72 protein-coding genes and 1 pseudogene (2 of these 73 only partly in view) are annotated in these 52,517 nt (G+C 67.5%); 18 read left to right on the top strand and 55 right to left on the bottom strand.

The window, feature by feature from the left end; genetic code table 11:
* From EI73_RS01000 to EI73_RS00985, 4 genes are all read left to right on the top strand, one after another.
* On the top strand, positions 1-516 hold the final stretch of the coding sequence (locus EI73_RS01000; RefSeq protein ID WP_034383245.1) for an extracellular solute-binding protein. The gene continues 714 nt to the left of window position 1, outside the view; only the last 516 of its 1,230 coding nucleotides appear in the window; its start codon lies off the left edge, out of view; its stop codon occupies positions 514-516.
* A 66-nt stretch (positions 517-582) separates the two neighbouring features.
* Positions 583-1,680, top strand: a complete 1,098-nt coding sequence (locus EI73_RS00995; RefSeq protein ID WP_034383243.1) for a carbohydrate ABC transporter permease — start codon at positions 583-585, stop codon at positions 1,678-1,680.
* Positions 1,681-1,705: 25 nt separating this feature from the next.
* On the top strand, positions 1,706-3,238 hold the full coding sequence (locus tag EI73_RS00990; protein WP_034383241.1) for a carbohydrate ABC transporter permease: 1,533 nt from the start codon (positions 1,706-1,708) through the stop codon (positions 3,236-3,238).
* 74 nt (positions 3,239-3,312) lie between these two features.
* On the top strand, positions 3,313-5,253 hold the full coding sequence (locus EI73_RS00985; RefSeq protein WP_081908937.1) for a glycogen debranching N-terminal domain-containing protein: 1,941 nt from the start codon (positions 3,313-3,315) through the stop codon (positions 5,251-5,253).
* 79 nt (positions 5,254-5,332) lie between these two features.
* On the opposite strand, the gene EI73_RS00980 is transcribed toward EI73_RS00985, so the two are convergent.
* From EI73_RS00980 to EI73_RS00970, 3 genes and pseudogenes are all read right to left on the bottom strand, one after another.
* On the bottom strand, positions 5,333-5,770 hold the full coding sequence (locus tag EI73_RS00980) for a hypothetical protein (RefSeq protein WP_034383238.1): 438 nt from the start codon (positions 5,768-5,770) through the stop codon (positions 5,333-5,335).
* Positions 5,771-5,778: 8 nt separating this feature from the next.
* A pseudogene (locus EI73_RS00975) lies at positions 5,779-6,980 on the bottom strand (aminotransferase class V-fold PLP-dependent enzyme).
* Positions 6,981-7,042: 62 nt separating this feature from the next.
* Positions 7,043-8,116, bottom strand: coding sequence for a WD40 repeat domain-containing protein (locus tag EI73_RS00970; RefSeq protein WP_231557249.1), 1,074 nt, complete (start codon positions 8,114-8,116; stop codon positions 7,043-7,045).
* A 37-nt stretch (positions 8,117-8,153) separates the two neighbouring features.
* Here EI73_RS00970 and EI73_RS00965 point away from each other — a divergent pair, with 37 nt between their 5' ends.
* A complete protein-coding gene (locus tag EI73_RS00965; RefSeq protein ID WP_034383236.1) occupies positions 8,154-9,536 on the top strand; it encodes an FAD-dependent oxidoreductase in 1,383 nt (460 codons plus the stop codon).
* Here the strand turns inward: EI73_RS00965 and serA are convergent.
* Positions 9,513-11,141, bottom strand: a complete 1,629-nt coding sequence (gene serA, locus EI73_RS00960) for a phosphoglycerate dehydrogenase (protein ID WP_034383234.1) — start codon at positions 11,139-11,141, stop codon at positions 9,513-9,515. The genes EI73_RS00965 and serA overlap by 24 nt on opposite strands.
* A 186-nt stretch (positions 11,142-11,327) precedes the next feature.
* Here serA and EI73_RS00955 point away from each other — a divergent pair, with 186 nt between their 5' ends.
* A complete protein-coding gene (locus EI73_RS00955; RefSeq protein WP_051935357.1) occupies positions 11,328-12,590 on the top strand; it encodes an Nramp family divalent metal transporter in 1,263 nt (420 codons plus the stop codon).
* Here the strand turns inward: EI73_RS00955 and aat are convergent.
* Genes aat through EI73_RS00920 form a run of 7 tightly spaced genes read right to left on the bottom strand, consistent with a single transcriptional unit; the run spans position 12,538 to position 16,674 of the window.
* The gene (gene aat / locus EI73_RS00950; protein ID WP_051935356.1) at positions 12,538-13,200 is read right to left on the bottom strand and encodes a leucyl/phenylalanyl-tRNA--protein transferase; all 663 of its coding nucleotides are present in this window, start codon (positions 13,198-13,200) and stop codon (positions 12,538-12,540) included. The two genes, EI73_RS00955 and aat, sit on opposite strands and share 53 nt — an antisense overlap.
* A 41-nt stretch (positions 13,201-13,241) precedes the next feature.
* Complete coding sequence (locus tag EI73_RS00945) at positions 13,242-13,658, bottom strand: PaaI family thioesterase (RefSeq protein WP_034383229.1); 417 nt, start codon at positions 13,656-13,658, stop codon at positions 13,242-13,244.
* A 28-nt stretch (positions 13,659-13,686) separates the two neighbouring features.
* Positions 13,687-14,763, bottom strand: a complete 1,077-nt coding sequence (locus EI73_RS00940) for a M23 family metallopeptidase (protein ID WP_034383227.1) — start codon at positions 14,761-14,763, stop codon at positions 13,687-13,689.
* A gap of 56 nt (positions 14,764-14,819) precedes the next feature.
* Positions 14,820-15,266: a D-aminoacyl-tRNA deacylase gene (dtd, locus tag EI73_RS00935; RefSeq protein WP_034383224.1), complete on the bottom strand. Its 447-nt coding sequence runs from the start codon at positions 15,264-15,266 to the stop codon at positions 14,820-14,822.
* Positions 15,267-15,524 (bottom strand): DUF1844 domain-containing protein, encoded by a 258-nt coding sequence (locus EI73_RS00930; RefSeq protein WP_034383221.1) that lies wholly within the window; start codon positions 15,522-15,524, stop codon positions 15,267-15,269. It abuts the gene before it with no gap.
* Positions 15,525-15,567: 43 nt separating this feature from the next.
* Entirely contained in the window at positions 15,568-16,239 is a 672-nt protein-coding gene (locus EI73_RS00925) for a uracil-DNA glycosylase family protein (protein ID WP_034387415.1), read from the bottom strand.
* Positions 16,240-16,278: 39 nt separating this feature from the next.
* On the bottom strand, positions 16,279-16,674 hold the full coding sequence (locus tag EI73_RS00920) for a hypothetical protein (RefSeq protein WP_034383219.1): 396 nt from the start codon (positions 16,672-16,674) through the stop codon (positions 16,279-16,281).
* A gap of 341 nt (positions 16,675-17,015) precedes the next feature.
* Here EI73_RS00920 and EI73_RS00915 point away from each other — a divergent pair, with 341 nt between their 5' ends.
* Positions 17,016-17,756: a C40 family peptidase gene (locus EI73_RS00915; RefSeq protein ID WP_034383216.1), complete on the top strand. Its 741-nt coding sequence runs from the start codon at positions 17,016-17,018 to the stop codon at positions 17,754-17,756.
* Between the two features lie 153 nt (positions 17,757-17,909).
* On the opposite strand, the gene EI73_RS00910 is transcribed toward EI73_RS00915, so the two are convergent.
* Together EI73_RS00910 and EI73_RS00905 are read right to left on the bottom strand one after the other, a co-directional pair.
* Positions 17,910-18,566 carry an outer membrane lipoprotein carrier protein LolA gene (locus tag EI73_RS00910; RefSeq protein ID WP_034383214.1) on the bottom strand — a complete coding sequence of 219 codons (657 nt, stop codon included), beginning with the start codon at positions 18,564-18,566 and terminating at the stop codon, positions 17,910-17,912.
* 57 nt (positions 18,567-18,623) lie between these two features.
* Positions 18,624-19,595, bottom strand: a complete 972-nt coding sequence (locus EI73_RS00905) for a hypothetical protein (protein WP_231557248.1) — start codon at positions 19,593-19,595, stop codon at positions 18,624-18,626.
* 54 nt (positions 19,596-19,649) lie between these two features.
* On the opposite strand from EI73_RS00905, the gene EI73_RS00900 reads away from it, so the two are divergent.
* Genes EI73_RS00900 through EI73_RS00885 form a run of 4 tightly spaced genes read left to right on the top strand, consistent with a single transcriptional unit; the run spans position 19,650 to position 22,665 of the window.
* Positions 19,650-20,141, top strand: coding sequence for an LEA type 2 family protein (locus EI73_RS00900; RefSeq protein WP_034383211.1), 492 nt, complete (start codon positions 19,650-19,652; stop codon positions 20,139-20,141).
* Between the two features lie 9 nt (positions 20,142-20,150).
* Positions 20,151-21,323 (top strand): amidase, encoded by a 1,173-nt coding sequence (locus EI73_RS00895; RefSeq protein ID WP_034383209.1) that lies wholly within the window; start codon positions 20,151-20,153, stop codon positions 21,321-21,323.
* Position 21,324: 1 nt separating this feature from the next.
* Complete coding sequence (locus tag EI73_RS00890; protein WP_034383206.1) at positions 21,325-22,134, top strand: hypothetical protein; 810 nt, start codon at positions 21,325-21,327, stop codon at positions 22,132-22,134.
* Positions 22,135-22,188: 54 nt separating this feature from the next.
* Positions 22,189-22,665: a hypothetical protein gene (locus EI73_RS00885; RefSeq protein WP_034383204.1), complete on the top strand. Its 477-nt coding sequence runs from the start codon at positions 22,189-22,191 to the stop codon at positions 22,663-22,665.
* A gap of 143 nt (positions 22,666-22,808) precedes the next feature.
* On the opposite strand, the gene EI73_RS00880 is transcribed toward EI73_RS00885, so the two are convergent.
* From EI73_RS00880 to EI73_RS16920, 38 genes are all read right to left on the bottom strand, one after another.
* Complete coding sequence (locus tag EI73_RS00880) at positions 22,809-23,027, bottom strand: hypothetical protein (RefSeq protein ID WP_034383201.1); 219 nt, start codon at positions 23,025-23,027, stop codon at positions 22,809-22,811.
* A gap of 1 nt (position 23,028) precedes the next feature.
* Positions 23,029-23,766 carry a hypothetical protein gene (locus tag EI73_RS00875; RefSeq protein ID WP_034383200.1) on the bottom strand — a complete coding sequence of 246 codons (738 nt, stop codon included), beginning with the start codon at positions 23,764-23,766 and terminating at the stop codon, positions 23,029-23,031.
* Positions 23,763-25,001 carry a hypothetical protein gene (locus EI73_RS00870; protein ID WP_156103432.1) on the bottom strand — a complete coding sequence of 413 codons (1,239 nt, stop codon included), beginning with the start codon at positions 24,999-25,001 and terminating at the stop codon, positions 23,763-23,765. Before EI73_RS00870 ends, EI73_RS00875 begins: the two co-directional genes overlap by 4 nt.
* Positions 25,001-25,846, bottom strand: coding sequence for a hypothetical protein (locus EI73_RS16185; RefSeq protein ID WP_156103431.1), 846 nt, complete (start codon positions 25,844-25,846; stop codon positions 25,001-25,003). Before EI73_RS16185 ends, EI73_RS00870 begins: the two co-directional genes overlap by 1 nt.
* Entirely contained in the window at positions 25,837-26,076 is a 240-nt protein-coding gene (locus EI73_RS00865; RefSeq protein ID WP_156103430.1) for a hypothetical protein, read from the bottom strand. The genes EI73_RS16185 and EI73_RS00865 overlap by 10 nt, the downstream gene beginning before the upstream one ends.
* Before the next feature lie 471 nt (positions 26,077-26,547).
* On the bottom strand, positions 26,548-27,012 hold the full coding sequence (locus EI73_RS00860; protein WP_034383192.1) for a hypothetical protein: 465 nt from the start codon (positions 27,010-27,012) through the stop codon (positions 26,548-26,550).
* Positions 27,013-27,312 carry a hypothetical protein gene (locus tag EI73_RS00855; protein ID WP_034383189.1) on the bottom strand — a complete coding sequence of 100 codons (300 nt, stop codon included), beginning with the start codon at positions 27,310-27,312 and terminating at the stop codon, positions 27,013-27,015. It abuts the gene before it with no gap.
* A complete protein-coding gene (locus EI73_RS00850) occupies positions 27,312-27,518 on the bottom strand; it encodes a hypothetical protein (RefSeq protein ID WP_034383186.1) in 207 nt (68 codons plus the stop codon). The genes EI73_RS00855 and EI73_RS00850 overlap by 1 nt, the downstream gene beginning before the upstream one ends.
* 41 nt (positions 27,519-27,559) lie before the next feature.
* Positions 27,560-27,724: a hypothetical protein gene (locus EI73_RS16180; RefSeq protein WP_156103429.1), complete on the bottom strand. Its 165-nt coding sequence runs from the start codon at positions 27,722-27,724 to the stop codon at positions 27,560-27,562.
* A gap of 53 nt (positions 27,725-27,777) precedes the next feature.
* Complete coding sequence (locus EI73_RS00845) at positions 27,778-28,167, bottom strand: hypothetical protein (protein ID WP_034383183.1); 390 nt, start codon at positions 28,165-28,167, stop codon at positions 27,778-27,780.
* The gene (locus tag EI73_RS00840; protein ID WP_034383181.1) at positions 28,167-28,631 is read right to left on the bottom strand and encodes a hypothetical protein; all 465 of its coding nucleotides are present in this window, start codon (positions 28,629-28,631) and stop codon (positions 28,167-28,169) included. The genes EI73_RS00845 and EI73_RS00840 overlap by 1 nt, the downstream gene beginning before the upstream one ends.
* Positions 28,628-29,248: a hypothetical protein gene (locus EI73_RS00835; protein ID WP_034383179.1), complete on the bottom strand. Its 621-nt coding sequence runs from the start codon at positions 29,246-29,248 to the stop codon at positions 28,628-28,630. Before EI73_RS00835 ends, EI73_RS00840 begins: the two co-directional genes overlap by 4 nt.
* A gap of 21 nt (positions 29,249-29,269) precedes the next feature.
* Positions 29,270-29,536, bottom strand: a complete 267-nt coding sequence (locus EI73_RS00830) for a hypothetical protein (RefSeq protein ID WP_034383177.1) — start codon at positions 29,534-29,536, stop codon at positions 29,270-29,272.
* Positions 29,536-29,784, bottom strand: a complete 249-nt coding sequence (locus EI73_RS00825; protein ID WP_034383175.1) for a hypothetical protein — start codon at positions 29,782-29,784, stop codon at positions 29,536-29,538. Before EI73_RS00825 ends, EI73_RS00830 begins: the two co-directional genes overlap by 1 nt.
* 12 nt (positions 29,785-29,796) lie before the next feature.
* Positions 29,797-30,576, bottom strand: a complete 780-nt coding sequence (locus EI73_RS00820; RefSeq protein WP_034383173.1) for a hypothetical protein — start codon at positions 30,574-30,576, stop codon at positions 29,797-29,799.
* A complete protein-coding gene (locus tag EI73_RS00815) occupies positions 30,576-31,058 on the bottom strand; it encodes a hypothetical protein (RefSeq protein WP_034383170.1) in 483 nt (160 codons plus the stop codon). The genes EI73_RS00820 and EI73_RS00815 overlap by 1 nt, the downstream gene beginning before the upstream one ends.
* Positions 31,059-31,078: 20 nt before the next feature.
* Positions 31,079-31,462: a hypothetical protein gene (locus EI73_RS00810; RefSeq protein WP_034383167.1), complete on the bottom strand. Its 384-nt coding sequence runs from the start codon at positions 31,460-31,462 to the stop codon at positions 31,079-31,081.
* Positions 31,459-31,776, bottom strand: a complete 318-nt coding sequence (locus EI73_RS00805; protein WP_034383165.1) for a hypothetical protein — start codon at positions 31,774-31,776, stop codon at positions 31,459-31,461. Before EI73_RS00805 ends, EI73_RS00810 begins: the two co-directional genes overlap by 4 nt.
* A complete protein-coding gene (locus tag EI73_RS00800; protein ID WP_034383162.1) occupies positions 31,773-32,492 on the bottom strand; it encodes an ATP-binding protein in 720 nt (239 codons plus the stop codon). The genes EI73_RS00805 and EI73_RS00800 overlap by 4 nt, the downstream gene beginning before the upstream one ends.
* Positions 32,492-32,659, bottom strand: coding sequence for a hypothetical protein (locus tag EI73_RS16175; RefSeq protein WP_156103428.1), 168 nt, complete (start codon positions 32,657-32,659; stop codon positions 32,492-32,494). Before EI73_RS16175 ends, EI73_RS00800 begins: the two co-directional genes overlap by 1 nt.
* Positions 32,656-33,297 (bottom strand): M23 family metallopeptidase, encoded by a 642-nt coding sequence (locus EI73_RS15555; RefSeq protein WP_197050729.1) that lies wholly within the window; start codon positions 33,295-33,297, stop codon positions 32,656-32,658. Before EI73_RS15555 ends, EI73_RS16175 begins: the two co-directional genes overlap by 4 nt.
* Positions 33,290-33,868, bottom strand: coding sequence for a hypothetical protein (locus tag EI73_RS16480; protein ID WP_034383159.1), 579 nt, complete (start codon positions 33,866-33,868; stop codon positions 33,290-33,292). Before EI73_RS16480 ends, EI73_RS15555 begins: the two co-directional genes overlap by 8 nt.
* On the bottom strand, positions 33,865-34,314 hold the full coding sequence (locus EI73_RS00785; RefSeq protein ID WP_034383157.1) for a hypothetical protein: 450 nt from the start codon (positions 34,312-34,314) through the stop codon (positions 33,865-33,867). The genes EI73_RS16480 and EI73_RS00785 overlap by 4 nt, the downstream gene beginning before the upstream one ends.
* On the bottom strand, positions 34,311-34,715 hold the full coding sequence (locus tag EI73_RS00780) for a hypothetical protein (RefSeq protein WP_034383154.1): 405 nt from the start codon (positions 34,713-34,715) through the stop codon (positions 34,311-34,313). Before EI73_RS00780 ends, EI73_RS00785 begins: the two co-directional genes overlap by 4 nt.
* Positions 34,715-35,146: a hypothetical protein gene (locus tag EI73_RS00775; RefSeq protein ID WP_034383152.1), complete on the bottom strand. Its 432-nt coding sequence runs from the start codon at positions 35,144-35,146 to the stop codon at positions 34,715-34,717. Before EI73_RS00775 ends, EI73_RS00780 begins: the two co-directional genes overlap by 1 nt.
* A gap of 128 nt (positions 35,147-35,274) precedes the next feature.
* A complete protein-coding gene (locus tag EI73_RS00770) occupies positions 35,275-35,937 on the bottom strand; it encodes a tyrosine-type recombinase/integrase (protein WP_231557247.1) in 663 nt (220 codons plus the stop codon).
* A gap of 146 nt (positions 35,938-36,083) precedes the next feature.
* Positions 36,084-36,326, bottom strand: coding sequence for a DUF2283 domain-containing protein (locus tag EI73_RS00765; RefSeq protein ID WP_034383146.1), 243 nt, complete (start codon positions 36,324-36,326; stop codon positions 36,084-36,086).
* Between the two features lie 2 nt (positions 36,327-36,328).
* A complete protein-coding gene (locus EI73_RS00760; RefSeq protein WP_034383144.1) occupies positions 36,329-36,544 on the bottom strand; it encodes a hypothetical protein in 216 nt (71 codons plus the stop codon).
* Positions 36,541-36,816, bottom strand: a complete 276-nt coding sequence (locus EI73_RS00755) for a hypothetical protein (RefSeq protein WP_034383141.1) — start codon at positions 36,814-36,816, stop codon at positions 36,541-36,543. The genes EI73_RS00760 and EI73_RS00755 overlap by 4 nt, the downstream gene beginning before the upstream one ends.
* A gap of 4 nt (positions 36,817-36,820) precedes the next feature.
* A complete protein-coding gene (locus tag EI73_RS00750; RefSeq protein WP_034383138.1) occupies positions 36,821-37,123 on the bottom strand; it encodes a hypothetical protein in 303 nt (100 codons plus the stop codon).
* Positions 37,124-37,187: 64 nt separating this feature from the next.
* A complete protein-coding gene (locus tag EI73_RS00745; protein ID WP_034383136.1) occupies positions 37,188-38,054 on the bottom strand; it encodes a hypothetical protein in 867 nt (288 codons plus the stop codon).
* Positions 38,055-38,268: 214 nt separating this feature from the next.
* On the bottom strand, positions 38,269-39,513 hold the full coding sequence (locus EI73_RS00740) for a hypothetical protein (RefSeq protein WP_034383133.1): 1,245 nt from the start codon (positions 39,511-39,513) through the stop codon (positions 38,269-38,271).
* Positions 39,510-39,788: a hypothetical protein gene (locus EI73_RS00735; protein ID WP_034383131.1), complete on the bottom strand. Its 279-nt coding sequence runs from the start codon at positions 39,786-39,788 to the stop codon at positions 39,510-39,512. The genes EI73_RS00740 and EI73_RS00735 overlap by 4 nt, the downstream gene beginning before the upstream one ends.
* A 275-nt stretch (positions 39,789-40,063) precedes the next feature.
* Positions 40,064-40,279, bottom strand: coding sequence for a hypothetical protein (locus EI73_RS00730; protein ID WP_034383129.1), 216 nt, complete (start codon positions 40,277-40,279; stop codon positions 40,064-40,066).
* Positions 40,276-40,461, bottom strand: coding sequence for a hypothetical protein (locus tag EI73_RS00725; protein WP_034383128.1), 186 nt, complete (start codon positions 40,459-40,461; stop codon positions 40,276-40,278). Before EI73_RS00725 ends, EI73_RS00730 begins: the two co-directional genes overlap by 4 nt.
* Positions 40,458-40,643: a hypothetical protein gene (locus EI73_RS00720; protein WP_034383126.1), complete on the bottom strand. Its 186-nt coding sequence runs from the start codon at positions 40,641-40,643 to the stop codon at positions 40,458-40,460. The genes EI73_RS00725 and EI73_RS00720 overlap by 4 nt, the downstream gene beginning before the upstream one ends.
* A gap of 100 nt (positions 40,644-40,743) precedes the next feature.
* The gene (locus EI73_RS00715) at positions 40,744-41,004 is read right to left on the bottom strand and encodes a hypothetical protein (protein ID WP_034383123.1); all 261 of its coding nucleotides are present in this window, start codon (positions 41,002-41,004) and stop codon (positions 40,744-40,746) included.
* Entirely contained in the window at positions 40,994-41,284 is a 291-nt protein-coding gene (locus tag EI73_RS16920; protein ID WP_081908932.1) for a helix-turn-helix transcriptional regulator, read from the bottom strand. Before EI73_RS16920 ends, EI73_RS00715 begins: the two co-directional genes overlap by 11 nt.
* A 101-nt stretch (positions 41,285-41,385) precedes the next feature.
* Between EI73_RS16920 and EI73_RS00710 the strand changes: the two genes are divergently transcribed.
* The 4 genes from EI73_RS00710 to miaB are packed head-to-tail and all read left to right on the top strand — an operon-like array spanning position 41,386 to position 45,499.
* Complete coding sequence (locus EI73_RS00710; protein WP_081908931.1) at positions 41,386-42,135, top strand: LexA family transcriptional regulator; 750 nt, start codon at positions 41,386-41,388, stop codon at positions 42,133-42,135.
* Positions 42,136-42,173: 38 nt separating this feature from the next.
* Positions 42,174-42,641 (top strand): hypothetical protein, encoded by a 468-nt coding sequence (locus EI73_RS16170; RefSeq protein WP_156103426.1) that lies wholly within the window; start codon positions 42,174-42,176, stop codon positions 42,639-42,641.
* Between the two features lie 37 nt (positions 42,642-42,678).
* Entirely contained in the window at positions 42,679-44,061 is a 1,383-nt protein-coding gene (locus tag EI73_RS15550; RefSeq protein WP_051935353.1) for a recombinase family protein, read from the top strand.
* Positions 44,062-44,110: 49 nt separating this feature from the next.
* Positions 44,111-45,499 (top strand): tRNA (N6-isopentenyl adenosine(37)-C2)-methylthiotransferase MiaB, encoded by a 1,389-nt coding sequence (gene miaB / locus EI73_RS00700; protein WP_255344488.1) that lies wholly within the window; start codon positions 44,111-44,113, stop codon positions 45,497-45,499.
* A 42-nt stretch (positions 45,500-45,541) separates the two neighbouring features.
* On the opposite strand, the gene EI73_RS00695 is transcribed toward miaB, so the two are convergent.
* A complete protein-coding gene (locus EI73_RS00695; RefSeq protein ID WP_156103425.1) occupies positions 45,542-45,985 on the bottom strand; it encodes a hypothetical protein in 444 nt (147 codons plus the stop codon).
* A 105-nt stretch (positions 45,986-46,090) separates the two neighbouring features.
* On the opposite strand from EI73_RS00695, the gene EI73_RS15545 reads away from it, so the two are divergent.
* Complete coding sequence (locus EI73_RS15545) at positions 46,091-46,624, top strand: hypothetical protein (RefSeq protein ID WP_051935352.1); 534 nt, start codon at positions 46,091-46,093, stop codon at positions 46,622-46,624.
* Positions 46,625-46,681: 57 nt separating this feature from the next.
* Here the strand turns inward: EI73_RS15545 and EI73_RS00690 are convergent, their stop codons facing one another.
* Entirely contained in the window at positions 46,682-48,283 is a 1,602-nt protein-coding gene (locus tag EI73_RS00690) for an ABC transporter ATP-binding protein (RefSeq protein ID WP_034383110.1), read from the bottom strand.
* A gap of 66 nt (positions 48,284-48,349) precedes the next feature.
* Here EI73_RS00690 and EI73_RS00685 point away from each other — a divergent pair, with 66 nt between their 5' ends.
* Entirely contained in the window at positions 48,350-49,174 is an 825-nt protein-coding gene (locus EI73_RS00685; RefSeq protein ID WP_034383108.1) for a phosphatase PAP2 family protein, read from the top strand.
* On the opposite strand, the gene EI73_RS00680 is transcribed toward EI73_RS00685, so the two are convergent.
* Positions 49,146-50,399 (bottom strand): RsmB/NOP family class I SAM-dependent RNA methyltransferase, encoded by a 1,254-nt coding sequence (locus EI73_RS00680; RefSeq protein WP_034383107.1) that lies wholly within the window; start codon positions 50,397-50,399, stop codon positions 49,146-49,148. The two genes, EI73_RS00685 and EI73_RS00680, sit on opposite strands and share 29 nt — an antisense overlap.
* Before the next feature lie 51 nt (positions 50,400-50,450).
* Entirely contained in the window at positions 50,451-51,689 is a 1,239-nt protein-coding gene (locus EI73_RS00675; RefSeq protein WP_034383105.1) for an MFS transporter, read from the bottom strand.
* A gap of 287 nt (positions 51,690-51,976) precedes the next feature.
* On the opposite strand from EI73_RS00675, the gene EI73_RS00670 reads away from it, so the two are divergent.
* A protein-coding gene (locus EI73_RS00670) for a maltose ABC transporter substrate-binding protein (protein ID WP_034383103.1) crosses the window boundary here: on the top strand, positions 51,977-52,517 show its 5' end (the start). It continues 644 nt past the right edge of the window; 541 of the gene's 1,185 nt are visible here — the first part of the coding sequence; its start codon is at positions 51,977-51,979; its stop codon lies beyond the right edge, outside the window.

Genomic DNA, 52,517 nt, shown 5'->3' with positions numbered 1-52,517 from the left:
GGCGGCGGCTGCCTGAAAACCGGCAGGGTCGCAGCGGCCATCGAGGGCGGCTGGATCGTGAACTTCCTGCGGGACAACGCGCCCAACCTGAAATTTGGCACGGCGCTGCTGCCCAAAAACGACAAGACCGGCAAGCGCGGCAACTTCCTGTACACCGTGGGCTGGGCGATCAACAGCGGCACCAAGAACAAGGCCGCAGCCCTCAAGGTGCTCAATATCCTCACCAGCCCGCAGGTACAGCAGTACGTGCTGGAGCAGGGCTTGGCCATTCCCAGCCGCACCTCGCTGGTCAACAGCGCCTACTTCCAAAAGCCGGAGGCCGGGGCACAAAATGCCAAGCTGGTGTTTCAGGGCGCTGATGACGGGTATGTCCGCGCCTTTACCTTTGGCCCCAAGGGACCGGACTGGGCCAAGCCCATCAATGAGGCGCTCGCCGCCGTGCTGAGTGGCCAAAAAAGCGCGGCCGAGGCGCTGAAAAAGGCACAGGCGGACATGACCACCTTCCAAAGCCGCTAAGCGCACGGCCGGTGGCTCGGGGCAGGTCTCCGGGCCGCGCCCCCCTTTCCCTCCCCGGAGAGTTTCATGTTCCGTAAAGGCCAGGCCACCGCGACCGCCTACCTGTTTCTTGCGCCCTTCCTGATCTCCACGGCGGTCTTTTTCTTCTATGCCTTCGGGCGAGCGATCTACTATTCCTTCACGGACTTCAACCTCTTTAATACCCCGAAGCTCATCGGGGTCCAGCCCTACGCGGCGGTGCTCGCCGATCCTTCGTTTCAGCGGGCGCTGGCCAACAGCCTGATCTTTGCGCTGATCACGACCACCCTCCAGACGATCTTTGCCCTGCTGATGGCGGTGGCGCTCAACAACAGGCTGCGCGGCATGACCTTTTTCCGCTCGGCCTGGTACATGCCCTCCATCACCAGCAGTGTGGTGATTACCCTGATCTTTCTGTGGCTGTTTCAGCAGCGGGGCGTGGTCAACTACCTGATCACCCAGTGGCAAACGTACCAACCCCTGCTGCTCACCTTTCTGGCCGGGCTGGTGGCCTCACAGGTGATTCAGGTTGTCGCAGAACGCCGCCGGGGCCTCCCCGCACGCTGGACGGACCCCGCGCTGGCCGCCGTGAGTACCCTGGCGGCGCTTGTGCTCACAGCGGCGCTGGTCTGGCTGGGCATCACCGAACCGCGCGATGTGCCGCCCTTCGACTATCAGTACTTTGCCGACAAGTGGATCACGCTGGGCGGCGTGCGGCTCCTGAGTATCCCGCTGCTGGTCATCATCATCCAAAACACCTTTACGACCGTCCCCACGCTGATGCTGTTTTTTCTGGCGGGCCTCCAGAACGTTCCCGCCGCGCTGTACGAGGCGGCGGAGATCGACGGCGCCACGCCCTTCCAGAAGCTGACGCGGGTGACGGTTCCGCTGCTGCGCCCGGTGACCTTTTATGTGGTGACCGTGGGCCTGATCGGCACGATGCAGATGTTTGACCAGGTGGCGGTGATCGGCTCGGCAGCCCCGCAAGACACCCTCGTGACGCTGGCGTACTACGTGTACGCCAACACCTTCAAGGCTGGGGCCGCACCGGTGAACCTGGCGGCGGCAGCAGCGATTCTCCTGGCCCTGATCATCCTGATGATGGTCTTTGTGCAGCGCCGCTTCTTTCCCGCGGAGGGGCGCTGATGCTCCTTCCCCCGCGGAGGATCCTATGACCGCCGTGCAGACCTCGCGTGCGCCTGCCTCCCCCCACAGCGATGAGCGCTGGCTGGCCCGCCGGCGCTGGGCCCGAGCAGGCTGGCTGTACGCCCTGATGCTGCTGCTGAGTTTCTTCTTTCTGGGACCGTTTCTGATGGGTGTTCTCAGCAGCCTCAAGGACAACCCCAACGAGTACCCGCCGCGCCTGATAATTCCGCAACTGACCCCCGAGTACATCGCCCGCGCCTACCGCCTGGGGGTGCAGGGCGGCGGAGGCGGCTGGCAGGGCGGGCTGTACCCCGGACGAACGGTGACCTTTGACGTGGCGGTGCGTTCCCCACAGGGCGCGCCGCAGGACCCACCCACCGTCGCGCTGTTTCCGTACCAACCCGTCAGCCTGGTAAGCATCACCCGGTACGCGCAGGCGCGCGACTTCGCTCAGGTGAGCCTGCAACCCACTGGAACAGCCGCTGAGGTGCGCACCTACCGGGTGACGGTCCGGTATCCGCCCCTCACTCGGCAGACGGGCCGTCTCCTCACCGGGCAGCTGACCGAGCCGGGCGAAACGCTCAGCGCACGCCTGGCGGGAGGCCAGGTTGTCCCCATCACGCTGGATACGCCGGAGGCGCAGGCCGTGCAGTACACCCTCGCGCAGTACCAGCCGGTGGAGCTGGTGGAACGCGGCGGGCGGTACTACCTGCGCGGGCCGGTGTTCGAGCGTACGCCGCTACAGGTGGACGTGCAGCGCGGGCAGACGCTTGTCAGCAGCACCCTGCCCCCCAGCGACCGGCAGAATTTCGGGCGCTCGCTCGCGTACCGCAACATCACGCCCGGCATTCTGGGCTACACCTTCAACAACTACCGCCGCGCCTTTCACGAGACCACCAACCCAGCCACCGGCCAGAGCCTGTTTTTTACCTGGACCCTGAACTCGTTCCTGTACGCCTTTTTGCGCGTGGCGGCCGCCGTGGTGTTCTGCTCGCTCGCCGGGTACGCTCTCGCTCGCCTGGACTTTCCCGGCAAGAATCTGCTGTTTGTGGGAGCGGTGCTGTTTGTGCAGATGGTGCCCAGCCAGGTGAACCTGATCAGCAACTACGTGCTTCTCAAAGATCTGAACCTGCTCAACATCTGGGGGCTTTGGCTGAATGGGCTCGTCGCGGCCGGCGGCGTCTTCCTGATGAAGCAGTTTTTCGAGGGCATGCCGCGCGAGCTCGAGGAATCCGCCGCCATCGACGGCGCAGGAGCCTGGACGACCTTCTGGCGGGTGATGCTCCCGCAGGCGGGTCCGGCGCTGATCGCGCTTGCCATCACCCAGTTTCAGGCCGCTTGGAACGACTTCTTCTGGCCGCTGGTGATCCTGCGGGAAAACACGAGCTTTACCCTGACGGTGGGGCTTTCGAACTTCCGGGAGCTGTATGGTGGGCAGGGTGACTACGGCCTCATTCTGGCCGGTGCCGTGCTGAGCGCCATCCCGGTGATCATCATCTTCGTGATCTTCCAGCGGTATTTCGTGGACACCGGCGCAGACAGTGCCGTGAAGGGCTGACCCGCCGGGCCGTTCCCGGCGCTCCTCCTGGTGCTGCTGTTCTCCTTTTTCTCCCCGCTTTGCGAGGTCTGCCCATGCTCAACATCCGCACCGTCTTGAAAGACAATCACCTCTACCTCGTCGGCAACCAGAACTACGAGATTGCGGAGGGCGAAAGCGGCCTGTACCGCCGCGACACCCGCTTCCTCAGCCGGTACGAGTGGCGGCTCGACGGCCAGCGACTCCAGCACCTGCTGCAACATCAGCGCTACCCCTTCTGGCTGCATGAGCACGCCGCCAATGCTGACGTGGGCTATACCATGCGCATCGGCGTGCGCCGCGACCTCACGGTGACCGGCCATGAGCTGCGTGACACGCTGCGGATCACCCGGTACCGGGGCGAAGCGCCCTACACCCTCTCCCTCGCGCTGGCGGCCGACTTTCTGGACATGTTCGAGGTGCGCGGCTGGCCCGGCGCTCTGGGGCCGCGGAACGTCGAGACCCGCGAGGTGGAGGGCGGGGTGGAATTTCGCTACACCGCGCAAGACGGCCTGCTGTGCCGCGCCCTGGTGCAGACCAGCCTTCCCGCTCGCTGGGACGGTGAGCAGCTCAGCTGGACGCTCACGGCGCCGGTCAGCGACCTCCAGATTCGCGTGTTTCTGTTGCAGGGCGAAGAGCTCCCTGCTTCCGGCGACCCCGCCGCCCTCGCCGCTGAATACGACGCGTTGGCGCGCAGCGTGGCCGGCCGGTTGCGCGACCCGCTCGACCAGGCCGTCTTGACCCGCAGCGTGCAGGATCTGCGCAGCCTCACCTTTCACACCGCCCACGGCCCCTTTCCGGCGGCGGGCCTACCGTGGTTCGTCGCGCCGTTTGGCCGTGACAGCCTCATCATCGCGCTGATGGTCAAAGACCACCTGCCCGAGCTCGCCCTTGCAGTCGTCCGCGCCCTGGCGGCGAAGCAGGGCAAAACGTACGATCCTCACACTCTGGAGCAGCCGGGCAAGATCCTGCACGAGGAGCGGGTGGGCGAACTGACCCGCCTCGGCCGCACGCCGCACCGCCCCTACTACGCCACCGCCGACGCCACCCCACTCTTTGTGTGGTTGGTGGGTGAGCTGGCCGAACAGCACCGCGAGCTGGCGCAGGAATTGCGGCCCCACTGGGAAGCGGCCCTTCACTGGCTCCTCACCGACGGCGATCCGGATGGCGACGGCTTCATCGAGTACACGCCCGACCCGGGGGGCATCACGAACGCCGTCTGGAAAGACAGCGGGGACAGCACCTTTACGGCAGAGGGCAAAGACGTGAGCGGGCACGTTGCCGTGATCGAGGTGCAGGGCTATGCCTATGCCGCCTACCTCGCGGCAGCCCGGCTGTACCGGCTGCTGGGTGAAGGTGCGCGGGGTGCAGAGTGGGAAAGCCGCGCCGCTCGATTGCGCGAGCGCTTCCAGGAAGCCTTTTGGTGGCCCGAGCAGGGCTACTACGTCCACGGCCTCGATGGGGACAAGCAGCCCCTGCGCGTGCTGGTCAGTAACCCCGCCCACACCCTCTGGACCGGTATCATCCCGCCGGAGGTCGCGCCGCAGGTCGCGGCGACCGCGCTTGGTCAGCGGCTATGGAGCGGCTGGGGCATTCGCACGCTCGCGCAGGGCGAACCCCGCTATAACCCCGTCTCCTACCACAACGGCAGCGTGTGGCCCCATGACACGGCGCTGGCCGCGCTGGGTATGGCGCGCTACGGCCTCCATAACGAGGCCCGGCGGGTGGCCCGCGCTCTTTTCGACGCGGCCCGTGCCGCCCCTGATGGCCGCCTCAGCGAACTGTTTGCCGGCTTTGACCGCGAGGGAGACAGCCCGCCGGTCCCCTATCCCGCCGCCTGCCACCCCCAGGGATGGGACGCCGCGATTCCTCTTGCCCTGGCCCATCTGCTGAACGAGACCCCCGTGCCGGCTGCCGGAGAACTGCTGCGAACCTCAGGTGAGCCGCCAGACGAAGTCCTGGGCGGGGCGTTTCGCGCAGCGGCGCTGGGGAGGTGACCGACTGGCTTTGCTTCTTCCTCTGCCTCGCAGCTGTGCCAGTCCGGTCGCGTTCGTCTGCGACTCACCGCAAGTCGGCCTAGGCAAACAGCCGCAGCAGGGGCCGCCACCACGGAATTGCCAGCAGGACCGCCAGCAGGCTGAGGACCGTCCACAGGCTCGCCGCGCGGAATTTGGCCTGGTTGCCCGCAGCGCGTTTGGTCAGGGTGTTCCCCACGGTGGCCAAGACCGCTGCCACCAGGCCTAGCCCGACATGTTCCCACTGAAAGCTCGGGCGGCTTTCGGCAAAAGCGCGTGCACCCTGTGACCCCAGCAGCCCGAAGAGCAGCAGACCGAGCACAACTTGCAGGTGAATGCTGCCCATGAACAGGGCGACGGCCCGGCGATCGGTCGCCGTAAAAGGCTGCACGCCCCCCACGCCGCGAAACGAGCGCAGCAGGGCCCAGATCCCCGCGAGCAGCACCAGCCAGCGCGTGAGGTTGTGCAGGGTGAGGAGAATCACGTAGAGGGTCGCCATGCCTCATCCTACCCGAGCGCCTGACCGATCGGAAAGGCAGGCACAGACGTCGCTGCCCCCAGCGCCTGCCAAGCCGCCTGCACCGCCGCGCCCCGCTGGCAGGACACGCCCAGGCCAGTCAAGGCGTCCTCCAGTATTCCGGCGATGGCCAGCGCGTCGTAGCGGTCGGCGTAGCCCAGGGTGCTCACCCGAAACACGGTGTCCTCGTGGGGGGCCTGACCGGGCAGAGCCTGCTGGCCCATCGCCGCGAGCCGGGCCGCCACCTGGCGCCCGGTCAGGGGCGCGGGGGCCGCAGGACCGCGACGGCGGGCGAGGTGCGGGCGGCCCAGGCCGGAGCGCCCAGCGCCGCACCCGCAGCGACCAGGGCATCTGCCTGTCGCCGCTTCTCGGCCCACAGCACCTCCAGCGGTACGCTGAGCAGGCGGTCAAGAGCCAAGGAGAGCGCCGAGATCAGGTTGATCGCTGGCGTTTGCGGCGTATTGCCCGCCTTCTGGCCCCTGAGTTCGCGCGTGAGGTCGAGGTAGAAGCCGCGCCGTGGAGCCGGGACCATCCGCTCCTGCACCTGCGGGCTCAAGAACACGAAGCCCAAGCCGGGAGGCGTGGCCGCGCCCTTTTGGCTGCCACTCACGATGACGTCTATGCCCCAGGCCGCCGGCCGCAACTCGGCGACTCCGTAACTCGTGATGCAGTCGGCAATGATGATCAGGTCGGGGTTGTGCGCCTTGGCAGCCTGGGCGATGGCCGCGAGGTCGTGGAGCGCCCCGGTGCTCGTTTCGCTGTGAGTGACGAGCAGGGTGTGGGCGTCGCGGGCTGCGTCCGCCACCTCCTGTGGGTCGAGGAGCTCCCCCCAGGGCCGGGCGACCCGCACCGTCTCGTAGCCCAGGCGCTCGCTCATGTCACCCCAGCGTTCGCTGAATTTCCCGGCCTGTGCGTTGACCACCTTGGCCCCCTCGGGCGTGAGGCTGATCAGCGCCCCCTCAAAGGCCCCGGTCCCGCTGCTCGTGGTGATCACCGCGTCGTAGGGATCTCCCAGCAGGCGCGTCAGCTTGGCACGCGCCTCCATCAGCCGCTCAATGCCCAGGGGCGAGCGGTGGTGAAGTTGCGGCTGAGCCAGTTCGAGCAGCACACGCGGCTCGACCTCGACCGGGCCGGGCGCGATCAGGCGCGAGCGGTTCAGGGGCAGGTGGGCGTCACCGTGCGGGTCACTCATGGGGTCATCCTAGGCCGTAGGGCCGTGGAGGCCGAGCACTGGCCTAGCTCGCGCGGATAGGCTCAGCGCGGCGCCAGGGGCAACAGCCGGATGCCGCCCTCGCCGTCGCCGCCGATCAAGGTGGTGCCGTCCGGGCTGAGGGCTTCGGGCCAGCCGTCCCAGACGCGAGTGAGAGCGCCCAGGGTGCGCCCCGAAGCCACCTCGCGCAGTTCCAGCCACTCGCGGCCCTGCACGTCGACCCCGGTGCGGCGCACCAGCACGCGGGTGCCGTCGGCACTAAAGCCAATGACCCCGCTGGTGCCGACCAGGTAGAGGGGCGTGGGCGCCTCCTTGCCGTCCGCAAGGTTGATCAGGCGACCACGCGAGGCGAGAAAGCCACGGCTGTCGGGCGTGAAGCTGCCGTAGCCCACCCCGTTGAGCGTGGTTCGCAGTTCGCCGGTCTGCGCGTCAAAAATCCGGGTGCGCGTCTGGCCGCGAAAGATGGGCGCGAACAGGCGGCCATCCGGGCTGAACTCCAGGCGGGTGGGCTCGAAGCCCCCCTGGCTGGCCACGGTGGCCACGCGCCGCCCCGCCTGCCAGTCCCAGAGCTGGGCGTACCCCTGCCGGTTGCCCGCTGCAAGCCGCGTTCCATCGGGACTAAAGGCCAGGTTGAGGGTGCCCGTCAGCCCGCCCGCGCTCAGGATCTTCTGAAAGCCGGGGGGCGAAGCGGGCAGGGTGCTCAGGATGCCCACGCGGCCCGCGCGGGTCAGGGGATCCGGGGTGAGCACCACCGCCAGCCAGCGCCCGTCGCGGCTGAGGGCCGGGGGAATGCTGAGCTGCACTTCGGGGGGCAAAAAGACCGCGCCGCGGCTCTCGCCCGTGACGGCGTCCAGCAGCCGCACATGTGCGCTGTAGCGGCCCCGCACCGCCGCCACCCCATTGAGCGGCGTGCCGGTCAGACCGGCGACGGCTCCCGGCGCGACCCCGACAAGAACCAGGGGATCGGGCGGCACCCGCGTCTCGCCCGGGGCAGCTTCGACCAGAGAGAGAAGAACAAGGGCCGTCACGGCCAGCAGGAACAGCGCCAGGCGCGGGGCGACGCGGCCTGCGAAACAGCTCCACCACCCGTGAAGGGGCGCGATCCGGGTTGACTTCACCCCCCTAGGCTAGCGTGCGGCGGCGTACTCTGGACGTATGCGAATCGTGGTGGTAGGCGGGGTGGCGGCGGGAATGAGCGCAGCGAGCCGAGCCAAGCGGTTTGACCCGGCGGTACGGGTGACGGTGTTCGAGCGCGGCGCCACCATCAGCTACAGCGCCTGCGGTCTCCCCTACGTGATCGGCGGCAAGGTGCCGGGCTTCGAGCGCCTGATGGCCCGCACGCCCGAGCAGATGCGCGAGCAGGGCATCGACGTGCGCCTGCGCCACGAGGTGACGGACGTAGATGCCGCCGCCCGCACCGTCACGGTGCTCGACCGGGAGGCGGGCCGCACCTTCACCGAGCCCTATGACCGCCTCCTGATCGCCACCGGGGTCAGCGCCGTATGCCCCGCTTGGGCCAGGACGAGGCTGCGAGGCGTCCACGTCCTGCGCGACCTCTCCGATGGGCAAGCGATCCTGGCCAGCCTCCCAGGAGCCAGCCGCGCCTGTATCGTGGGGGGCGGCTACATCGGGCTGGAGTTGGCGGAGGCGCTGCGCTCGCGCGGCCTGCACGTCACCCTGCTGGAACAGGCGCCGGAGGTGGCGGGCCGGATGCTGGACCGGCCCTACCAGAGGCGGATTCGGACCGAACTCGAACGGCACGGGGTGGAGGTCCGCTGCGGGACGGCGGTGGAGGAGCTGACCAGCCAGGACGGACGCGTGACCACGGTGCAGACGAGCGGCGGCCCCGTGCCCGCCGATGTGGTGATCGTGGCGGTGGGGGTACAGCCCAATGTTGAGCTGGCGAGGGCCGCCGGGGCGCGGCTTGGGAAGACGGGCGCGATCGCCGTGGACCCGCGTCAGGCCACTGGGGTGCCGGGCGTGTACGCGGCGGGTGACAACACCGAAAGCACGCACCGCGTGACCGGGCAGCAGGTCCACATCCCCCTGGGCCTCACCGCCAACCGCATGGGCCGGGTGGCGGGCGTGAACATGGCGGGCGGAGACGCGCGTTTTCCCGGCGTCGTCGGCACCGGCATCTTCAAGACGTTCGACCTGGGCGCGGCCCGCACCGGCCTCACCCAGGCGGAGGCGGACAGGCTGGGGCTGCGGGCCGTCAGCGTGGACGTAGACAGCACCGATCACGCCGGATACTACCCGGACGCCGCCCCCATTCACGTGCGGCTGACCGGCGAGCACGGGAGCGGGCGACTGCTGGGGGCGCAGCTGATCGGCCCGCCGGAGAGTGTCAAGCGGGTGGACGTGGTGGCTGCCCTGCTGCACGGGGGCGGCAGCGTCCAAGACCTCTTCGAACTCGACCTGGCCTATGCCCCGCCCTTTTCGGGGGTGTGGGACGTGCTGCTGGTGGCGGCGGACCGGCTGGGGCGCAAGCTGGACGAGGGGGAAGAGGCCGCTTCAGACCCGCACCAGGAACGCTGAATCGATCACGTCTAGGTCGCGGATGGCCTGGAGTTGCTCGGGGGTGAGGCCGTCATCCAGCGTGAGGGTAAAGAGGGCCTGCCCGCCCTTGTGGGCGCGGCCCAGCGCCATCCCGGCGATGTTGATGCCCCAGGTGCCCAGCAGGTTGGAGAGTTTGGCAACCGCGCCCGGCCGGTCCTGGTTGGAGGCGATCAGAATGAAGCCTTCCGGAGCCAGCTCCACTCGGTAGTCACGCAAGCGGGTGAGGCGCGGGCTGCGGCCAAAGACAGTGCCCCCCACCGTGCGGGTGCGCTGCTTCTCGCCCGCCTGGCCACTCGTGACCTTGACGATCACCTCGGTCTGGTAGTCGGGGCTGTCCCCCTCCTCGCGGACGGCGAGGTTCAGGCCACGTTCCTTGGCGAGTGCGCGGGCATTAATCAGGTTGGGCCGCTCATCGGTGCTGCCGCTGAGATAACCGACCAGGGCGGCGGTCACGACCGGGGCGGGATCGGCGGGAAATTCTCCCCGAAAGGTGACTTCCAGGTCGTGCGCGCCGGGCAGCAGTTGCGCCAGGATACGCCCCAGCTTCTCGCCCAGGTCGAGGTAGCCGCCGAGAAGCTCGAGCGTCTTGGCGTCGAGGGCGGGGGCATTCACCGCACCCCGGCTCACGTCACCCTGCAGGGCGGCCAGCACCCGGCCCACGATCTCCGCGCCTACCCGCTCCTGCGCCTCAAAGGTGTTCGCGCCAAGGTGGGCGGTGATCCCCAGGTTGGGTGCCGAGAGGAAGGGGTGGTCAGCGGGGGGCGGCTCCTCCACAAAGACGTCCACACCCGCCGCGAAAAGGTGCCCCGACTTCAGGGCCTCCACCAGCGCCGCTTCCTGCACGATACCGCCGCGTGCTGCGTTGACCACGATGGCGCCCCGCTTCAGGAGCGCGAGCTCACGCGCGCCGATCATCCCCTGCGTCTCCTCGGTCAGCGGCGTGTGGACCGTCAGGAAATCCACCCGCGAGAGCAGTTCGTCCAGGGTCGCGGCCCGCTCCACACCCAGGCGCTCGAACTTGTTCTCGGGCACGTAGGGGTCATAGGCGACCACCTTCAGCCGCAGCCCCTGTGCCCGGTCCGCCACGATGGAGCCAATGCGGCCCAGGCCCACAATGCCCAGCGTCTTGTCCTTGAGTTCTACGCCCAAGAACTTGCGGTCCCATTCGCCCGCACGGGTCAGGCGGTCAGAGCGGGTCAGGCCACGGGCGGCAGCCAGCAGGTGCATAATCGCGAGCTCAGCCGCCGAGACGTTGTTGCTCTCGGGCGCGTTCAGCACCAGGATGCCCCGCCGCGAGCACGCCTCCAGGTCGATGTTGTCCACGCCGACGCCGCCGCGCCCAATCACCTTGAGGCGGTGGCCGGCCGCCTCCAGCAGCTCGCGGTCCACCTTGGTGCGGCTACGGGTGATCAGGGCGTCGTACCCGGGAAGGCGGCGCAGCGTCTCCTCACGGGGGAGGTTACCCTCGTAGTCGATCTCGAACCCCTCGTGCGAGAGGTCACCGGGGTTCATCTCGTCGCAGATCAGCACGCGCAGGGGTGCGGTGCGGGATGGATCCGAGCTGGTGAGAACGGGGGCCGTCATGCGGTCAGAGTAAGCCGGAGCAGCGGGCACGCGCGGGAGTTGGCTAGAGGGAAAGCCCGCGCCGCTTTTGGCAGGCTGGATTTTATTTTTAGGCTGCCCTAAAATCACGCTATGTCCTCGGCCCCCTCCTCTTCCTCAACGAGTGAGCAGGTTCCGCCTTCGCCGCTGTCCGCGCTGGACCGCCGCATGACCGCCCGTGCCGCCGAGGTGCTGGCGCAGCCCCAGCGCCGCGGGCTCTCGCGCATCGTGCCCTTTCTCGGCCCGGCGGTGATCGCCTCCATCGCCTACATGGACCCCGGCAATTTCGCCACCAATATTCAGGGGGGCGCGCAGTTTGGGTATACCCTGCTGTGGGTCATCCTGACAGCCAATCTGATGGCCATGCTGATCCAGAACCTCAGCGCCAAGCTTGGGATTGCCAGCGGGAAAAACCTGCCGGAGGTCATTCGCGAACGCTGGCCACGTCCACTGGTGTGGCTGTACTGGATTCAGGCCGAACTGGTGGCGATGGCCACCGACCTGGCCGAATTCCTGGGGGCTGCCCTCGCCATTCACCTGCTCACCGGATTGCCGCTCTTTTGGGGAGCCGTCATCACCGCCGTGCTCACCTTTGCGCTGCTGAGCCTGCAAAAGCGGGGCTTCCGGCCCCTGGAGCTCGCCATTCTCGGCTTTGTGCTGGCGATTGGCGTGGCCTATCTGGTGCAGGTTGTGCTTGCCCGTCCCGGCCCCGCCGCCCTGGGCGGCTTTGTGCCCAGCTTCGCGGGACCCGAAAGCGTGTACCTCGCGGTCGGGATCATCGGCGCGACCGTCATGCCCCACGTGATTTACCTGCACTCGGCCCTCACCCAGGGGCGCATTCCTACACGAACCGACGAGGAAAAGCTGCGCCTGGCGCGCCTCAACCGCCTCGACGTGGTGCTTGCCATGGGCTTTGCCGGCCTGATCAACATGAGCATGCTGGCGGTCAGCGCCGCCACCTTCTACGGCAAGGGCATCGCGGACGCCGGAAACCTCGAAACCGCCTACCGCACCCTCACCCCGCTCCTGGGTCCGGCCGCCGCCATCGCCTTTGCCCTCGCGCTGCTCGCCAGCGGCCTGAGCAGCAGCGCCGTGGGCACGATGTCCGGGCAGGTCATCATGCAGGGGTTTGTCAACTTCCGCATTCCGCTGTGGCTGCGCCGGACGATCACCATGCTGCCCGCTTTTGCGGTGATTCTCGCGGGCCTAGACCCCACCTCCACGCTTGTGCTCTCGCAGGTCATCTTGAGTTTTGGTGTCCCCTTTGCCCTCGTTCCCCTTCTGCTGTTCACGGCTCGCCGCGACGTGATGGGCGTGCTTGTCACCCGTCCACTCGTCCGCGGGCTGGGTTGGCTTTTTGCCACGGTCATCATCGGACTCAATGGCTACCTGCTGTGGGGGGCGTTTCTGGGCCACTCGGCGCCACACTGACATCCTGGAGCAGGGCCCTTTGCAGGCGGCGGCGGTATTCCGCGCCGCTCACCTCGTACACGCCCAGGCGGGCAAGGTGCGGGGTTTGAAGCTGTGCGTCGAGCAGCGTAAAGCCGCGGGCATGGAGGTGCGCGGCGAGCCGAACGAGCGCAACCTTGCTGGCATTCGTCACTCGGTGAAATTTGCTCTCGGCGAGAAAGGCCCCGCCCAGGCTCAGCCCCAGAACGCCGCCCGCCAGCTCTCCGTCCTGCCAAACTTCAAAAGAATGCGCCAAACCGCTGCGGTACAGGTGTGCATACAGGGCCGCGAGGGATGAGCTGATCCATTCGCCGTCGCGTTCGGGCGCGCCGGGCAGCAGGCCCCGGCACCCCTCCACCACCGCCGGAAAGGCCGTGTCCACCCGCACTTCAAAGCGCCCCAGGTCCCGTCGCAGCCGCCGCGCCACATGCAGGCCCTCCGCCTCGGTGAGCGGCACCAGCGCGCGCCGGTCCACCGTGTACCACCTCACGCCCTGCCCGTTGTCCATCAGAAAAGCGCCCTCTGCGTACCCACGTGCGACCTCGCGGGTGAGGGGATCGGGATGATGCAGGAAGAAAGCGGCCTGTGGCATAGGGCGGCGTGACGGGCAAGGGCCAGCAGCGACGCAGGCGCTTACTGCGGATACAACACGGCCTGCGTACACCGGAAAAGCGCCATCACCTTTCCGCTGGGACTCCGGACCTCAGCGTCCCAGACCTGGGTGGTGCGGCCGGTGTGGACCGCACGGGCTTCACAGGTAATGGTGCCCTCCCGGGCCGTAGAGAGATGGTTACTCTTGAGTTCGATGGTGGTAAAGCCGCTCGCCCCCCGCGGCAGCAGCATTCGCGTGCCGTACCCACAGGTGGTGTCGGCCAGGGCGACCACGCTCGCCGCGTGCAGGAAGCCGTTGGGCGCGAGCAACTCGGGCCGAACCGTGACTTCGCTGCGCAGCAGGCCCGGCTCGGCGTGGGTAAAGCGAATCCCGATCAGGCCGGGAAGAAGGCCCTGGCCCTGCGCGTTGAGCTGTTCGAGGGTGGGGAGGTCGGGCATGGAAAGAAGCTATCAGCTTCAGCGGGAGTCAAGCGGAGTCCTGAGCGCTCCCCTCCTTTGGCCAGATGCGGTTCATCCACCCGGCGGGGTCGGTCCCCTCGCCACGCACCCGAATTTCAAGGTGCAGGTGGGGGCCAGCGCTGAGACCGGTGGAGCCGACCTCCCCGATCTTTTGACCGCGGGTGACCTTTTGGCCGACCTTGACGGTCACCCGGCTCTGGTGAAAGTACAGGCTGGTGACACCCGCTCCGTGGTCGATCACCACCAGGCCGCCGCGCACGGGGTACTTGCCCGCCACCACCACGGTCCCGTCATTCACGGCCAAGACCGGCGTTCCCACAGGGGCCGGGTAGTCGGTCCCGTAGTGGTACAACACGGGCCCCCCGGCGACATAGGTACGGGCCTGCCCAAAGGCGCTGCTCTGCGCCTTGACCATCACAGCGGGCTGGAAGGGCCGCGTCCAGGCCTGAGGGGTACGGCGGGCGTAGGCCTGCTCGACCGTGGCTTCCTCGGCCTTGCGTCCGGGGTCTTCGAGCCGACTGCTGATGCTGCGCGGGAGGTTGAGGTGCTGCACAAGCTGGCCCCGGCCCGTCACCGGAATGCTGCCGCGCACCAGGTCTTCGCCGACACGAACCTCGTAGGTCACGGGCGTGGTCTTGCCCAGCACCACGCGGCCCAGCACGACGTACTCACCCGCCGCCCCGATGGGCGTGAGCCGCTCGTTGGGAAGGCGCACATCCTCGCCGACCTCGCTGGGAAAGCTCACGGTTGCGGCTGCCGCACGCGGCCCGCTGAGGCGCAGCACAAAGGCGTCCCCCATCCGCAGGCTGGCTGGTGCGGTGACCGTGAGGCCCGCCACCTGCGCGGTGCCCGGAGGGAGCGGCCCAGAAGGAGCGGCAGCGGGAGGCTTGTCCGGCAGCCGCAGTGTCTGCCCTACGGCAATGGTCGTCCCCCCCAGCTTGTTGAGGCGCATGATCTCCGCGACGGTGGTGCCGTGCGCGCGAGCGATGGAATAGAGGGTGTCACCAGGCTTGACGGTGTACGCGTCCGCCCCCCCCAGCAGGAGCGCGGCAGCCAGCAGAAGGGCGAGGCGGGGGCACTTCATGCGGGGAGGATAGCGGGCCGCCGGACCGGGCGTATGAAAACGCGGCCCTCTTGGCCTCAGCCCTCCGCCGTATCCAGCAGCAGCGTGACCGGCCCGTCGTTGGTGAGGTCAAGCACCATGTGGGCACCGAAGACGCCTTCGCCGACGGAAAGACCGCAGGCCCGCAACGCTGCGTTGAACTCGGCATACAGGGCGCGGGCGTGGTCGGGCGCCGCCGCCCCGCTGAAGCCTGGCCGGTTTCCCCGCCGGGTGTCGGCGTACAGGGTGAACTGGCTGACGCTGAGGATGCCCCCACCGATGTCGAGCACGCTGCGGTTCATCTTCCCGGCCTCGTCGCCAAAGACGCGGAGCTTGGCGATCTTCGCGGCAAGAGCCTGGGCTGTGGCGGGCGTGTCTTCTGGCGCGACCCCAAGCAACACCAGAAGACCCGGTCCCGTCTCGCCCGTCACGCGGCCCTCCACCGTGCAGGTGGCGCGGGTCACCCGCTGAAGCAGCGCCCGCACTCAGTTCCCCAGCCGGGCCCGCAGGCTGGTGATGGCGCCCGTCAGCAGCTCGGCCTCTGCGAAGTCCAGGTTGCCGCGGGTCTTCTCCGCCAGCATCAGCAGCAGCCTGAGGCTGCGTTCGGCCACCTGCCGCGCCCGCCCCTCCTGGAGAAGGCCGTCCCGTGCCGCGCTGGAGGTCGCCGCATTCAGGTCCCCGAGCGCCGCTTCCGCGGTGGCTTGCAGGCTGTTCACGAGTCCGACAAATTCCTGATTCGGCATGGGGGGCAGTGTAGACGACGCGCCGCCCCTTCAAAACCGCCCTTCAAAACAGCGTCGGCTGTCCCTCTCCGGGCGGCACAGCGGGCGCCAGCCCTTCGGGGGCCTTTTCACCGCGCAAGACGGCAGCGACCTCACGAATGTCGCGCCAGGTAAGGCTCTTGGGCCCTCCCCGCACACGGGTATCGTTGCGCAGCAGATAGGCGGGGTGGAACATGGGCATCACCAGGGCCTCACGCCTGCCGCCCTGGTTATCCGGGTACCGGTAGGGGTACCAGGTCCCGCGCAGGCGAGTGATGCCCTGACGAGTACCCAGCAGAAACTGGGTCGGCGTGTTGCCCAGGGTCAGAATCACGCGGGGCCGCAGCAGGGCGAGTTGTGGCCGCAGCCACAGCCCAGTGCAGATCTCGATCTCGTCGGGCTGTGGCGTGCGGTTGCCGGGAGGACGGCATTTGACGACATTCGTGAAGTAGGCGTCTTGCCGCGTCAGGTTCACCGCAGCCAGAATTCGGTCGAGGAGCTGCCCAGCCCGGCCCACGAAGGGGCGGCCCAGACGGTCCTCGTCGCCGCCCGGCCCCTCTCCGATGATCACCAGGGGAGCGGCGGGGGCGCCGTCCGAGACCACCACCTGGGTGCAGCCGGGACGCAGCCGGCAGGCGGTACAGGCTTTCGCCCGCGTTTCCAGCGCCTCCAGCGCCGCCACGTCTACCCCGGTCATGCCCAAAGGGTAGCGCGGGCAGGGCCATGGTTGCGCGGTCTAGCCTTGGGCAGCCCCACTCGCCTCCAGACCGGCATTCAGCTTGGGCCGGTGGCTGCGTGCCTCGCGGCGGGTCTTGGGGTCGAGGCCGACCAGCAGGAAGAAGTTTTCTAGGGCGTTCTCGCGGCCCTTGATCTCGGAATGCTCGTGCTCCGGCGTGCCGGTCACGAAGGGAAGCCGGCGGTACAGCTCCAGGGCGTAGGCCACCACGTCCTCCGGTGCGTGGGTCTCGGCATACCGGCCCAGTTCGGCGTACACCTCGCGGCGGCTCTCGGCATGCCGAAGGAAGGCGTCGGGGTGGGGCGTTTCCGCAGCGCGCAGCATGTCCTGACGGGCGATGCGGCGGTAATGTTTGAGGCCTTGCAGGAGCTGTTCCGTGGTCATCGGTTCCTTCATGGGTCCTCCGGTGGCCCGAGGCGGCCTGACAGCGCTGAGTATAGGCTGCCCGCCCCCCGCAGCAGAACCCGCCCAGGAACAACCCGTTCTCCGAGCACATGGAATGAGAAAAATGAGTTGTACCCTGAGTCCAAAATTTCGTCTCGTTTTCGACCAGGACAGCTTCCAGAGGAGCAATCCAGAAATGAGGCCTCTTCTGAGAAACCTAAGGGGAGAGGCACGGTTTTCCTCGTCTTCATCGAGCAAGGGGGCGCATAGAGCTCGTATAGGCGCATAAAAACTGTCAGTTCGCCCAAGGATTAAGGCAAAAAAAATAAAGGCCAGTTAAACTTCCCCCGTCGATGAAAGCGTTCCGTACCCTCCTGATGGCCGCCGCGCTTGGTAGCTGTGCCGGTGCTGCCACCTACACCGTGAAAGCGGGTGACACGCTCTACCGGGTCGCTCTCGCCAACAACCTCGAACCCGCCGAGCTGATGCGCCTCAACGGGCTGAGCAGCACCACGCTGAGGGTCGGACAGCAACTCCAGGTGGGCCAAGCTGGCCCTGCGGCCACGACGGCTCCGGCAGCCCAGGCTCAACCTGCCAAGGTGCCCTCCGGCCAGACAAAGGGGCAAAAGCCGGTGGCCACCGCTGCCCAGCCCAAGGCCGCCCCGTCCACCAAGAAGAGTCCGGCGGGCAGCGCTCAGGTCAAACCTGCGGGCTGGAACAGTGGCGGCGCCTTTATCCGCACGGCCGCCAGCCGCTTCCTGGGCATCCGCTACGCGCTGGGTGGCACGGGAAACGGCGGCTTGGACTGCTCGGGCTTCACCATGCGCGTGTTTCAACAGATGGGCATTCGGCTGCCCCGTACCGCGGCTGGGCAGTGGAATACCGGGCGTCCCGTCAGCAGCCGCAACCTGCAACCCGGCGACCTGGTCTTTTTTAACACCACGGGCCGTGGCGTCAGCCACGTCGGCATCTATGTTGGCGGCGGCCAGATGGCGAACGCCAACAGCTACCGCGGCCGCACGATCATCGAGCCCCTCTTCGGTAACCCCTACTGGGCCAGTCGGTACATCGGTGCTCGCCGCGTCCTCAGCTGACCAGACCTCGCGAAACGCTTCTAACGACCACGCCCCTGCCCCAGCGGTGGGGGGCGCTGGCTTGGGGCTGGACGGTCAGCTCCTCTCCCTGCCATTTCGGCAAAAGGAAGAGGGAACCGCTTTGCCGCAACGGTTCCCGAAACGGGTAACAGGTTACTGACGGATCAGCTGCGCGTCCTTGGGCAGCGCCTTGAGGCCCGCCACGGTCAGGCCGCTGTTCACGCGGTAGTTGGTGACATTCAGGTCAGCAAGCACCCTGTTGCCGGTGCCGAGCAGCTGGATTCGGGTGGGCCGCCAGCCCGCCTCGGTGATCCAGACGCGCGCCCGGTCTCCCGTGCCCCCGTTCTTGGGCGCCGCTTCGAGCTGATAGACCTTCTGGCCACCCACAGTCGCCGTACCCAGCAGCTTGACGTTGTACTGGTTGAGCAGGGTCGCCGCATTGCTCAGCTGGGTGAAGTCCAGCCCGCCAAAACCAGCCTGATCAGCCGCCTTTTTCAGGGGCGTCACCGTGATCTGGTTGGTCAGAAAAAGGTACTGCCGCACCTCATTCCGGTCCGCCACCACGATGTTATCCGCTAGCGCATCGGGGGCAGCGAACTGGAGGCGCGCCACCCCCTGCGCGGGAATGCTCTTGACCGTGAGGTCAATCTTTTGGGGTGAGGATTCCAGGGTCGCGCTGCCCTGTAGGCGGAAACTCACGTCCTTGGCGGCCTTTTGCGCGGCGTCTACCCGGTTCAGGATGTCCTGCGCGGTCTGGGCGTCCGCACCGGGCAGCAGCGCGAGGGTCAGAAGAGGAAGAATTCGGTTCACGCCAGCAAGTCTTTCACCCCCCCGTATGAGAAGGAAGGGCACAGGCTGACGGGGCGTTCACTGCTCGCGCAGTGGCCTAAGGCTCCTCGTCCGGGGTGCTGCCCAGTGGGAAACGGTACCCAACGCGCGCCCCCATGCCCCCCGTGCCGCCCCGCACATCGAGGCTAAGGGTGCCGGGGCCAAGCGGCAAGGTGCCCTCCAGCCCTGCCCGCAGGGGTGCACTCGCCCGCCGCCACGGTTCGTAGGCGACGTACAGCCGCGCCGCGCCCCCCCGCGCCACACGTCAGGAGCGCTCAGACTCCCCACCACCCCCCAGGGGCCCGGCCCGGCGAGCACGTCGAGGGCCAGGCCAAAACCCGCCTCCGTGCTGTACGTCACCCCCCCGGTCACGCCGAGCACGTCCCGGCCCGCCCGCGCGCCCAACCGCAGCGCCAGCGTGCCGGTACGCTCCGTTTCTGGCTCGCCCTCCGGAGCCTCCCCCTCCGCGGGCGGAAGGACGCGCGTGAGGTCGCGCCGCCACTCGACCCCGCCCAGCAGATGGTTCTGCGGGCCGAACTCGCCGCCCACCAGCGCGACCAGGGTGCGGTTCACGCGGTAGCGGGCCGTGAAGCCAGCGTTCCAGCCGCTCACTCGCAGATCGGTGGGGGCGAGCGACCAGGCGGCCAAGGGGTCTACGGCGGTCGCTCGCACGGTAAACAAGGCTGCTCCCAGATTCAGGGCCACCGGGCCGAGTGTTCCGGCGGCATCGGTCGATAGACGCAGCCCCCCCTGCCAGGTGAGGGCCGCGTCCACTCGGGCGCTTGCCGCGCCTGCTGGGGGCAGACTCAGCCCCCGCGTTACGCTCGCCTCTACGGCCCGGTTCGACACTGCCGCCGCGACGGTTCCCGGTCCAGCCGCCACGTTGCTCACGCCCGCGCGCAGCAGGCCGCCTCCCCCCGTTCGGTACGCCGCGCCGAAATCGAGGCTCGCCGCACCCGCCGTGCCCCCCCACGCTCCGGCCAGCGCCAGGGCCGCCATCACCCGCTTCATGCCCCCAGCGTAGCAGTCCGGTTCCCGGCCACCAAAACCCGCTAGGGTAGGCTCATGCAAAAGCTGCTCCTGCCCCCCCTGCTCGCGCTTGGCCTGGGCGCCTGCGCCCCCGCGCCAGCGACCATTCAGGTCCCGACCTTCGCGGTGCAGAGTGTTCGTCTGACCGGGCTCAGCCTGCCCAGCGGCCCCAATCCTGCGCTTGCCAGCGTCACGCTGCGGCTGCGCGTGGGCAATCCCAATCCCGTGCCGGTGCGTCTGGCCAACATCAGCGGACGTCTGGTCCTCGACGGGGAGGACGTGGGCACGGTGAATCTGCCCAACGTGAACCTCCCCGCACGGGGCGAGAGCGAACAGCTCGCGTTCCTGAGCCTGCCCGTCACCCTTCAGACCGCCGGGGCCTTTTTGCGGGTGGCGCGCGGCCAAGAGGTCGCCTACCGTGTGGACGGCCGCTTTACCGCTGACCTCGGGCCCCTGGGCCGCCCCACCTTCGGTCCCTTCACCCTCGCCCAGGGCGTGTGGCAGCAACCGGCCATTCTGCCGTTCTAGGAGGCAGGCATGACGACACCCCCTCCTGATCCTCAACGGGCCTGGGCTTACCGGCCCGCCGCTCCCCTGTTCGGAACGGCGGACGGCCCGCTGACCGGGTTGACCTTCAGCATCAAGGACCTGTACGGCGTCCCGGGTTGGCCGCTCACGGCAAGCACCCGCGCACCCGTGCCCGACCCCGGAGAGAGCGTGCTGGTGCGGCGGTTGCTTGAGCTGGGCGCCACGGCGCTGGGCAAGACGCACCTGCACGAGATCGCGCTCGGCATCACCGGGATGAACGGCTACGGGGGCACCACCCACCCCTTCGACCTGGAGCGGGTGCCGGGCGGAAGCAGCAGCGGGGCGGCGGTCAGCGTGGCGCTCGGTCAGGTTGATTTCGCGTTGGGCACCGATACCGGCGGCAGCATCCGCGTTCCAGCGGCGTGGTGCGGCGTGGTGGGATACAAGCCGACGGGGGAACACCCCCACTGGAGCACGACAGGCGTCCTGCCGCTTTCAACAACCTGTGACCACGCCGGGCCGCTCGCGCGGGACATGCGAATGGTCGTGCGGGTGCAGGAGGCGCTGACCGGCCAGAAGGTGGCGCCCCAGGACTGGGCGGGAATCCGGGTCGGCCGGTGGCTCCCCGGGGGCTGGGTGGACGACACGGTGCGGGAGGCCACGGAGCTCTACGCTGGGCGGCTGGAGGAGCTGGGGGCCACGGTGGAAAACGTCTCCTTTCCCGAAGTCCTCGATGCTTACTCGCCCATCGTCCTGAGCGAGGCCGCGCGCGTTCATGCGGGGGCGCTTGCGCAGGCGGAGCCCGGCTTTCTGCCCTTCACCCTGGCCTCGCTGCGGCAGGGGCAGGCGCTGACGCCGGAAGAGGTGGAGGCCGCGCATGGGCGCCGTGCGGTCTACCGGGCCCAGCTCGACGACCTGCTCTCGCGCTGCGACGTGCTGCTCGCACCCGCGGTGCCCACACCGCCCCCCCTCTTCGGCCAGGACGAGGTTGCGGTGGGGGAAGGCCGCCTGCCCCTGCGCCGCGCCGTGCTGCGCCTCACCGCGCCGTTTAGCCTGCTGGGGGTGCCCACCGTGGCCCTCCCCTCCTCCGCCCCGTTCGTGGGTGTGCAGCTCGTAGGGCGCCGTGACGAGGATGACCGGCTGCTGGGCCTCGCGCTGGCTGTAGAAGGGCCGGGTCGCTAACGTGAAAAGTGGTCTCGTCCTGGCCGGTCTGCTCGCCCTGCTCTCCCCCGCCCGAGCGGAGGTGCTGCGGTGGGGCAAGCTCACCGTGACCGTCACGCCACGACCCTCCCAGAACGGCGACGCGGAGGCGCGGGCCACCGTAAAAAACGGCAGCCGGACGGTTCTGACCGTCAAGGGGTGGAACGTAGCGGCGGAACTGCAACCGCTGCGGCCCGGCGGCCAGCCCGAACTGGTCCTGTCCACCTTCTCGGGCGGAGCCCACTGCTGCTCGACGTCTTACATCTTCACGCAGGACACCGGAAGCGTGGAGAACCTCGCCATCATCGAGGGCGGAAACTACGGCGTGCGCTTCACGGACCTGAACGGCGACGGCACCAAGGAACTCGTCTTGGCGAGTGACAGCCTCGCCTCCTACGACTGGAGTTTTGCCGTGAGCCCGGCCCTGCTGACGGTCCTGGGCTGGGACGGCGTCCGGTTGGCCGACCGGACCCGCGCCTATGCCTCTCTCCCCGCGCAGGAGGCGACCCGCAACCTCCGCGACCTGCTCGGCAGCCTGGGCAAACCTGGCGCCTTCCCCGAGGAACTGCGTGCCCGGCTGGGCGGGTACTACGCGAATATGATCCTGGCCGGGCAGGGCGTGCAGGCCGAAGAGGTGCTGCGGACGCGGGTATTCACGAAGTCTCCCGCGCTGCGCGACTGGTTCCGGCAGCACCGCACCGGTCTGATCAACGCCACGTATGCACAGCCTGAGGGCCGCCTCCAGGCCGTAGGCGGCACGTCGTACCCGCTGCCGCAGCCCGACCGACCGTAAATCCCGCGCAGTGCGCCGTCAGACACGTTTCATGAGGGCTGCTTAGGCTGCGGCATGCGTTCACACGGCCCGCACCGCGTCCTGCTCGTCGCCGCGCTCCTGCCCGGTCTCACCGGGTGCGCCTTCGGTGCCTACATCGCCGCCAACACACCGCTGGAACGTGCGATCAACGGCACCTACGAGGGCATCGGAGTGGGCGGCACGGGCCGGGTGCCCTACCGCCTGATCCTGTACGTACAGGAGCGCGAAGGCCGGGCGAGCGGCGTGATCACCAATCTGGAAAGCCGTAAGGCATATGCCGTCAGCGGCAAGTTCCAGCGGGCCGGGGAGGGCGGTACCCTCGACGTGAATCTCTACGAGGACGGCGACAAGTGGCGCGGCACCCTGCGCGGCGAGATCGCCGGAACAAAGCTGAGCGGCACCCTGCGAACGGTGCTGCTGGGCAGGGAACTGCTGGGATACGTCGTGAACCTGGAAAAGCAACCCGAGGGAAACCCACCTGTCCGCGTGCCCGCACCCACCGTGCCCTGAACGCTAGAATTCCTCCCGGTCGCGGCGACCTCAGGCATAAGCCCAGGCCGCCGCGCAACAAGGCCCCGGAATCCCTCCGTCAGGCCGAGGAGAACATGATGAAGGCACACCTAATCACCTATAGGTGTTCAGTCGTATAAAGTTCAGGCTCGCGTCCAGCCGCCGATGTTCGTGATGATCTGACTGATCCCGCCCGTGACGTTGTGGACGTCCTGGGCCACGTCGGGAATGTTGCTGCCCGCCCAGAAGTTCTTCTCTTCTAGGGACCGGCTGAGCTTGTCGGCGATGATGAAACTTCCGGCGATGACGGCCAGGGCGATGATGCCCGCACCCATCAGGACATTCTTCTGCTGTTCGTTCATGTCAGTTCCCCCACCACGGGACGGTATGCAGTTGCGGGTACTTCTTGGCGGTGGCGATGACGAGGGCACTGTAGGGCCGGTTTCCGCAGCCGCATTCGGCACGCAGGACGCTCACCTTGCTCAAGCAGGCCCCAGCGCACCCATTCGCCCGGTACTTCAGCCAGTTGCCACGCCCCATGCCGTAATGCTGGAGGGTGACCTTCACGCTTGAGCTGCACTCCGGGAAGGTCCGCCGCAACCACAGCATGTAGCGAAGGCCGACCTCCAGTTGCGTCGCTGGCGATTCGACCGGCCAGCGAATGCCCACCTGCTGCGCCGCGACGCTCGTGACCTGAAGGGGACCCACCGCGCCGCTGCTGGCGTTGCGGGCGAGCAGTTGCAGGTCGCTTTCCGCCCGCGCGTGCCCGAAGGCGAGGTCAAGCGGATAGTGGAGCTCCTCGCACACCGTCACCAGGTTCACCGCGAGGGTCCGCGACGCCTGGGGCGAGAGCCGCCGCGCCGGAATCTCGGCGTAGATGGCCGCCTCGCACTGATCGATCAACCGGGAACGGCTGCTCCTCGCGGGCGGCACGCTGGGTGCCGTCGGGGTGGGGACGGTGGGCGTCGTGGGCACCCTGATGGGTGGGGTGCTTGGTGTGGGTGCCACTTTTTTCGGCGTGGCGGCGCGGTTGGTGAGCAGCACCAGACCCGCACCTACGCCACCGATGAGCAGGGCCGCCTGAGCGCCGTTCCGCCTCACACGGGCACCATCTGCACGCGGTATTCCACTCCCCCTTCTCGTGCGCGCAGCTCGGGGGCCGCACCTGGCACCGCCAGGATGTAGGCCTCACCATCCACCAGGGGGAGAGCCGTTGTCGAGCGGGGCAGCGCGCTCCGGCCTAGACGGCCCACAACACCGGAGCGGGCTACACCAGAGGAGACGAGGAGCTGCCACTGTGGAGCCTGGTTCGCGCGTCGGTCGTTGTCCTGGTCGCTGGGCATAGCGCTCCGACTACTCCACCAGATTCCCGCATGCCCGAAGGCAAAGCCCTCCGCAGGGGGCAGCGATGCCCGATTTCCACCCATGGTTACCCAGGCATCCCCAGGACCGCACATTGCCAGGCGATACAGGGTATTGGGGGCCAGCTCCACCGGCTCCGGGAATATGGGGCGTATTACATTTCCCTGAACTGTCCCCTCAGCCTCCGCCAACAGGGCCCCATCCAACACCCGGTACAGCCGTAGCACTCGCCCCTCACCATCGGGCGGATTGGCTGGATCATTTTGCAGGCGCACCCCAGCCAAGTATGTCGTGCGGTTGGGCGTCGTGAAATCACCGTAAATACCCGGCACTCGCTCCCCCACAAACTGTGCCAGTTCCAACGCCTCCGGCACCAGTGTGGCGGGCAGAAAATCAGTGGAGAGGGGGACGGGGTTGTCTGGGCCGTAGCGGCTCGCCAACCCCCGCAGCCCCAAATTGGGAGCCTCGATCCGCACACTTGTCATGGGTGAACCCGCCGTAAATGTAGCCAGGCGCACGCCCGAGGCGTGCAGGTCTGTTTCTGGACTCAACGGCAGCACCCGCAGCTGCCCATACCCCGTGGCCAGCTCGTGCGTCAGGTGCTCCTTTGTGGCGGGATCTTGGGTGTCGTGTGCTGAATACAATGGATCCGCAGTCACGTAGAGGGCCATCTGTGCCCCGGGCGTCATCCCGGCAGTTTCCACTTCGGCGTTTTTCAGAACCACCGGCACCCCACGCACGATGGCCGCGACGTAGGACACCGTCAGGCGTGTGCCCACCGCACGCACACCCGAGAGCGCCAAAAGCCCATGCACATCCAGGTCCTTGCCTTCATCTTCCATGACCGCCGCCAGTAGGCTCAGGGTGAGGAACTGGAGCAGGTCATGCGGCTCATCGAGCATGTAATCCCGCAGATAGAGTTGATTCTTCCGATTCCTCGGAAGAGCCTGCATCGTTGTAAACAGTCGCCTCATCAGGTTCCCTCAACCGTTGCTAGCCCTACAGCGGTACCGCCCCATGTCTTGCGCTCACGCACCTCTCCCCCATTTGCCAGACCGCGCCGCATCAAACGCCGCGTATTCCATAGCCGCTCATGGCCCGCCGTAGGGAGCTCAGCCAGCAATTCTGGAGGGGTATGAAACACGACCCGGCACACCGCGCAGCGCGTCACGCTGACCACCACTGGCTCAAATCCGCTCCCAGGATCAGGAACCACAACCATACGCATGACGGACTCAAGTGGAGTGATGCTGTGCGTCCGAGCTTGTTGGCCTGTATTGCGCTGCTCAGGAATAAGCTCGTATTGAATGGCTGGTTGGCTATCCCAATGTCCTTCCCAGGTCACGAATCCCACGTTGTAGGGGGGTACATATCCCCCACCCACATAGAGGCCCGCACCGACACAGTCACCAGGGGCATACGTCACCTCTGGCGATCTACCTTCCCCAAAAACCCACGATGGCCGAAAGGGAGCGTCAGCCGGATCATCGCTGATCACGGCATACCAGACATTCGACGACTCGTAGCCTCCAACCAGATGCCAGCCCTCCGGGATAGTCAGGACATGAAGAAAATTCAGGAAGGAGAAGCGCCGTAAGTGGTATTCAAACCATTTATTCAGCGCTTGCTGGCTGCTTTCCAGTGAATCACCGTAGGCGGTGTGCGTATCTGAACGGGCGAAGAGATACCCAGGGTGCCCATCCCTCTCCTGGGTCCAAATCTCCCACCATCCCGTTGTTGCGATCCCCCGCGGGCTCACATAGACTGCGCCGCCCTTCAAAAAAAATTCGGCCAGCCGCTCCGAGCGTCTCAAGGCCACACCTGCACCCAGCCACTGCCGTCGCTGCGCCGCACCTCCAGCGCGGCCAGGCCGTTATTGGGGTGACTGGCGCTGTTCTTGGCCACGTTCAGGCCCTCGCCGTTGATCATGATGCCGCCCTCGCCGCCAAAGGCCGGGCTATAGCGACCGTCGGTGAGGCGTACGCGAACCTGGGGCACATATTCGGCAGGCCGCACCAGCAGCACGCTGGTCCCCATATCCCGCACCACCGGCAGGGGATAGCTCTTCGCGGGGGCGGGGAAGGAGGAAGAGGGGCTGGTTGCGGCAGGGCTGGTTGCGGCGGTGCTGGTTGCGGCAGTGGCGCAGGCACAGGAGCCGACGAACCCGCCTGGCTAAACGCTGGATGGGGCCGCACGGCGGGCGGTTGCGTTCTCTGAAGCAAGGGGGACGGCCGGGACAACCGGGACAGCGCTACAGCGAGGGTGGGCGACGTACCGACCGCCGGAACACCAGAGGAGGACGTAGAAACGTGAGGTGCAGCCGCGGCTACCGGGGTGGGCGCAGGGGTAGGCGTGCTCGACAGCAGCTCGCTGGAGGCAACTCGTGGCGCCTCAGTCACTCCTGCGGCAGCCGGAGGCCGTGGCTGCCGCTGTCGCCACACCAGCACGCCAGCCACGCCACCAGCCAGGCCCAGCACGGGCAGCAGGATCAGCACGGGGCTCTTTTTGGTCATGGGTACCTCACTGCATGTACAGCTGGTAGAAGGCGGGACCGTCCGGGCCGGGATCGATGATCACGCGGCTCACCAGGCACGTCAGGCTGATCGTGGTGGCAGGCGGCACGGTGTGGGACGTGCTGGCCTGCCCACCCAGGCCGATCAGCGTGACCTTGAAGGCCGCGTCGCCCAGGTTGGCGTAGAAGCCGCGGCTCACCGCCCGCCCCTGGTTCAGCTGCTCAAGATCAATGTCGGCACGGGTGCCCGTGGTCGCCTCGACGATCACCGGCAGGCTGGCGAGGCGGCGCGGGGCGATCCGGGCGCTGTCGGCCACGTCCACCACGCCGAACTCGAAGTCGAGCGCGCGCTTCTGGGCCTGGGCCGCCTCACGGCCCGCCCTCACCTCGGCGTAGATGTGGGCCAGGCAGTTTTTCATGTCCTCCAGGCCGTTTTGCAGGATGGGGACGAACTTGGACAGGTCGGGGAACATTCAGCAATCCTCCAGGCGGTGGTAGAGACGGGGAGCGACCCACAGCAGCACCGTGGGCAGCGCGACGAGCGCCAGGCCCACGGCGTTCATGACCCGGCTCACGTCGCGGCCCGGCACCAGCCCGCGCAGCCCGGCCAGGTCGAGCACGACCCCGGCGATGTACAGGAAGCCGCCGAAGCCCTTGCTCCACTCGGCATAGGTGCGGGTGGTGCCGCTCAGCAGAAACAGCAGGTTCCGCACGCAGTAGACGACCAGCACCACCCGGGCGACGAAGAACAGGACGTCGAGCAGGGTCGCCATCAGTCACCGTCCCTGCCCGGCGGATCGTCGCGCTTCTCCTTCAGGCGTGCCGCCACCTCGGGCAGCCCGAAGATGGTGGCGATGACACTGCCTAAAAACAGCGACCAGGTGCTGTCCAGCGGTGCATTCCTGAAGACCGTGTTGCCCGCGAGGGCCAGCATCACGATCACCACCGCGATGACCAGCAGGCCGACCAGACGCTGCATGCGACTCCCTTTGGTGTAAACGAACGTCTTGACACACGGGCTTATTTCGCGCCCCCACACCCGCAGCCGCAGCCCTGGGCTTTGGGCTGAGGCTGGCGCGACCGAATCAGCCCGATCGTCATCACCAGCACGCCGTAGACCAGCAGGCCGCCAACGGCGGTGTATGCGCCCTGACGGATGAGCTCCATTCCAGAATCCTTCTTCACGGGTTTTTCTCCTGGGTTTCGATCCTCAGCCGCCTCGAACGACGGCTGCAACGTCACAGCAAGCTGGCCCAAGGACGGGTTTCATCGAACAGCCACGGCGGCGTACCACCCGCCCACATCACGTCCGATGCCACCCGCAGGACAGGATCCACCCTCACCGCAGGCGCGGTTGCGTTCCCCGCCTGCACGAAAGAGGAGGTCGCCGCCCCGCTCGGCAGGGGCCGCGTCTCATCAAAGATGTCTGGCGGCGTGCCCCCCATCCAGACCTTGCCCTGATCGGCCACCGGCTCCCCGACCGCGATGGCGGGCAGGCCGGAGGCCGGGCTAGGCGTGGCCGCCGGGGCCTGCTCCTGGCCCTGTCGGCGCGTCATCAGGAAGCCCACCCCCACCGCCCCGGCGGAGAGAGCCGCGAGCAGCAGCACCACGGACGCTGCGGCCCGCATCAGTAGTACCGCCCCGCAGACACGCCGAAGCCGCCCGTGCCCGAGCTGCTCCCGGCCGGGGTGAAGCCGCCCGAACTGCCCGCCGGGCTCGAGGGAGCGGCGCTTTCGCTGCCGTACTTGGCGGCCCACTGCTCCGAAAAGCTGGGGCCGTAGTACCCGAATTCACCCCGGGGCGGCAACGGGTTCTGGCCGGGCAGCACGCCGTTCACCCAGCGGTCAAACAGCGAGCCGTAGCCGTTGAAGCCCAGCCCGTTGTGCACGCTGAACTCCGGCACCTTGTCCCAGAAACTGCCGCCGGTCTCGGTGGGCACGCCTGCGCCGTCACCGGTCGGGCGGCGGCTCAGCACCACCGCACCCACCGCTACCGCGGCCAGCAGCCCCCCCGCGAGCAGCAGCAGGGTGTCGTTTGTTTTGGCTGTCTTGGCGCTCGTTTTGACGCCCTTGGCCATGTTGGAATGAGTCATGAGGTCCTCACATTCACCGGCTGCTTGTCCACGCCCAGCTCGCGCAGGTTCTGAATGAGGCTGAGCTGCTGCGCGTTCAGCTCGCTCAGGCGGGTCAGGATCGGGCGCTTCTGGTCGGCCTTACGCGCGGCCCAGTCCGCGTCCGCCTTTTCCTGATAGCCGTAGGAGAGATCGCGATATTTCCAGCATTGGTCCAGCCCGAAGAATGCGCCCAACTTTCGGCTTTCCTTGCAGTCACTCTCGTGCTGCATGCTCCAGCGCGTGATGATGTCCGCAGGCATGGGCGAGGCGTCGATCACATTGAGCTGATCGGTCAGCCGCTTGATCTCGTTCTGGGCGGTCGCCAGATCGCGCTCGAGCTGGTTGATCTTGTCGGCGCGGCGCCACTCGGCCTCTTTCTTCTGCTGGGCTTCCAGAGCCTGCTGAACACTCCAGCCGGTCCCGGCGCTGCCCACCTGGGCCACCACGCCATTCCCGACGGCGAGGCCGCCCGGCCCCGGCTGGACAGGCGGGGGGTTCACGGGCTGGGGCAGCCCCTTCCTGAGCAGCAGGTACCCGCCCACGGCTGCCCCGGCGATCACCAGGACGCCCAGCGACACACCGACGCTCAGGAGCACGGATTCACTGTCTGCCACCGCTCACCAGTCCTTTCGAATGCCCGCGTAGGCCCAGCCGGGGCCGATGTAGTCGTAATTCACCGGGCCGGTGTCGATCAGCACGGTGTCCGCGTAGCCGGTCGCCACCCCCACCTGCTGCACCGGGAGGGTGGGATCCGCCTTGGTGGGCAGCCCGACCGGCGCGCCCGTCCCCCCGGCCTTCTTGCGGGGGGCCAGCGTGCCCGCCAGGGCGACCCCGCCCACGGCGAGCACGCCCAGCACCGCGACCACCAGGACGGGCCGCCGCATCACGCCACGGCCCTGTAGGCGACGAACCCGGCCACCAGGACGCCCACGCCGATCAGCGCGAAGGTCATGGTCTGGCGCTGCTGCTCAGCCACCAGGCGGTCATGCTCGATCTGGGCCTGAATCGCCGCCGTCTGGGCGTTGGCCGCGGCTTCCGCAGCCTCCGCCTTGGCCTTGCCCGTGCCGGTGACGGCATCGACGATGTTGCTGATGGGGTTGGCGAGTGCGCCGACCGCCGCGAGCCATTCCATGCAGTCCCCCCCTTAAAGCGTCCCGCCGCGCAGCTTCAGCTCGGCCTGGGCGTTGAGCTGGGCCGCGTCGAGCACCCGGATGGGCGTGTCAAACACGGGCAGGCTCAGCTCGTGCCCGGCGTACTGGTCGAACACGACCGGCGTCCGGCTGCGCACGGCCAGCTCCAGGCGGAACTGCGGGGGCAGCGGGTACTCGCGGCCCTCCGCGCCGAAGGTGGGGGCGCTGCGGGCGTTGGTCTGATCCGTCTCGTGGATCGAGCGCAGTGCGCCGCCGAACAGCTTGGCGCTCGCCACGTCGCTGCCGAGCGGGCGAACCACGCGCAGCTCGAACTCGCCGTCACCCGTGGTGAAGTACACCGCGACGCGGGTGGCGTTGCCGGGCCGGTCCACCGTCACGGTGCCCGCGGCCCAGTCCACCGCACTCACCGGCGCGGCCTGCCAGGTTGTGCCGCCGTCGGCACTGGTGTAGGCCAGGACGTCCGGGTGGAAGAGGTTAGGAAAGGCGGCCCCCGGGCGAGTGGACCGGATCAGGGTATGCCCGGCGGCCGCCAGGTTCACCACGAAGGGGCCCGCGGCGGTGCCGCCCGCCACGCCCGTTTCAAACCGTCCCTTGAGGAAAAAGCGGAAGTTCTCGCCCCCCTTGAACAGCATCAGGTGGCCCAGCGGCCCGTCAAAATACGCGACGGTGCTCAGCAGTCCAAGCACCTGCTGGCCGGGCGTGAAGCGGTCGGCGGTCAGGCTGAGCCGCATGGCCTTCGCCAGGGGCTGGAAGGGTAAGGCCGCGTAGGTCATCAGTTCAGCTCCTCAAAGTCGATCTGCACGAAGCTCTTGCTCCAGTCCACAACCTGCGGGCCGTCCACATACAGCAGCAGCTCGTGCGCCTCCTGAATCTCGATGCCCGGGCCCACGTTCAGGTCCGCCTGGCCGATGATGGTGGCCTTGAAGTCCTCGTTGCGCTGCTGGGTGGTGTCCAGGTCACGCCAGATGCTGTAGGGCAGCGCGCGGTGGAAGCGGGGGAATTCGTCGGCGGGGCCGCGGGTGGCGACCAGCACCTTCGAGGCGCCGCTGATCTTGTTCCCGGCGGCGTCGCGCAGGTCGAGGATGATGTAGGTGCCGTTCACGACCTGGCCGCGCACCATGTTCGCGTTGTGCAGGCGGTAGACCGCGCCGCGCGGCACGGTGAGCTTGAAGACGGGCGTGGCGGTGCCCGCGACGTTGGCCGTGAGGGCGACGACGTTGGGGTTGCTCTGGCTGGTGATGCTGGTCTTGCGCATGGGTCACGTCTCCTTGGGGGTCAGCGAATGGCTGGGAAGAGGTCTTGCAGGATGTGGGCCATCGCCACGGCCGCGACGCCCAGGAAGGCGTACTGCGCGTGCCCGTTGGGGATGTACTCGATCCCGGCCACGCAACCCACCACGATCCCGAGGCGGGCGAGCTGGCGGTTGGTCCCCAGCCCGGGTGCCTCGGCCCCGGCCTTGCCGTCCGCGTCCGGCGCGTAGAACTTGAGCTTGCCGTTCTCCAGGCTGGCGATGCCGAAGGTGTCGCGCATGCTGGTCCAGAGCTGCTTTTCGAGGACCGCGCCCGCGGCCGCGCCCGCCGCCGTCGCCAGGACGCGGGGGTCAGTCAGGGTCTGGACAATGTTGCCGTCGGGCTTGCTGAGCCACTGCTGTTCTTTCATGCGTTCTCCTGAGAGGTCTGCTCGATCTGCATGGCGGCGTACTGCTGACGCACCAGCAGGCGGATCGCCTCGTGAACGGCCCGGGTCACGGCGAGGCGCTCGCACCAGTCCACAAGGGGCAGGTCCATGTACCGGCCGATGGCGGGCAGGGTGTGGTCCAGGCGCTCGACCCGCTCGAGCACGAAGGCCACCACCAGGTCTTCACGCGGGCGGCCCTGACCGTTGCCGGGAAGGGTGTTGAAGGCTTCCTGGATCCCCTCGCGGGCCAGGCGCTTCGCTTCCTCCCAGGCGCGTTGCAACACCTGCGGATTCACGCGGCCACCGCCACACGCCCACCCATGCCGTCTCTGCGAATCACCATGGTTTTCCCCCTTTTGCTGTCCCGCACGGCGTACTCCGGCAGGCCGCCGTCATCGGGACGGGCGAACGTGCTGGGGTCCGGCAGGTCGGGAAACAGCCCCTGAATGCGTTTGCGGTCGTTGAAATCACTCATGTTGAAGACGACCAGGACGTTCACCTGCTTGATGGCGAGGTGAGAGAGCGTGTCGCCGGTCGGGCTCTGGAGCGTCTGGGTGATCTTCACCAGGTCGAAGCCGAACTTGCGGCCCTCGGTCTCCAGCCGGGCGAAGGCCTTGGGCATGGCCCGCTTGGGCAGAAACAGGTGCGTCTCGTCGAACACCACCAGGACTTCCGTGAAGTCGGTGTTGTACTCGCCCAGGGTCCACAGCGCCTCGCCCAGCACCTCGAGGAAGCTCAAACAGTTCTCGCCCGGCGCAACCTCGAAATGGACGGTCTTGTGAAAGCGGATCAGGTCGGCCACCGCGTCCCTGCTGTAGGCCACCTTCTGCTGTTCCTCGCCCACGTACTCGCGGTGCGCGCAGTGGCTCGACAGCTCTTCTGTGGTGTTGATGATCACCATGTGCCGGTAGCGCCCGGTCATGGCGGGCAGCAGCTCCTTGTCGACCCAGTGGCTCTTGCCGCTGCCCGAGGAGCCGCAGACGAGCATGTTGCGGTAGCCGCGTCCGGCCATTACTCGGCGTCCTCGGGGTCTTGCAGCAGGTCGCGCAGGTAGTCGGTGGCGTCACCGTCCACCACGATCACGCGCGGGCGGGGCGGGCTCAGGAAGCCCTCGATGATCTTGAGGAGGCCGTAGGCGGCCAGGCTGGTCATCAGGATGTGCTCGGCATTGTCTCTCATGCGACGGTCGCTCCCTTTCGGGTCACGGGGTTCAGGGCGGTCTTGGCGTTCAGCAGGGCGATGGGATTGCGGAAGTACCGGGTGGTCAGGGCCTCTTCGATGGGGTCCAGTCCCTCCAGCGGGCGGGACACGCCGCCCGTCGCCGGGTTGTGCGGGCAGAAGCGCGGGTTGGGCAGCGCCTCCTGAATGACGTCGAAGTGAAGGTGAGCGTTGTCCGTGCCGCTGGTGCCCAGGCGGGCGATCAGTTGCCCCGCCTTCACGGTCTGGCCGGTCTGCACGGCGCGGCTGTCCAGGTGCGAGTAGCGCGTAAAGACGCCCAGCGCGGGATGGTGAATAACGATGTTGTTGCCGTACCCGTAACGGCTAGCAGGCGGCGTGCTGCTCACCACCACGCCGTCAGCAATGGACACGACGGCCAGGCCCATCGGTCCCAGGAAGTCAACCCCAGTGTGATAGCCGTAGCCACGCCGGTAGGTGCCGTGGGCCCAGTGGCCCAGGAAGCGCGGACCGATCCGCACGCGGTTCAGGTCCACCGGCCAGAACAGGCCGCCCGCCGCCGGAGTCGGGGTGCTGGGGGTGCCAGGCGTGGCGGGTGTACTCGGCGTGTCGGGTTGGGGGTGGGTGATGGGGTTATTCACCACTGCCTCCCGCACCCGCTCCACTGAAACCGATATTTGTCGCCGCAAGAGGAGTGCCGTGCCCAGCGCCAGCAAACCCAGCCCCAGCCACTTCTTCTGCTGGTCGGGCGGCATGTTCGAGAGGCTTAACATACTTGCTCCTGGTGGTGTAGACGCCCCAGCCCAGGACCACGACGCCCAGCGAGACGCTGAGCCACTCGGGGAGCTTGCCGCCGCCCGCCGTGAGGCCGTAGGCCGCCAGCGCGTCCGCCAGGCCGCTCGCCTGCACGCCGAACGCGACGAGGGGGTTGCTCTTGAAGTCGTCCTTGTAGGCATCGGCCAGCCCCTGGGGCAGCCCGAAGGCGGACAGCTCGGCCACGACGCCAATGATCTGCTCGGGCGACATGGGCGGCGCGTCGGGCACTTCCGGCGCGCCGGACTCGGGCGCGGGTGGGGTGCCCAGGGCCGCGTCCGCGAGGGTCGGGCCGGGGATGGGAGGCGCGGTCAGCTCTTCGGCGAGCGGCGGCGCGTCCGGCACGCTGGGCGGGGGACCGGGGGGAAAGGAGAGGATTTCAGGCGCGGCAGCGGTCATGCGTGACCTCCGGCAACCAGCCACGTCGCGGCGGGCGCGGGCGTGGCAGCGGGAAGGATGGGGGCGGGGTTGGGCGTGGCCACGCGCGTCCCCTGGGCTGCCGGTGCGGGATCACCCGAACGGCGATGCTTCACGGCTCCCGTGAGCACCAGCAGACCAGCGGCGAGCGAGCCACCCAGCGCGACCAGAACGGCCGGTTGCTTCAGGCCGCGCCGCGCCGGAGCGGGCGGGGCCTGTGTGGGTGGAGCGGTTGGGGGTACGGCTGTTGGGGAAGGTGCGGGTGCGGACGGCACCAGCGGCGCGGCCTCGATCAGTGAGCGGGTCAGGGGGTCGAGGCCGGTGAAGGCTTCGCCCTGGACCTGAGCGGGCGCGGCGGGGGGCGGAGCAGGAGGAGGCGCGGGGGGAGTGGGACGGCGGCCAGGCAGCCGCGAGGGGTCCATGCTCATCCCTTGGCCCTCCGGCTGAGGTTGCGGGTGGTGGCGTCAGCGTTCGCCAGGCTGCCCGTGACCTTTTTGCCCTCGCTGTAGAGGTCTTTCGTGGTTTCGGTCATCTCGTGCCCGGCCGCGCGCAGCTGGGCGATGACGAACACGGCCACGAAGCCCACCGCCGCGATGCCGAAGAGGCTGGTGGGTTTGTTCACCGCGTCGTTGAGGGTCTCGGCAGCGGTCGGCGGTTTGGAGGGCTCGCTGACCGCGCCGGGCGTGGTCGGCGGTGCCGGTACGGCGACCGGCCCGGCGCTCACGCCGTTCTGCACGTCTGTGGGCGTGAGATTAATCCCGAACTGGCGCAGGACTGTCGGGGTGAACAGCGCCGCCAGAATGATCTGAAGGATCATGGGGATGGCCATCAGCTCACCACCACCCACAGGAAGGCGATCCCCGTCTTGGGGTCGTAGCCCTTGCGCGGGTAGTACTTGTATCCGGCGGGCACTTTGGGCAGGGGGGCCTGTTTGGTCTGACCTGCGCTGTTGGCGTAGAAGTTGCCGCTGGGCAGCCGGATGTTGGTGATGCCCTTGGCTTTCAGCGCAGCTTCCACAGCGGGCCGCGCAAAGCGGTCCCAGAAGGTGCTGCTGCTAAAGACGAATGCCGCCGCCTTCTGCATGATCGGCGACGTAACCTTGAATTGCAGCTTGTTGAGGCCCTTCCGCAGCGTGTCAGTGCTGCCCAGGGGGACGGTGTAGATCCCCGAGGGCTTCACGGTTGCAGCGGCAGGTGCCGCCACTGCGGTCATCTGCATGGTGCCGCTCGGAGCGGTGCCGACTGGCGTATCCGTGATCATCTGATGAAGGCGTATCAGACCGAAAACACAGAATCGACAGGGGAACTTGATGTGGCATCCGCAGTGGGATGCCACTTCTTTACCGGCTCACACGCAGAAAATTAAGCCATCTTAATGGTTGAAAACGGCTACTTCTGGAGAGCCTTCAGGTACGCCTCGCCCATGTTCCGGGCGCTCGTCTGGGCGTAGATCTGGGTGGTTTCGATGCGCTTGTGACGCAGGAATTTCTGCACCTGGTCGAGCGGCATCCCCGCGTCGAGCAGGATCGTCGCCACCGAAGCCCGCAGGCGGTGGGGCGTGACCTGCTTCTGGAGCCCGGCGGCTCGGGCAGCGTCCGCCACCAGGCGCTGCACCGCGCGGGGCGTATAGGCGTCATGGCGGTTACTCTCGAACAGGTAGCCCACCGTGCGCCCATTCAGGTGGGTCCGCAGTTCCTGGGCCAGCTCGGGCAGGATGGGCACGTAACCATCACTCCCCCCCTTGGCGTGCAGGATGCGCACCTGGGGCGGTTCCAGGTCCAGGTACAGATCAGAGGGCCGCAGGTTCACGAACTCGGACACCCGCGCGCCGGTGTAGAAGAGGGTCTTGACCATCAGGCCGTAGCGCGGCGCGCGGCGGTAGGCGTGATGGATCAGCCGGTCGACCTCGCCCCGGTCCAGCCGGGCCACGGTGCGCTGCCGCTCGCGGGGTGGGGTCAGGCCCAGCTCGCGGCGGGCCTGCTCGACCGCGTGCTTGGTCTGGTCGTAGGTCAGGTGGTGCCGCCGGAACAGCCGCACCAGCTCGCGGGCCACTTCAGCAACCGCGCCAGAATGCGGCGGGCCAGAGTTCGCATTGCGTTTTTGACCGCGAACTCTGGCCCGTTTTAACGTGGACTGTGTGCCGCTCACCCCGGCATTCTAGGGGGGAAAGTTCGCAGTATGCGTATTAGGCGAACGGTTCATCCCCACCTGCGTGGGGAAGGTGCGTTGACCTGCTGGAGCAGCCGGGGCGGAATCCTGATCGACCCGTGCTTCTCCAGGTACTGGCGCAACCCCAGGATTTCGATGCCCAGCACCTTCCCGCCGCGGGCGTAGTCCACGTGGAACGCCCCGACGGTGCGGGTCTCGTGGACCTTGCCGGAGGCGAGGCGGATGTACGCGGCGTTGGCCTCCTCGTCGATGCGGATGCCGGGACCCTGCATGTTCAGCCCGCGCGCTTGGTGGTGCGCGGCTTGCCCTTGGTGCGCGGGGACACGACCTTCACGCTGACCAGCCCCTCTAGCGCTTTGTCCAGCCCAGGGTCACCGCGCTGCCCCTCGGCCCACAGCTCGGGGGCCAACTGGTGGGTGTCCCAGAAGCGGGCCTCCTCCACCTGGCTCTTGAATTTGGGGATGTCTTCCATGCGGTGGATGGTCTTCATCGGTAGCTCCGCTTCTCGGCCTCAGTCATGGGGCGGCAGTGGATGATTCGCAGTTTACCCGGGAGCGGCACAGCCACAATGTGCAGCAGCGGGCCATTGGGCTTGTCCTGGGCGAGATACCGCACCCGGTTGTCCTGCGGGTAGGCAGCCCCCTTGCCGCGCGGCCGCCCCGAGGCGGGGAGCCTGATCTTTCGTGGATCGCGCAGGGCGTTGAGAATCTGACTCACGGTGACGCCGTGCGTCAGGGCGTGGTCAACGATCTCGATTTCCACCCGCTCACCCTACCCGGCAGGCGTACTCGAACAGCGCGTCGAGCTTCAGGGCCACGCCCTTCCCGATGCCGGGCCGGTGCAGCAGGCTCGCGCCTTCCCCGATCCGGGAGTACTCGCCCAGGCTGCCGATGTGCTCAAGCACCGTGTCGGCCGCTTGGGGGCTACCCAGCAGAATCACGAGCAGCTCCCGGTCACTCAGCTCGGCGATGGGGCGCGGGCGGCGCTTGGAATACACCTGGTTGAAGCGCGCCGCGCCGGGGTTCTTGGTGGCCCGGCGATAGGGGGACCCGACGGGGATGCCACTCAAAGCACGACCTCCACGAGAAAAAACGGGGTCAACAAAAGGCCAGGAAGGGCGACAAGGTAGGGAATCACAACGTAACCCCCGCGTCTTTGGCCTCCTTCGCCAGACGGCCCAGCTTGAGGTTGAGGTTCCGCACACGGGTTTGATGCGTGCGGCGGGCCTGTTCGGTGCGTGCTGCTTGGAGCCGCTGCCGAGCCGCGTTCAGGTCATTCAGGGCCTTGAGGTGATCGGCGCGAATGGCGTCCCCACTTCGGTGCTTGCGGGTGGCCGCCTTCGCCTTGCGGGTGGCCGCGCCCCGCTTGGCCTTATCGCTGCGGTGGGCCGCACCCATCTCCTGGCTGTGGCGCAGGGCTTCAGCCTTGGCCAGGATCCGCTGTCCCTCCTCGGTGAGCAGACCATCCGCCAGGTCGTTTTCCAGCTCACGCAGTTCCTTCGCGCCCAGCTCGCCGCGCCGGTGGGCCGCGCGCGCCTCCAGGTACTGGACCCGGTACTTCAGGGGAAGACTTAGGCCCGTGGCCTCATCACGCCGATTGATCCGGGTGACAATCATGCCCTCGGTCGTCTTGGGCGCGGCCACCTTCAGCTTGAGGGGTTGCCCGTCGCGCGGCGTGCGCACAAAGCGCCCGGTACGCGGGTCTTTCCAGCGGGTGGACACCACCTGAATCGGGTAGGGATGGGCCGGACGGCGAGAGGCCGCCCCGGGCTGCGCCGCTGGCCGCTTCTCCCCTTTGCGGCGCACCGTGCCGCCCTTGAGACCGCCGCCCACCGGCCCGGTCCACCGCCAGCGCCCGCCCACCTCCTCGGCCTTGCCCTGGATGCTGAGCATGGACAGATCAAGCAGCGTGTCCTGCGCCGAGCGGCCCGTAGTCTGGGCGAGCGTTTCGGGCAGCACCGGCCCCCTGGCGGCCCGAAGGGCCTGTTCTGTGGTGGTCATGCACTCTCCTTTTCTGCAAAGAGCGAAGTTGGGTGGTTGTGGGCGCGAAAAGATGTGGCAGCCCCTTCAAGCGGCAACACGTGGGAGAACAGCGGTGAGGACGCGAAAAGTCGAGTGCTGCAACCTCTCGACAAGAGCCGCGCGGCCGCGGGCCTCCAGCTGCGCGCGGTGGCCGCCAGCGCTTCGCCCCGTTCTGCTGTCCACGTACCCACGTTCACGTCAGCACCTGGCCCTTCTCGGTCCCCAGGTCGCGGATGTTGTAGCCGGTGGCCGCGCGTGCCTCACGGTTGAGGTGGGCCATCAGGACCGCGCCGGGGTTGGTGAGGTTCTGGCCCTGCATTCGGTAGCGCTCGACCGCCTGGACACAGCGGCGCACCGTCGGCACCCCCAGATGAACGAGCGCCTTGTAGTAGCCCACGGCGGCCACCGCGTGCGTGCCCGGCGCGTCGTGGTGAATGGCGATCTGCGTGGCGAGTTCCCAGAGGTCGGGCCGCTGCACTCGCAATCTGTCTAGACAACCTTCCAAATCTCCGCCGTGCGAATCCACCCCAGCCGCCCCTTTCGTTGCCAGCGGCGCAGCGTCGAGCCACGCCTGAACCTGACCGGCGAGCGGGGCGACTGGGGACGAACGACCCTTATTCCGGGGTTCGCGGTTTTCCACAACGCCCTTTTGTTTTTGAGTTTCTAAGGGTCGTTCTTTAGTCCTCTCAAATTGAGAGGGTGAGTCCAGGACGACAAAAATCCCGTCTTGTTCCACCGGCTCCGCGTAGTACGCCTCTTCCAGCTCGGCGGGCAGGTCGGGCTCGAACATGGCGACCGTGAAGAGGGTGCCCACGTTGCGCCGCTCGCCTGCCACCTCACGCTGCACCTTTTGGGTTCGGATGAAGAGATGGGCGAGCGGGTGCCTCAGCGCCCGGTAGAAGGTCGCCACGCTCATTCCGCAGGCCCGGGCAAAGCAGTGGTCTCCCCCATCCACCTTCAACACCACCTGCTCGCGGACCTGCACCGGCTGCCCGGACGCACTCACGCGCAGGTAGCAGCGCTTGCGCAGTTCCTCCACGATGGCGATCAGGTTGCGGCCCTGCGCCCCCGAGAGCCGCCCTCCGGCAAGGCTGGTGGAGCTGATCGACGTGAGCACCTGGCCCCAGGCGGCCCCCACCGGTCGCGCCAGCGGGCTGAGGCGTTGCGTGGGCGTCCACCGGAAGACGACCGGCGTGCGGACGTGTTGCGGCTCGTAGTGCGCCAGCACGGGCTGAGCCTTGACCGACCGGCGGCCCAGGCCCAGGGCGCGCAGCGCGTCCTCACGGGACAGCAGGCGCGGGGCCGGATTGCGGTGGCGAGCCGGGATGGGGGCCGCTTCCCCCTGCATCCTCGCGGCGAACTGGGCACGCAGCAGCTCGCGGCGGGCGGCCTCCCGCTGCAACTGCGCGTCTGAAACGGCTGGCAGGCGGGAAATCACTCGAGCTCCGCCCCCTCCAGCATCCGCCCCGCCTTGCGCCGCTGGAACTGCACGGCGTGCCCGGCGCGGCGCACCAGGGCGAGCACGCGCGGATTCGTAGGGTGGCGGCGCGCGATGGCCTCCACCCGGGCGGCCAGGCGCTCGAGTTCCGGCACGTCGAGGCGCTGGCAAGCGTCAATGGCGAGGCTGGGGATGCGGTTCAGCTCGACGCAATCCACCTGGGCGGCGTTGGGTACAGCCGCGAAGGCACGGACAACGGACGTTGAATGGGTCATGGGGGAGTCCTTTTTTGACGGCCAGCACGGCAAAGAAGTGGCATCCCTATCGGGGAGCAACACCGACCTGCCAACCGGGGGCGGGTAAGGGGCAAAAGGAACGTTGTGGACGGCCCAGACGTGGCGTCCAACCGTGGATTCGGGAGGGGGTTCCGGTCCTCGACGGCCGGGTTAGGGGAAGGTCGAGGGGGAGGGTCGAGCGGGCAGCCACAGCGTTCTGCCCGCCGCGAGCTGTGGGGAACGGCCCCACCGGGGCGGGTCACGGGCCTGGCGGCTCACGGGCTGACCCCCCAGCGCCGCATCACCCAGGGGAAGAGGTAGCGGCTGCGCGGGGTGGTGTAGCCCAGCGGCTCGCTGAGGGCGCAGCGGTCGCAGCGCAGCGAGAGTTGCTGGGCGCGCAGGGCGGGCAGGGGTGTGCCCATGATCCACACGTCCTCGTGAGCGCACTTGGGGCAGCGGGCCAGACTGCGGTCAAGGGTAGGCAGGCTCAAGCCGGACCCTCTTTCCTGCTCGCGGGCGGGCTGACCGGCGGGGGCACCAGGCTCGCCGCGTACCGGGCCAATCGCTCGGCCACCAGGCGTGCGGCCTGCTCGGGCGTGCCGCCCCCCGGGACTCCCTCGATGACCACACCCGCGAAGTAGGGGCGCGGCGCGTCCTTGCGGCGGCCCCTCACGAGGCCACCTGCTCGGTCAGCGCCTGGTCCAGGGCTGCCGCGTCCTCGCGCAGCAGGGCGGGCAGATGTGAATGGCCCACCGACTCGAGCGCAGACGCTGCCAGGCGGAGGCGCTGCACCAGGACCCGCACACGCAGTTCAGGCAGGTTGACCCCCGGCGTGACCGTCGCCGCGCCGCTCATGCCCCCACCTCTCCAGCACAGTCCAGATGAGCGGCCCGCAGGCGCACCCCCGCGCGCACGGTGGCCACCGCAAGCGCCAGCAGGCCCAGCACCAGGCCGGTCATCGGCGCTGCTCCAGGTCGAGATACCGTTCGGCCTCGCTCATCTGGGCAGGCGTGGGCACCCGCACGGCCTTCTCCAGCTCCTCCGCGAGCGAGGTCAGGTGATCGGCCATCGGCAGCTCAGCCGCCAGCGTGTAGGCGTGTGCCGTGGCGCGCAGGTACAGCAGCAGGTCACGCACCAGCATGGGCGAAACGACCACGTCGGGGCAGAGGGGCGACAGCAGCACGGAGGGATAGGGCAAGGGGGGGTTAGTGCTCATCGGGTGTCTCCTGGGGGGAAGGATTTGCGTCTTTTTCAGAGTCTGGTTGCTCTAGCACTTGATTGCTAATCTTGGCCGAAAAAAGAGCCTCTATAGGGACTCCTAGGGCCTCTGCCAACGGTGCAGCAATATCTAGAGAAGCCGTCTGGATCGCGCCGCGCTCATGCTTCTGGATCGTAGAAATTTTGACCCCAGAAATCGCTGACAGCTCACTCTGGGTAAGCCGACGCCAGACCCGTAGCCGTTTGAGTTGGCTGAGCGCGTACGGATTCTCGGGCATGAACTCATACTAGAGTCTTACAGCTAGCTTTTCAATGCTATAGAGGCAAAAGGTTAGGCGGAACGCAACTCAATGTATAGCATTCTCGTACTAGCGAGCGGATGCTAGCGAACCTCCTACCTATGGCAACCCCCAGAGCGCGCAGCAAGCAGAAGGCTACCCCAGCCTGGGCCGAAGCTCTTCGCGAGCGTCGGATGAAACTCGAACTGTCGCAGGAAGAGGTTGCCGCGCGAACGGGCGACGCTCTTTCGCAGCGCACTATCTCAGCCCTTGAAACCGGCGCGACCCCTCTGGAGAAGGTGGCTATCTCACGGGTGATCAGTCTTGCAAACGCCCTGAACTGGACATTGCGCCAAATGCAGGAGGCGACGGGGATTGACCTGGGAGCTGCGAATCATGACGGTTGGACTATCGCCGGTTCCGGCCCCCAGCTCCTCACCCCTATACACAACGTCTACCGCGTCCCCGTGATCGGCCTTGCCAGCGCGGGCGCGCCCGTGGCGGACGACCAGGACGCGCGCATCATCGGCTGGGAGTATCCCGCCGCCGACGAGTACCGCCCGCACATGCTCTGCCTCCAGGTGGACGGCGAGAGCATGGACAACGGCGACACGGACGGACTGCGCAACGGTGACCGGCTGTATGTGGACACGCGTGACCTCACCTTGCAGGACGGCAAGGTGTACGTGGTCCACGTCCACGGGAATGGGATCGTGGTGAAGCGGGCGCGGCAACTCGGGAACGACTGGTGGCTGTTCAGCGACAACAGCAACTTCAGCCCCACGCGGCCCGATGAGGCGACGATCATCGGGCGGGTGTACTGGCACCAGCCGCGCGGGAAGCGGTTGTAAGAGTGCTGTGACTCACTATCTCAAATACTTCGCCCGTCATGAAAAAACTGTTTCTATTGAGTGGCCTTCTTCCTTTGCTCCTGGCTGCCTGCGGGAGCGGCAGCACAGTGACAGCACCCCCAGCCAATATCAACCCCAGTGGGGCTTGGGTCGCCACCGAGACGGTCAATGGTGTTCAACGTGCCTGGGACATGAACATCAATGCTGTCAATGGTTCGTGGTCTACGACCTCACTGTGGCAGGGAAGTTCTGGAATTATCGATATTCTCAGTATCTCAGGGACTTACACGCCTTCGACCGCCTATCCCCTCAACAGCAACATAACGGTTCTCCAAATGGGAGACTCCGCCTGCAAGGTGGACGGCATCTCATACATCCTCAAATCCGTTGTGAGCGGTCAGTTCGTGTCGAGCAATCTCTACAAGGGGACGGAGGATCATTTCGTGTGCGAGAACGGCGGCTTCGTCTACAAGGGGTCAGGTACGTTCGCAATGACGAAGAACTGAAGGAAGCCGCAACGTGTGGGGAGGGGGGGTGTCCACTATGACCTCTCCCCTCCCCGCCGCCATCTACCTGCGCGTGTCGGGCAAGCACCAGGCCGAGGGCCGCTTTGGGCTGGCCGCCCAGGAGCACGAGTGCCGGGCGTATGCGGCGCGTGTGGGCCTGCGGGTGGCGCGGGTGTACGTGGACGTGATCAGCGGGGCGCGCGACGAGCGGGCACAGTTCACGCAGCTCCTCGCGGACGCGGCGGGGTACTCGGTGGTGATCCTGGGTGTGCAGGACCGCCTGGCGCGTGATGTGCCGCTGTCCTACGCGATGCTGGGCGCACTTCAGCGGGCTGGGCTGCGAGTCCACAGCGCCCTTGAGGGGCCGCTCGACCTGGAGGACGACGGCCATGCGCTGAATTTCGGCATCCGTGCCGTGATCGCTGACCAGGAGCGCCGCCGCATCACGGCGCGGATGTACGGCGGCAAGCTGGCAAAGGTGCGTGACAGGGGCCAGCCGGTCGCGCCCATCCGGGCCTACGGCTGGAAGGACGGCGCGCCGGACCCCGAGACAGGGGCGCGCGTGGCCTGGATCTTCGAGCAGGTGGAACGGCGCGGGCTGAACCAGGTGCTCGACGAGCTGGAGCGCCTGGGCGTCCCCTCCCCCACGGGGCGGCCACGCTGGGGCAAGACAGCGCTGCTGAACCTGATCCGCAATCCGCTCTACCGGGGCGAGTACGGCTACGGGCGCAAGGGGGAGCGCCTGACGCTGGCGGTGCCTGCGCTGGTGACCCCGGAGCAGTGGGCGCGCACGAACGCCGCTGTTGCGCGCCGCTTCAAGGGGTCGGGGCGGGCTGGGACACTGGCGCACATCTACCACCTTCAGGGGGTGGCGCGGTGCGGGGAGTGCGGCAGCACCATGAGTGCCCACAGCCCCACGCCCAGAGACGGGGCAGTACGGCACCGCTACTACCATTGCCGGGGCACGCTGAAGATCGCCGGGAGGCGCTGCGAGCACCGGCGGTCCTATCCCATCGATGTGCTGCACCAAGTCGTTGCTGAAGGGCTAGCCGTGCTGCTGAGCGAGCCCAAGTTGCTTGCCGAAGCTGTGGCCCGCGGCGTACACGAGCGGCCCGGATCGGGGCCAGGAAGAGTGGCCACGGAGCTCGCTCGTCTCGATGCGGAGTGGGAGCGCTGGAAGGGTGCACTGCGCGCCGGAGCGATCACGCCGGAGGAGCTGGCCGCCGAGCGCCGCCGAATTGATGCCGCTCGCGCTGCCCTCAGCACGGTCGAGGCACCGACGCCGCTTGACGTGGAGACATGGGTAGCTCGGACAACTCGGGCAGTGGCTGACCTGCCCCTCGGTGAGGCCTTGAGAGTCGCCGGAATTGGGGTGCGCGTCCATGCAGGCGGCGCGGTAGAATTCGTAGTCACGCCCTGAGGACCAGGGCAATGCCAGGCCGCAGAATCCCTCTGTTAGGCTGAAGGAGTTGGTTTATACGCGTGCACACCTAATCACCTACGGCTGCCAGATGAATGAGTACGACACCCATCTGGTCGAGTCGCAACTCGTGAGCTTCGGCGCGGACATCGTCTCCAGCGTGGACGAGGCCGACTTCGTGCTGATCAACACCTGCGCGGTGCGCGGCAAACCCGTTGAAAAAGTTCGCTCGCTGCTGGGCGACCTGCGCAAGCAAAAACAGCAGCGCCCCCTCGTGGTGGGCATGATGGGCTGCCTCGCGCAGCTCGAAGAAGGCCAGCAGATCGCCCGCAAGTTCGAGGTGGACGTGCTGCTCGGGCCCGGCAGCCTGCTCGACATCGGCAAGGCGCTGGAGGCCAATGAACGCTTCTGGGCGCTGCACTTCCGTGACGAGCTGCACGACCACATCCCGCCGCCCCCACAGGGCAAGCTGCAAGCGCACCTCACGATCATGCGTGGCTGTGACCACCACTGTACCTACTGCATCGTGCCCAAGACGCGTGGCCCGCAGGTCAGCCGCCACCCCGACGACATCCTGCGCGAGCTTGACCTGCTGCTGGCCGCCGGAGTCCAGGAGGTCACGCTGCTGGGCCAGAACGTGAACGCCTACGGCGTGGACCAGGGTGCGAAGCTCGCGGGCTATCCTTCGTTCGCAGATCTGTTGCGCCTGGTGGGCAAAAGCGGTATCCGGCGCATCAAATTCACCACCAGCCACCCCATGAACTTCACCGAGGACGTGGCCGCCGCGATGGCCGAGACGCCCGCCGTCTGCGAGTACGTGCATCTCCCGGTGCAGAGCGGTTCCAACCGAGTGCTGCGCCGCATGGCCCGCGAGTACACCCGCGAGAAGTACCTCGGTCACATCGCGGAGATCAAGCGGCACCTGCCGGACGTGGTGCTTGCCACCGACATCATTGTCGGTTTTCCAGGCGAGACAGAAGAAGACTTCCAGGAGACGCTCAGCCTCTATGACGAGGTGGGTTATGACTCCGCCTACATGTTCATCTATTCCGCTCGTCCCGGCACGCCGAGCTACAAGCACTTCGCGGACCTCCCCCGCGAACTCAAAACCGAGCGGCTCCAGCGCCTGATCGCCAAGCAGAAGGAATGGAGCGCCCGCAAGAACGCCGCCAGGGTCGGCACCATTCAGGAAGTCCTGCTGCGCGGCGACGCCCATGACCCCGGCTTCCTCGAGGGCCATACGCGTGGCAACCATCCCACGGTCGTGCCGAAGGCGCTGGGCGCGAGCGGCCCGGGCATCTATCGGGTGCGCATCGAACACGCCACGCCGCACATGCTGTACGGGCGGCTCATCGGTGCCGACGGGCAAGACCTCCCGGAACTGCCGAAGTTCAACCCCGAGGCGGCGGCGCTGAGTAACCCGCTTCAGATGGTGTAGACGCAAAAGGGCCGGGGTGCAGATGCTCCGGCCTTCGCCCCTTCAGGGGAGCGTGAGCGTCAAGGCCGAGGTCGCCACGTTCAGCGTTCTCACCGCGTCCGCAGGTTTGCCCTTTTCGACGAGGCGCACCTTTGGCCGGGCCCACGCCTGCAAGGTGTACGTGCCGGCGGGGAGGTCCAGCGTCAGTGCGGCGGAGACGCGCTCACCCGGCCGCAACCGCTGCGGCAACGCGGGAGCCGTCAGACAGGGCTGGTCCTCGTTCGTGACGCTTCTGCCCGTCGCCGCGGGGAGCAGCGTGTATCCCGCCGTGAAGGGCCGGGGGCAACGGTCCTCCAGCAGCACGTCATACGGCCCCAGGTTCACCAAGGACACGGTCAGTTGTCGGCCCTGCACGGTCGCCTGCGCCGCCAGGTTCGATCGGGGCGTGACGGCGGGCGCACAGGCGGTGAGCAGGCCCAGCAACAAACCTCCGGCAAGTCTTCTCATACGACCAGCATGGAGCCCGCCGGTGCCTCCTGTATTTGTGTTCGCCTCACGTTCCCTCAAGGCCGCATCACCCGCGCATCAGCTTCATCCACGAGAGTGAGGCTTATGAAAAAGGTGTTGCTGGGAGCGGTAGGGCTGAGTGCGGTGCTGGCGAGTTGCACGGGCGTGGGTGTGGCGTACGAGCCCGTCACCATCACAGCGATCAACTCTTTTACCTCCGACTACTACCGCGTCGTGACGGACCCGACGACCGGGCAGCCCCGGAACGAATACGTCATCTGCTCTGACCGCCCCACCACCGTCTACATGGACGTGAGCTGGAACGGGCCCTTGAGCCGCCTGGACGCTCGCTTCGAGGGGGCGAACAGCGGCGAGGCGACAACCAAGACGACCGGCACCTTCCCGGCCGACATCAGTGGCCGCGATACCTTTACCTATCAGTTCGCTGCAGGAGCTGCCCCCCTCAGCGTCAGCAAGGGGAGCGCTCTGGGTGCCCAGAAGCTCAAGGGGCAGGCGATCATCGTGAATCCGGTGAACAAGGGCACCACCTATGTCACCGTGTGGGGCTACAACCCCAATGGCCTCAAGAGCAACGAGTACGACGCACCCGGCGGGATCCCGGTCGTTACCTGCGGCTGAGCACCTCCAGCATCCCTCAAGGCCGCCCCACGCGAGGCGGCCCCTTTGCTTTTCTCCTCAGCGCGTGCCGTACTCCTGCGTATCGCTCACCGCGCCGCTGCGGCCACTCGTATTCCCGCTGCCGGTCATCAGCAGGCCGAGCTGCGTTTCGGTGGCGGTCGCAGCGTCCACCTCGCCCACGATTTTCCCCTCGTACATGACGAGGATGCGGTCAGAGAGGTTCATCACCTCGCCCAGATCGGCGCTGACAAGGAGCACGGCAAGGCCCTGATCGCGCGCCTCCACGATGCGGGCGTGGATAAACTCGATGGCGCCGATGTCCACGCCTCGGGTGGGCTGCGAGGCCACCAGAATCTTGGGCTGTTTGCGCATCTCGCGCGCCACAATCAGTTTCTGGGCGTTTCCGCCGCTGTAGCGCCCCGCGTGCAGGGTGGTGCTGCGGGGGCGCACATCGTACTGCTCGCTGAGCTGGCGGGCATTTTCCTCGATGGCCTCCAGGTTCAGAAAGCCCAGCGGACCCGCGAAGGGGGCGCGGTCATGCTCGCCCAGGATGTAGTTTTCGGCGGTGGTCATGTCGAGCACCAGACCACGTTCGTTGCGGTCTTCGGGGATATGCGAGACACCCGACGCCTCCACCTCACGCACGCCGCGCGCGGGACGACCCAGGTACGTGATCTGGCCGCTGTCGACGGGCAAGAGGCCAGTAATCGCCTCGACGAGTTCGCTTTGTCCGTTTCCCTCTACGCCTGCGATCCCGACGATCTCGCCCGCGCGAACCTGGAAGGAGACGCCGTCTACAGCGTTCCCGTGGGCCCCCTTGACGGTGACATTCTGCACGTCGAGGGCCACCTCGCCGGGCCGAGCGGGGCTTTTTTGCACCTTGAGCGTGACGTCACGGCCCACCATCATGCGGGCAAGGGTCTCGGTGGTGGCCCCCTGGGCGGGAATCGTCCCGATCATCTTGCCGTCGCGAATCACGCTGATGGTGTCACTGATGTGCAGCACCTCGTGCAGCTTATGGGAGATAAAAATGACGGCGTTGCCGCTGGCCGCGTACTGGTGTTTCAGGAAGTCAAAAAGTTCGTCCGTCTCGGTCGGCGTGAGCACAGCGGTCGGCTCGTCGAGAATCAGGATGCGCGCGCCGCGGTAGAGCGTCTTGAGGATTTCCACCTTCTGCTGAAGGCCCACCGGGAGATCACCGACCAAGGCGTCGGGGTTGAGGTCAAAGTTGAAGCGCTGGATCAGTTCGGCGACCCGCCGCCGGGCACCCGCGTAGTCGATGGAAGTCCCCGCTCTGGGCTCGGCCCCCAGGATCACGTTCTCGGTGACCGTCAGGGTATCCACCAGCATGAAGTGCTGAAAGACCATGCCGATGCCGCGCGCAATGGCTTGCGAGGGGTCACTGAGCTGCACAACTTCGCCGTCCACCACGATTTCACCGCTGGTGGGGGGTTGCGCCCCGTACACGATCTTCATCAGGGTGCTTTTGCCCGCGCCATTTTCTCCGCACAGGGCGTGGACGCTGCCCCAGCGCACCTGCATAGAAATGTTGTCGTTCGCCAGCACCAGCGGAAAGCGTTTGGTGATGTTCCGCAGCTCCAGCGCGTACTCGGCGTTGTGCCGCACCTCACGGAGCACGTCGTTCGTCGGGGCCGTCATGGGCTTCAGTGTAGCGCTGCGCCTCCCCTGGCTCCGACCAGGCCGCAAGCCTCACAATGAACACTCGTGGAATCCTTTTGGCTGGCGGTCACGCACCTGGGCCGTGACGAGGTGTTTATCGTGGTGCTCGCGCTGTATACCTGGCTGGTCAACCCCAGGGGCGGGCGGAATCTGGGTGTCGCCTTTGCCCTCTCGTACCTGGTGAATACGGCCCTCAAATTCGGCCTAAACCTCCCCCGGCCCTTCTGGGCTGACCCCACTCTCGCCAGCGAAGCGGCGCAGGCCACGGCAGGTGGGCCTGGTCTACCCAGCGGGCACGCACAGATGGCGGCAACGCTCTGGGGCGGGATCGCCGCGCAGGTCGGGCGGGCTGGCATGTGGGCCGCAGCCCTGCTCCTGATCGCCCTGATCGCTGTCTCACGCCTGGTGCTGCACGTTCACTACCCCAGCGACGTGATCGCCGGACTGCTGTTGGGGGCAGCCTTTGCCGGGCTGGCGGCGAGGGGGCACTTCCCGCAGAAGGGCGTGTGGCGCGGGGTGATTCCGCTGCTGCTCCTCGGCCTGGCTGCCTTCCTCCCGGTGGGAACGCCACGTGAGTACGGCACAGCCCTGGGCCTCCTGGCGGGCTTCTGGTTCGCCCGGCCGGATTTCCGGGTGCCGCGGGACTGGGGCAGCCGCCTGGTCGTGGGCCTGCTGGGCCTCGTGGTCGTGTTCGCCGTGTACTTCGGGTTGGCCGCGCTGCCGCAGGCCCTGAAGGACATCGGGCTGGTGCGCGGTCTGCGCTACGCGCTGCTGGTGCTCGTCGCCACCGAGCTCGTGCCCCTGCTGCTGCGGCGTTGGCTGCCGCGCGCTGAAGCCAGCCCTACGCCGTTCGCCGAAGGCGCGCGATAAAAAAGCCGTCGAGGCCTGCTTCGGGCACAGTCAGGACGCCCTCTCCGGCAGGCACATGGGGCACCTCCAGGCCGGGAACCGCTTCGGGCGTGAATTCCGGGTGCGTGGCCAAAAAGTCGCGCAGCACCCGTTCCCCCTCCTGCCGGGTAACGCTGCACACGCTGTACACGAGCACGCCACCCGGTGCTACTGCGGCTGCGGCATTGGGCAGCAGGCGGGCCTGGAGGGCGGCCATCTCCTCCACCGCCTCCGGCGTCAGGCGCAGCTTGATTTCGGGATGGGCGCGCAGGGTGCCCGTGCCGGTGCAGGGTGCATCCAACAGCACCAGGGGCGCGGGCGGCAGGTCCAGCGGCTGGGTCAGGTCGTGGGTCAGGAGGTCAGCGCGCAGCCCCAGACGCTTGAGGTTCGCACGGGCCGCCTCGTGCTTGCGGGCGATCACGTCCACACTGGTCACCCGTGCCCCCCGCGCCGCGAGCAGGGCAGCCTTGACCCCCGCACCCCCAGCAAGGTCGAGCACCCGCCGCCCCTCCACGTCCCCCAGGGCGTCCACTACCGCCATACTCGCGGGGTTGATGGGCTGGGCCTGACCGCAGCGGTAGGCGGCACTCTCCCGCAGGGGCCGCGCGAGGACCACCCGGTCTACACCCTGCGGGCCAGGCTCCACGACGCTTCCTTCCGCCTCTAGGCTCCGTACACCTGCTGAAGACAGGCTCAGCCAAAGGGGCTGGGGCTGCAACTGATCGGCCAAGACGGCCTCGGCGCGCTCCCCGTACGCTCGGCGGAACACGTCGATCAACCAGCCGGGGAGGGCGTAGCGGGTCTCCTCGGTCTCGGCAGGGCGCGCCACGCGGCGCAGCACCGCGTTCACCAGGGCGGGTGAAGCCAGGCGCGCCATCCGGGCGACATTCACGTACTCACTCACCACGGCGTGGGGCGGCGTGCCCAGCACCAGTTTCTCAAAAGCTCCGGCGAGCAGCAGCGCGCGCGCCTTGGGGGGCGTCTCGCCGCGCAGCAGGGGGGTCAGGGCCGCGTCCAGCAGGAGCACGTACCGCAGCGTTCCATACACGAGGTGCGTCGCCAGCCCCGCGTCCCGCGCCGGAAGCCGCGCCTCTGCCAGGGCCGCGTCCAGGGCGGGGGCCGCGAACGTCTCGCCCGTCAGCACCCGTGTCAGCACCCGCACGGCGAGCGCCCGGGCCGGGTTGAAGGTGGGACGGGAGGCAGTCACCGGGGCAGGATACTCGATGGACGCAGACGAGCGGAGACCGCCACACTCCCCTTAGACCTGGCGCCCCTCCACCGGCCGCACCCGAGGCCGAGCAAGCAGCGTCCACACGAGCAGCACGTACAGGATGCTCCCGCTGAGGAGGTAGGGGGCGGCGTGCCCGGCCGTCTGGTACAGGCCGGTGCCCAGCAGGGGACCGGTCATGCGCCCCAGCGCGAGGGCACTGCTGTTGAGGCCAGCGACGGCGCCCTGCTGATCCGGCCCTACACTGAGGGAGAGGGCCGCGCTGAGGCTGGGGCCCAGGATGGCGCTGCCCACCCCGATCACGCCGAGGGCAGCGGTGATCGTCCAGTAGTGCCCGCCCAGGGGCAGCAGAAACATGCCCGCACCCATCACCAGCAGCCCGGCGGCGATCAGGGGACCGGGCGCGTACTTCTTGCCCAGGGGCCGCATCGCACCGCCCTGTACGGCGGCGGCGAGAAACCCGAAGATGGCGAGCATGCTGCCGACGGTTCGGGCCGTCTGCTCGGCCGAGAGGCGCAGGGTATCCTGCACATAAAAGGCGATGGTCTGTTCCATCCCGACGCTGGCCAGGGTGTAGAGCGCGCTGACGGCCAGAAACAGCAGGATGGCGGGCTGACGCAGCAGCGCGCGGCGTTCGCCGGAGTGAGCGGGCGCCGTTCCTGCTTGGCGCGTTTCCGGCAGGGTGAAGAGGGCAGCGAGAGCCGTGAGCAGACCTAACCCCGCACTAAAGAAGATGGGCGCCGTCAGACCAAAGCCGGAGAGCAGGGCCCCCAGCGCGGGACCAAACACCACACCCAGGCCGAAGGCAGCGCCGATGAGCCCCATCGCGGCGGTGCGGTCCTTTTGGGAGGAGAGATCGGCCATCATCGCCTGTGCGGTCGGCAGGGTGGCGCTGGAAAGGACCCCTCCCAGAAGGCGCGAGGCCACGAGCAGCGCAAAGAGGGCGCCGCCGGTCAGCAGGCCCTTTGCGCCGAGCAGAGCGAGCACCCCGAACAGCCCGAAGCTGAGGGAAAAGCCGATCAGGCCCAGGATCAGGACCGGTTTGCGGCCCACACGCTCGCTGCGGCTTCCCCAGATGGGCGAGAACACGAACTGCGCGAGGCTGTAGGCGGTGGAAAACCAGCCGATCTGCGTCTCCGAGAGCCCCAGTTGCCGCCCCAGCGGCGCGATGATTGGAAACAGCACCGAAAGGCCCAGCATGGCGATAAAGATGGTCAGGAACAGAATCAACTTGGGGTTCCCGCGCTGACGGGGCGGAGAGGCAGTCATGGGCAGAGTCTAGCACTGACCTGACCGCTCGGTCAGGCGGCGAGCGTGGGCCTTTTTCAATGGCCAGCGTGCCTTCTGAGCTGAGGAAACAGCAGTCGAGGGATTGTCAGGATTTTCATCCCCGTCTATACTTTTTAAGAGCCACCGAAGAAGAGAGAAGCTAATCCGCCGCCTTCTGCCCGGCGACGCCCTATGGTTCCCGCCGTCTCTCTTGGTATGGCTCATCAGCTTAGGCAGGTCAAGACCACTCTGGAAGCGGTTCAATGGCCGCACCTCAAGGAGTCAGCATGAAAAAAGCCCTCACGATCCTGTCTCTCGCCCTGCTGGGCAGCGCCCATGCCGCCACCCTGACGCTGTGGACCCACTACGAGCCCGCGGGCGAGGTCGGGTGGGTCAAGGCCCAAGCTGCGGCCTTTGAGAAGAAGACCGGCCACAAGGTGAATGTCGTGAGCGTGCCTTTCGGACAGATCACCGAAAAGTTCATCCAAAGCGCCCCCAAGGGCCAGGGACCGGACCTGATCGTCACCCAGCCCCATGACCGCCTGGGGCAGATGGCCGCTGCCGGCGTCATCGAGCCGCTCGACAAGTACGTGACCAGTCGCTCGGACTACGACAAGACGGCGCTGAACGCCTTGACGTACAAGGGCAAGCTCTTCGGGCTGCCGCTGTTTGCCGAAGCCGTCGCGCTCGTCTACAACAAGAATCTGGTGCCCAAGGCGCCGACCACCTGGGCCGAATTCCTCAAGGTCGCGCAGGCCAATACCGGCAACGGCAAGTTCGGTTTCATGTCCCAGCTTGAGGAGCCCTACCGCTCCTACGGCTTTGTGC

Source organism: Deinococcus sp. YIM 77859, assembly GCF_000745175.1.
Taxonomy (GTDB): domain Bacteria; phylum Deinococcota; class Deinococci; order Deinococcales; family Deinococcaceae; genus Deinococcus.
Note: the sequence above shows the minus strand (reverse complement) of the source record. Positions and strands in the feature narration are given on the sequence as shown.

Coding starts and splice junctions, on each gene's coding strand:
- EI73_RS00995 (WP_034383243.1), top strand. CDS start 583: ATGTTCCGTAAAGGCCAGGCCACCGCGACCGCCTACCTGTTTCTTGCG.
- EI73_RS00990 (WP_034383241.1), top strand. CDS start 1,706: ATGACCGCCGTGCAGACCTCGCGTGCGCCTGCCTCCCCCCACAGCGAT.
- EI73_RS00985 (WP_081908937.1), top strand. CDS start 3,313: ATGCTCAACATCCGCACCGTCTTGAAAGACAATCACCTCTACCTCGTC.
- EI73_RS00980 (WP_034383238.1), bottom strand. CDS start 5,770: ATGGCGACCCTCTACGTGATTCTCCTCACCCTGCACAACCTCACGCGC.
- EI73_RS00965 (WP_034383236.1), top strand. CDS start 8,154: ATGCGAATCGTGGTGGTAGGCGGGGTGGCGGCGGGAATGAGCGCAGCG.
- serA (WP_034383234.1), bottom strand. CDS start 11,141: ATGACGGCCCCCGTTCTCACCAGCTCGGATCCATCCCGCACCGCACCC.
- EI73_RS00955 (WP_051935357.1), top strand. CDS start 11,328: ATGACCGCCCGTGCCGCCGAGGTGCTGGCGCAGCCCCAGCGCCGCGGG.
- aat (WP_051935356.1), bottom strand. CDS start 13,200: ATGCCACAGGCCGCTTTCTTCCTGCATCATCCCGATCCCCTCACCCGC.
- EI73_RS00945 (WP_034383229.1), bottom strand. CDS start 13,658: ATGCCCGACCTCCCCACCCTCGAACAGCTCAACGCGCAGGGCCAGGGC.
- EI73_RS00940 (WP_034383227.1), bottom strand. CDS start 14,763: ATGAAGTGCCCCCGCCTCGCCCTTCTGCTGGCTGCCGCGCTCCTGCTG.
- EI73_RS00930 (WP_034383221.1), bottom strand. CDS start 15,524: ATGCCGAATCAGGAATTTGTCGGACTCGTGAACAGCCTGCAAGCCACC.
- EI73_RS00925 (WP_034387415.1), bottom strand. CDS start 16,239: ATGACCGGGGTAGACGTGGCGGCGCTGGAGGCGCTGGAAACGCGGGCG.
- EI73_RS00920 (WP_034383219.1), bottom strand. CDS start 16,674: ATGAAGGAACCGATGACCACGGAACAGCTCCTGCAAGGCCTCAAACAT.
- EI73_RS00915 (WP_034383216.1), top strand. CDS start 17,016: ATGAAAGCGTTCCGTACCCTCCTGATGGCCGCCGCGCTTGGTAGCTGT.
- EI73_RS00905 (WP_231557248.1), bottom strand. CDS start 19,595: ATGAAGCGGGTGATGGCGGCCCTGGCGCTGGCCGGAGCGTGGGGGGGC.
- EI73_RS00900 (WP_034383211.1), top strand. CDS start 19,650: ATGCAAAAGCTGCTCCTGCCCCCCCTGCTCGCGCTTGGCCTGGGCGCC.
- EI73_RS00895 (WP_034383209.1), top strand. CDS start 20,151: ATGACGACACCCCCTCCTGATCCTCAACGGGCCTGGGCTTACCGGCCC.
- EI73_RS00885 (WP_034383204.1), top strand. CDS start 22,189: ATGCGTTCACACGGCCCGCACCGCGTCCTGCTCGTCGCCGCGCTCCTG.
- EI73_RS00880 (WP_034383201.1), bottom strand. CDS start 23,027: ATGAACGAACAGCAGAAGAATGTCCTGATGGGTGCGGGCATCATCGCC.
- EI73_RS00870 (WP_156103432.1), bottom strand. CDS start 25,001: ATGAGGCGACTGTTTACAACGATGCAGGCTCTTCCGAGGAATCGGAAG.
- EI73_RS00860 (WP_034383192.1), bottom strand. CDS start 27,012: ATGTTCCCCGACCTGTCCAAGTTCGTCCCCATCCTGCAAAACGGCCTG.
- EI73_RS00855 (WP_034383189.1), bottom strand. CDS start 27,312: ATGGCGACCCTGCTCGACGTCCTGTTCTTCGTCGCCCGGGTGGTGCTG.
- EI73_RS00850 (WP_034383186.1), bottom strand. CDS start 27,518: ATGCAGCGTCTGGTCGGCCTGCTGGTCATCGCGGTGGTGATCGTGATG.
- EI73_RS00845 (WP_034383183.1), bottom strand. CDS start 28,167: ATGCGGGCCGCAGCGTCCGTGGTGCTGCTGCTCGCGGCTCTCTCCGCC.
- EI73_RS00840 (WP_034383181.1), bottom strand. CDS start 28,631: ATGACTCATTCCAACATGGCCAAGGGCGTCAAAACGAGCGCCAAGACA.
- EI73_RS00830 (WP_034383177.1), bottom strand. CDS start 29,536: ATGCGGCGGCCCGTCCTGGTGGTCGCGGTGCTGGGCGTGCTCGCCGTG.
- EI73_RS00825 (WP_034383175.1), bottom strand. CDS start 29,784: ATGGAATGGCTCGCGGCGGTCGGCGCACTCGCCAACCCCATCAGCAAC.
- EI73_RS00820 (WP_034383173.1), bottom strand. CDS start 30,576: ATGACCTACGCGGCCTTACCCTTCCAGCCCCTGGCGAAGGCCATGCGG.
- EI73_RS00815 (WP_034383170.1), bottom strand. CDS start 31,058: ATGCGCAAGACCAGCATCACCAGCCAGAGCAACCCCAACGTCGTCGCC.
- EI73_RS00810 (WP_034383167.1), bottom strand. CDS start 31,462: ATGAAAGAACAGCAGTGGCTCAGCAAGCCCGACGGCAACATTGTCCAG.
- EI73_RS00800 (WP_034383162.1), bottom strand. CDS start 32,492: ATGGCCGGACGCGGCTACCGCAACATGCTCGTCTGCGGCTCCTCGGGC.
- EI73_RS16175 (WP_156103428.1), bottom strand. CDS start 32,659: ATGAGAGACAATGCCGAGCACATCCTGATGACCAGCCTGGCCGCCTAC.
- EI73_RS16480 (WP_034383159.1), bottom strand. CDS start 33,868: ATGACCGCTGCCGCGCCTGAAATCCTCTCCTTTCCCCCCGGTCCCCCG.
- EI73_RS00785 (WP_034383157.1), bottom strand. CDS start 34,314: ATGAGCATGGACCCCTCGCGGCTGCCTGGCCGCCGTCCCACTCCCCCC.
- EI73_RS00780 (WP_034383154.1), bottom strand. CDS start 34,715: ATGGCCATCCCCATGATCCTTCAGATCATTCTGGCGGCGCTGTTCACC.
- EI73_RS00775 (WP_034383152.1), bottom strand. CDS start 35,146: ATGATCACGGATACGCCAGTCGGCACCGCTCCGAGCGGCACCATGCAG.
- EI73_RS00765 (WP_034383146.1), bottom strand. CDS start 36,326: ATGCAGGGTCCCGGCATCCGCATCGACGAGGAGGCCAACGCCGCGTAC.
- EI73_RS00760 (WP_034383144.1), bottom strand. CDS start 36,544: ATGAAGACCATCCACCGCATGGAAGACATCCCCAAATTCAAGAGCCAG.
- EI73_RS00745 (WP_034383136.1), bottom strand. CDS start 38,054: ATGACCACCACAGAACAGGCCCTTCGGGCCGCCAGGGGGCCGGTGCTG.
- EI73_RS00735 (WP_034383131.1), bottom strand. CDS start 39,788: ATGACCCATTCAACGTCCGTTGTCCGTGCCTTCGCGGCTGTACCCAAC.
- EI73_RS00720 (WP_034383126.1), bottom strand. CDS start 40,643: ATGAGCGGCGCGGCGACGGTCACGCCGGGGGTCAACCTGCCTGAACTG.
- EI73_RS00715 (WP_034383123.1), bottom strand. CDS start 41,004: ATGAGCACTAACCCCCCCTTGCCCTATCCCTCCGTGCTGCTGTCGCCC.
- EI73_RS16920 (WP_081908932.1), bottom strand. CDS start 41,284: ATGCCCGAGAATCCGTACGCGCTCAGCCAACTCAAACGGCTACGGGTC.
- EI73_RS00710 (WP_081908931.1), top strand. CDS start 41,386: ATGCTAGCGAACCTCCTACCTATGGCAACCCCCAGAGCGCGCAGCAAG.
- EI73_RS16170 (WP_156103426.1), top strand. CDS start 42,174: ATGAAAAAACTGTTTCTATTGAGTGGCCTTCTTCCTTTGCTCCTGGCT.
- EI73_RS15550 (WP_051935353.1), top strand. CDS start 42,679: ATGACCTCTCCCCTCCCCGCCGCCATCTACCTGCGCGTGTCGGGCAAG.
- EI73_RS00695 (WP_156103425.1), bottom strand. CDS start 45,985: ATGAGAAGACTTGCCGGAGGTTTGTTGCTGGGCCTGCTCACCGCCTGT.
- EI73_RS15545 (WP_051935352.1), top strand. CDS start 46,091: ATGAAAAAGGTGTTGCTGGGAGCGGTAGGGCTGAGTGCGGTGCTGGCG.
- EI73_RS00690 (WP_034383110.1), bottom strand. CDS start 48,283: ATGACGGCCCCGACGAACGACGTGCTCCGTGAGGTGCGGCACAACGCC.
- EI73_RS00675 (WP_034383105.1), bottom strand. CDS start 51,689: ATGACTGCCTCTCCGCCCCGTCAGCGCGGGAACCCCAAGTTGATTCTG.